This is a genomic window from Streptomyces sp. NPDC020845 (genome assembly GCF_044334165.1).
GTDB lineage: Bacteria > Actinomycetota > Actinomycetes > Streptomycetales > Streptomycetaceae > Streptomyces.
The window spans coordinates 398998-455545 of record NZ_JBIRSJ010000007.1; the positions used below are offsets into that span (position 1 = coordinate 398998).

General features: G+C 70.7%; 49 protein-coding genes, 1 tRNA gene and 2 pseudogenes (2 of these 52 running past the window's edge). 27 read left to right on the plus strand and 25 right to left on the minus strand.

Features of this window, described 5'->3' with window-relative positions; translation table 11 throughout:
• The 3 genes from ACH4U7_RS20280 to ACH4U7_RS20290 form a co-directional block, all read right to left on the minus strand.
• Window positions 1-1817, minus strand: the 5' portion of a protein-coding gene (locus ACH4U7_RS20280) for an ABC transporter ATP-binding protein (RefSeq protein WP_398529423.1). It extends 2398 nt beyond the left edge of the window; only the first 1817 of its 4215 coding nucleotides appear in the window; its start codon is at window positions 1815-1817; its stop codon lies off the left edge, out of view.
• Window positions 1818-1960: 143 nt separating this feature from the next.
• Window positions 1961-3061: an esterase-like activity of phytase family protein gene (locus tag ACH4U7_RS20285; protein ID WP_398529243.1), complete on the minus strand. Its 1101-nt coding sequence runs from the start codon at window positions 3059-3061 to the stop codon at window positions 1961-1963.
• Between the two features lie 104 nt (window positions 3062-3165).
• On the minus strand, window positions 3166-3456 hold the full coding sequence (locus tag ACH4U7_RS20290; RefSeq protein ID WP_398529244.1) for a helix-turn-helix domain-containing protein: 291 nt from the start codon (window positions 3454-3456) through the stop codon (window positions 3166-3168).
• 67 nt (window positions 3457-3523) lie between these two features.
• On the opposite strand from ACH4U7_RS20290, the gene map reads away from it, so the two are divergent.
• Both map and ACH4U7_RS20300 read left to right on the plus strand, forming a co-directional pair.
• The gene (gene map, locus ACH4U7_RS20295) at window positions 3524-4291 is read left to right on the plus strand and encodes a type I methionyl aminopeptidase (protein WP_398529245.1); all 768 of its coding nucleotides are present in this window, start codon (window positions 3524-3526) and stop codon (window positions 4289-4291) included.
• A gap of 337 nt (window positions 4292-4628) precedes the next feature.
• On the plus strand, window positions 4629-5612 hold the full coding sequence (locus ACH4U7_RS20300; protein ID WP_398529246.1) for a DMT family transporter: 984 nt from the start codon (window positions 4629-4631) through the stop codon (window positions 5610-5612).
• Between the two features lie 444 nt (window positions 5613-6056).
• On the opposite strand, the gene ACH4U7_RS20305 is transcribed toward ACH4U7_RS20300, so the two are convergent.
• Window positions 6057-7352: an MFS transporter gene (locus ACH4U7_RS20305; protein WP_398529247.1), complete on the minus strand. Its 1296-nt coding sequence runs from the start codon at window positions 7350-7352 to the stop codon at window positions 6057-6059.
• Between the two features lie 135 nt (window positions 7353-7487).
• Between ACH4U7_RS20305 and ACH4U7_RS20310 the strand changes: the two genes are divergently transcribed.
• A complete protein-coding gene (locus ACH4U7_RS20310; RefSeq protein ID WP_398529248.1) occupies window positions 7488-8453 on the plus strand; it encodes a LysR family transcriptional regulator in 966 nt (321 codons plus the stop codon).
• A 103-nt stretch (window positions 8454-8556) separates the two neighbouring features.
• On the opposite strand, the gene ACH4U7_RS20315 is transcribed toward ACH4U7_RS20310, so the two are convergent.
• The 4 genes from ACH4U7_RS20315 to ACH4U7_RS20330 all read right to left on the minus strand — a co-directional run bounded on the left by ACH4U7_RS20315 (window position 8557) and on the right by ACH4U7_RS20330 (window position 12591).
• The gene (locus ACH4U7_RS20315) at window positions 8557-9405 is read right to left on the minus strand and encodes a calcium-binding protein (protein WP_398529249.1); all 849 of its coding nucleotides are present in this window, start codon (window positions 9403-9405) and stop codon (window positions 8557-8559) included.
• 1045 nt (window positions 9406-10450) lie between these two features.
• The gene (locus ACH4U7_RS20320; RefSeq protein WP_398529250.1) at window positions 10451-11434 is read right to left on the minus strand and encodes an aldo/keto reductase; all 984 of its coding nucleotides are present in this window, start codon (window positions 11432-11434) and stop codon (window positions 10451-10453) included.
• A gap of 91 nt (window positions 11435-11525) precedes the next feature.
• Window positions 11526-11726, minus strand: a complete 201-nt coding sequence (locus tag ACH4U7_RS20325) for a DUF397 domain-containing protein (protein ID WP_398529251.1) — start codon at window positions 11724-11726, stop codon at window positions 11526-11528.
• A gap of 10 nt (window positions 11727-11736) precedes the next feature.
• Complete coding sequence (locus tag ACH4U7_RS20330) at window positions 11737-12591, minus strand: helix-turn-helix domain-containing protein (protein WP_398529252.1); 855 nt, start codon at window positions 12589-12591, stop codon at window positions 11737-11739.
• A 176-nt stretch (window positions 12592-12767) separates the two neighbouring features.
• Between ACH4U7_RS20330 and ACH4U7_RS20335 the strand changes: the two genes are divergently transcribed.
• Window positions 12768-13019, plus strand: a complete 252-nt coding sequence (locus ACH4U7_RS20335; protein ID WP_398529253.1) for a hypothetical protein — start codon at window positions 12768-12770, stop codon at window positions 13017-13019.
• 89 nt (window positions 13020-13108) lie between these two features.
• On the opposite strand, the gene ACH4U7_RS20340 is transcribed toward ACH4U7_RS20335, so the two are convergent.
• From ACH4U7_RS20340 to ACH4U7_RS20370, 7 genes are all read right to left on the minus strand, one after another.
• Complete coding sequence (locus ACH4U7_RS20340) at window positions 13109-13924, minus strand: hypothetical protein (RefSeq protein WP_398529254.1); 816 nt, start codon at window positions 13922-13924, stop codon at window positions 13109-13111.
• A complete protein-coding gene (locus tag ACH4U7_RS20345) occupies window positions 13908-14450 on the minus strand; it encodes a sigma-70 family RNA polymerase sigma factor (RefSeq protein WP_398529255.1) in 543 nt (180 codons plus the stop codon). Before ACH4U7_RS20345 ends, ACH4U7_RS20340 begins: the two co-directional genes overlap by 17 nt.
• A gap of 35 nt (window positions 14451-14485) precedes the next feature.
• The gene (locus tag ACH4U7_RS20350; RefSeq protein ID WP_398529256.1) at window positions 14486-14641 is read right to left on the minus strand and encodes a hypothetical protein; all 156 of its coding nucleotides are present in this window, start codon (window positions 14639-14641) and stop codon (window positions 14486-14488) included.
• A gap of 331 nt (window positions 14642-14972) precedes the next feature.
• On the minus strand, window positions 14973-15314 hold the full coding sequence (locus ACH4U7_RS20355; protein WP_398529257.1) for a VOC family protein: 342 nt from the start codon (window positions 15312-15314) through the stop codon (window positions 14973-14975).
• Window positions 15315-15372: 58 nt separating this feature from the next.
• Window positions 15373-15666 carry a hypothetical protein gene (locus tag ACH4U7_RS20360; protein WP_398529258.1) on the minus strand — a complete coding sequence of 98 codons (294 nt, stop codon included), beginning with the start codon at window positions 15664-15666 and terminating at the stop codon, window positions 15373-15375.
• 88 nt (window positions 15667-15754) lie between these two features.
• A complete protein-coding gene (gene speB, locus ACH4U7_RS20365) occupies window positions 15755-16738 on the minus strand; it encodes an agmatinase (RefSeq protein ID WP_398529259.1) in 984 nt (327 codons plus the stop codon).
• 158 nt (window positions 16739-16896) lie between these two features.
• The gene (locus tag ACH4U7_RS20370; protein WP_398529260.1) at window positions 16897-17208 is read right to left on the minus strand and encodes an SCO5918 family protein; all 312 of its coding nucleotides are present in this window, start codon (window positions 17206-17208) and stop codon (window positions 16897-16899) included.
• A gap of 291 nt (window positions 17209-17499) precedes the next feature.
• Here ACH4U7_RS20370 and ACH4U7_RS20375 point away from each other — a divergent pair, with 291 nt between their 5' ends.
• The 3 genes from ACH4U7_RS20375 to ACH4U7_RS20385 all read left to right on the plus strand — a co-directional run bounded on the left by ACH4U7_RS20375 (window position 17500) and on the right by ACH4U7_RS20385 (window position 20316).
• Entirely contained in the window at window positions 17500-17703 is a 204-nt protein-coding gene (locus tag ACH4U7_RS20375; RefSeq protein ID WP_014179498.1) for a cold-shock protein, read from the plus strand.
• A 291-nt stretch (window positions 17704-17994) separates the two neighbouring features.
• Window positions 17995-19431 carry a DEAD/DEAH box helicase gene (locus tag ACH4U7_RS20380; RefSeq protein ID WP_398529261.1) on the plus strand — a complete coding sequence of 479 codons (1437 nt, stop codon included), beginning with the start codon at window positions 17995-17997 and terminating at the stop codon, window positions 19429-19431.
• Window positions 19432-19512: 81 nt separating this feature from the next.
• Window positions 19513-20316 (plus strand): phosphatase, encoded by an 804-nt coding sequence (locus ACH4U7_RS20385; protein WP_398529262.1) that lies wholly within the window; start codon window positions 19513-19515, stop codon window positions 20314-20316.
• A 47-nt stretch (window positions 20317-20363) separates the two neighbouring features.
• On the opposite strand, the gene ACH4U7_RS20390 is transcribed toward ACH4U7_RS20385, so the two are convergent.
• From ACH4U7_RS20390 to ACH4U7_RS20400, 3 genes are all read right to left on the minus strand, one after another.
• Window positions 20364-21275 carry an acyl-CoA thioesterase gene (locus ACH4U7_RS20390; protein ID WP_398529263.1) on the minus strand — a complete coding sequence of 304 codons (912 nt, stop codon included), beginning with the start codon at window positions 21273-21275 and terminating at the stop codon, window positions 20364-20366.
• Between the two features lie 50 nt (window positions 21276-21325).
• Entirely contained in the window at window positions 21326-22483 is a 1158-nt protein-coding gene (locus ACH4U7_RS20395) for an acyl-CoA dehydrogenase family protein (RefSeq protein ID WP_398529264.1), read from the minus strand.
• A 65-nt stretch (window positions 22484-22548) separates the two neighbouring features.
• Window positions 22549-23160, minus strand: coding sequence for a TetR/AcrR family transcriptional regulator (locus ACH4U7_RS20400; protein ID WP_398529265.1), 612 nt, complete (start codon window positions 23158-23160; stop codon window positions 22549-22551).
• A gap of 109 nt (window positions 23161-23269) precedes the next feature.
• Between ACH4U7_RS20400 and ACH4U7_RS20405 the strand changes: the two genes are divergently transcribed.
• From ACH4U7_RS20405 to ACH4U7_RS20420, 4 genes are all read left to right on the plus strand, one after another.
• Window positions 23270-24922, plus strand: coding sequence for a carboxyl transferase domain-containing protein (locus ACH4U7_RS20405; protein ID WP_398529266.1), 1653 nt, complete (start codon window positions 23270-23272; stop codon window positions 24920-24922).
• A 66-nt stretch (window positions 24923-24988) separates the two neighbouring features.
• Entirely contained in the window at window positions 24989-27103 is a 2115-nt protein-coding gene (locus ACH4U7_RS20410) for a biotin carboxylase N-terminal domain-containing protein (RefSeq protein WP_398529267.1), read from the plus strand.
• Complete coding sequence (locus ACH4U7_RS20415) at window positions 27103-28047, plus strand: hydroxymethylglutaryl-CoA lyase (RefSeq protein WP_398529268.1); 945 nt, start codon at window positions 27103-27105, stop codon at window positions 28045-28047. Before ACH4U7_RS20410 ends, ACH4U7_RS20415 begins: the two co-directional genes overlap by 1 nt.
• 3 nt (window positions 28048-28050) lie before the next feature.
• On the plus strand, window positions 28051-29217 hold the full coding sequence (locus tag ACH4U7_RS20420; protein WP_398529269.1) for an acyl-CoA dehydrogenase family protein: 1167 nt from the start codon (window positions 28051-28053) through the stop codon (window positions 29215-29217).
• A gap of 79 nt (window positions 29218-29296) precedes the next feature.
• Here the strand turns inward: ACH4U7_RS20420 and ACH4U7_RS20425 are convergent.
• Both ACH4U7_RS20425 and ACH4U7_RS20430 read right to left on the minus strand, forming a co-directional pair.
• Window positions 29297-29647 (minus strand): annotated as a pseudogene (locus tag ACH4U7_RS20425) (family 20 glycosylhydrolase); the annotation flags it as partial.
• A gap of 46 nt (window positions 29648-29693) precedes the next feature.
• A complete protein-coding gene (locus ACH4U7_RS20430) occupies window positions 29694-30956 on the minus strand; it encodes an RNA-guided endonuclease InsQ/TnpB family protein (protein WP_398529424.1) in 1263 nt (420 codons plus the stop codon).
• A 183-nt stretch (window positions 30957-31139) separates the two neighbouring features.
• Between ACH4U7_RS20430 and ACH4U7_RS20435 the strand changes: the two genes are divergently transcribed.
• The 3 genes from ACH4U7_RS20435 to glmS all read left to right on the plus strand — a co-directional run bounded on the left by ACH4U7_RS20435 (window position 31140) and on the right by glmS (window position 34364).
• The gene (locus tag ACH4U7_RS20435; RefSeq protein ID WP_398529270.1) at window positions 31140-32096 is read left to right on the plus strand and encodes a DUF4429 domain-containing protein; all 957 of its coding nucleotides are present in this window, start codon (window positions 31140-31142) and stop codon (window positions 32094-32096) included.
• A gap of 75 nt (window positions 32097-32171) precedes the next feature.
• A complete protein-coding gene (locus ACH4U7_RS20440) occupies window positions 32172-32447 on the plus strand; it encodes a hypothetical protein (RefSeq protein ID WP_319694380.1) in 276 nt (91 codons plus the stop codon).
• 75 nt (window positions 32448-32522) lie between these two features.
• On the plus strand, window positions 32523-34364 hold the full coding sequence (gene glmS, locus ACH4U7_RS20445; protein ID WP_398529271.1) for a glutamine--fructose-6-phosphate transaminase (isomerizing): 1842 nt from the start codon (window positions 32523-32525) through the stop codon (window positions 34362-34364).
• Window positions 34365-34671: 307 nt separating this feature from the next.
• Here glmS and ACH4U7_RS20450 read toward each other — a convergent pair whose 3' ends face one another.
• Window positions 34672-35193 (minus strand): universal stress protein, encoded by a 522-nt coding sequence (locus ACH4U7_RS20450; RefSeq protein WP_089506941.1) that lies wholly within the window; start codon window positions 35191-35193, stop codon window positions 34672-34674.
• A 451-nt stretch (window positions 35194-35644) separates the two neighbouring features.
• Here ACH4U7_RS20450 and ACH4U7_RS20455 point away from each other — a divergent pair, with 451 nt between their 5' ends.
• The 4 genes from ACH4U7_RS20455 (at window position 35645) to ACH4U7_RS20470 (ending at window position 38756) form a co-directional block, all read left to right on the plus strand.
• Window positions 35645-35971, plus strand: coding sequence for a hypothetical protein (locus tag ACH4U7_RS20455; protein ID WP_398529272.1), 327 nt, complete (start codon window positions 35645-35647; stop codon window positions 35969-35971).
• Window positions 35972-36654: 683 nt separating this feature from the next.
• Window positions 36655-37962 carry a helix-turn-helix domain-containing protein gene (locus ACH4U7_RS20460; protein WP_398529273.1) on the plus strand — a complete coding sequence of 436 codons (1308 nt, stop codon included), beginning with the start codon at window positions 36655-36657 and terminating at the stop codon, window positions 37960-37962.
• A gap of 5 nt (window positions 37963-37967) precedes the next feature.
• Entirely contained in the window at window positions 37968-38576 is a 609-nt protein-coding gene (gene orn, locus ACH4U7_RS20465) for an oligoribonuclease (protein ID WP_398529274.1), read from the plus strand.
• 107 nt (window positions 38577-38683) lie between these two features.
• A tRNA-His gene (locus tag ACH4U7_RS20470) sits at window positions 38684-38756 on the plus strand.
• 92 nt (window positions 38757-38848) lie between these two features.
• Here the strand turns inward: ACH4U7_RS20470 and ACH4U7_RS20475 are convergent.
• Together ACH4U7_RS20475 and ACH4U7_RS20480 are read right to left on the minus strand one after the other, a co-directional pair.
• Window positions 38849-39079: a hypothetical protein gene (locus tag ACH4U7_RS20475; protein WP_398529275.1), complete on the minus strand. Its 231-nt coding sequence runs from the start codon at window positions 39077-39079 to the stop codon at window positions 38849-38851.
• 23 nt (window positions 39080-39102) lie between these two features.
• Window positions 39103-39402: a hypothetical protein gene (locus ACH4U7_RS20480; protein WP_398529276.1), complete on the minus strand. Its 300-nt coding sequence runs from the start codon at window positions 39400-39402 to the stop codon at window positions 39103-39105.
• A 142-nt stretch (window positions 39403-39544) separates the two neighbouring features.
• Here ACH4U7_RS20480 and ACH4U7_RS20485 point away from each other — a divergent pair, with 142 nt between their 5' ends.
• The 5 genes from ACH4U7_RS20485 (at window position 39545) to ACH4U7_RS20505 (ending at window position 47072) form a co-directional block, all read left to right on the plus strand.
• The gene (locus tag ACH4U7_RS20485; RefSeq protein ID WP_398529277.1) at window positions 39545-41131 is read left to right on the plus strand and encodes a N,N-dimethylformamidase beta subunit family domain-containing protein; all 1587 of its coding nucleotides are present in this window, start codon (window positions 39545-39547) and stop codon (window positions 41129-41131) included.
• A gap of 92 nt (window positions 41132-41223) precedes the next feature.
• Window positions 41224-42660, plus strand: a complete 1437-nt coding sequence (locus ACH4U7_RS20490) for a hypothetical protein (RefSeq protein WP_398529278.1) — start codon at window positions 41224-41226, stop codon at window positions 42658-42660.
• Between the two features lie 400 nt (window positions 42661-43060).
• Complete coding sequence (locus tag ACH4U7_RS20495) at window positions 43061-45583, plus strand: glycosyltransferase (protein WP_398529279.1); 2523 nt, start codon at window positions 43061-43063, stop codon at window positions 45581-45583.
• A gap of 44 nt (window positions 45584-45627) precedes the next feature.
• A complete protein-coding gene (locus ACH4U7_RS20500; RefSeq protein ID WP_398529280.1) occupies window positions 45628-46017 on the plus strand; it encodes a hypothetical protein in 390 nt (129 codons plus the stop codon).
• A complete protein-coding gene (locus ACH4U7_RS20505) occupies window positions 46014-47072 on the plus strand; it encodes a glycosyltransferase family 2 protein (protein WP_398529281.1) in 1059 nt (352 codons plus the stop codon). The genes ACH4U7_RS20500 and ACH4U7_RS20505 overlap by 4 nt, the downstream gene beginning before the upstream one ends.
• Window positions 47073-47138: 66 nt before the next feature.
• On the opposite strand, the gene ACH4U7_RS20510 is transcribed toward ACH4U7_RS20505, so the two are convergent.
• Window positions 47139-50075, minus strand: coding sequence for a glycoside hydrolase family 48 protein (locus ACH4U7_RS20510; protein WP_398529282.1), 2937 nt, complete (start codon window positions 50073-50075; stop codon window positions 47139-47141).
• 432 nt (window positions 50076-50507) lie between these two features.
• Here ACH4U7_RS20510 and ACH4U7_RS20515 point away from each other — a divergent pair.
• The 3 genes and pseudogenes from ACH4U7_RS20515 to hemC form a co-directional block, all read left to right on the plus strand.
• A pseudogene (locus ACH4U7_RS20515) lies at window positions 50508-51518 on the plus strand (glycoside hydrolase family 5 protein); the annotation flags it as partial.
• Window positions 51515-52915 carry a glycoside hydrolase family 6 protein gene (locus ACH4U7_RS20520; RefSeq protein ID WP_398529283.1) on the plus strand — a complete coding sequence of 467 codons (1401 nt, stop codon included), beginning with the start codon at window positions 51515-51517 and terminating at the stop codon, window positions 52913-52915. The pseudogene ACH4U7_RS20515 and the gene ACH4U7_RS20520, both read left to right, overlap by 4 nt.
• 202 nt (window positions 52916-53117) lie before the next feature.
• Entirely contained in the window at window positions 53118-54050 is a 933-nt protein-coding gene (gene hemC / locus ACH4U7_RS20525) for a hydroxymethylbilane synthase (protein WP_398529284.1), read from the plus strand.
• Between the two features lie 988 nt (window positions 54051-55038).
• On the opposite strand, the gene ACH4U7_RS20530 is transcribed toward hemC, so the two are convergent.
• Entirely contained in the window at window positions 55039-56085 is a 1047-nt protein-coding gene (locus ACH4U7_RS20530; protein WP_398529285.1) for a LacI family DNA-binding transcriptional regulator, read from the minus strand.
• Window positions 56086-56365: 280 nt separating this feature from the next.
• Between ACH4U7_RS20530 and ACH4U7_RS20535 the strand changes: the two genes are divergently transcribed.
• A protein-coding gene (locus ACH4U7_RS20535; RefSeq protein ID WP_398529286.1) for an ABC transporter substrate-binding protein crosses the window boundary here: on the plus strand, window positions 56366-56548 show its beginning. Its footprint extends 1155 nt past the window's final position; only the first 183 of its 1338 coding nucleotides appear in the window; it begins with the start codon at window positions 56366-56368; its stop codon lies beyond the right edge, outside the window.

Here is a 56548-nt window from a genome sequence, read left to right on the forward strand (position 1 = left end):
TCGCCACCCGCCGCACTGCCCGCCGGGTCGCGGGTGATGCCGCTCAGCTCGTCCGGATCTGTCAGCAGCCGCCGGTACAGGGCGCTGCGCTCGCTCAGCTCCTCGTGGGTGCCGACGTCGGCGAGTCGGCCGCGGTCGAGTACGGCGATGCGGTCGGCGAGGGCGAGGGTGGACAGGCGGTGGGCGATGAGCAGGGTCGTACGCCCCGCCATGACGCTGCGCAGCGCCTCATGGATCTCGTGCTCGACGCGCGCGTCCACCGCCGAGGTGGCGTCGTCCAGGACGAGCAGCCGCGGGTCGGTGAGGATGGCGCGGGCCAGGGCGACACGCTGGCGCTGGCCGCCGGAGAGGGTCAGGCCCTGCTCGCCGACCTCGGTGTCGTAGCCGTCGGGGAGCGCGGAGATGAAGCCGTCGGCCTGGGCGGCGCGGGCCGCGGCGCGGATCTGCTCGTCGGTGGCGTCCGGCGCCCCGTACGCGATGTTGGCGCGCACCGTGTCGGAGAACAGGAAGCTGTCCTCCGGCACCAGCCCGATCGCGGCGCGCAGCGATTCGTACGTCAGCTCGCGCACATCGTGGCCGCCGATCCGCACCGCGCCCGCCGACACGTCGTAGAAGCGGGGCAGCAGCAGCGAGAGCGTCGACTTGCCGCTGCCGGACGCGCCGACGACCGCGAGCGTCTCGCCGGGCTCGATCCGCAGGGACAGATCGTCGAGGACGGGGCGGTCGGGGTCGTAGCCGAAGGTGACATGGTCGAACTCGACGGTCGCGGGCGCGTCGGCCGGCAGCTCCCGGGCGTCGGCGCGCTCCTCGATGGCGGGCTCGGTGTCGATCAGCTCGAAGACCCGCTCCACACCGGCCCGCGCCTGCTGTCCGACCGTGAGCACCATCGTGAGCATCCGGACCGGCCCGACCAGCTGTGCGAGGTAGGTCGAGAAGGCGACGAAGGTGCCGAGCGTGACCTGGCCGCGAGTGGCCATCCAGCCGCCCAGCGCCAGCATGGCGACCTGGCCGAGGGCGGGTACGGCCTGGAGGGCGGGGGTGTAGCGGGAGTTCAGGCGCACGGTCCGCAGCCGGGCGGCGAACAGCCGGCGGCTGACCTCGCGCAGCTTCCCGGTCTCCTGCTCCTCCTGCCCGAACCCCTTGACCACCCGCACCCCGGTGACCGCCCCGTCCACGACCCCGGCGACGGCCGCCGCCTCCCCCTGCGCGTACCAGGTGGCGGGGAACAGGCGGGTGCGGCTGCGCGAGGCGAGGATCCACAGGGCGGGGGCGAGGGCGAGCGCGATGACGGTGAGCAGCGGCGAGAGCGCCGCCATCACGATCAGCGAGATCACAAAGAGCAGAACGTTGCCGATCATCATCGGCACCATGAACAGCAGCCCCTGGATGAGCTGGAGATCGCTGGTGGCCCTACCGACGACCTGCCCGGTGCTCAGCTCGTCCTGCCGCTTGCCGTCGAACCGGGAGATCGCCGCGAACATCTCGGTGCGCAGATCGTGCTGTACGTCCAGCGCGAGCCGGCCGCCGTAGTAGCGCCTGATGAAGGTGAGGCCGTAGACGACGACCGCGGCGACGACCAGCAGGGTGGCCCACGGGGCGAGCGAGCGGTCGTGCTTGACGATCACATCGTCGATGATCAGCTTCGTGACGAGCGGCACCAGCGCCGTCACGGCCATCCCGCCGAGCGAGGCGCCGAGGGCCAGCAGCACGTCACGCCGGTACCGCCAGCAGTAGCGGATCAGCCGCCGCGCCCAGCCGTCCTGCCGTGTCTCGGCCTGCCGCCCATCCCCATGACGTATGCCTGCCTCGTCCGCCATCGCGTCCGCCACCCGTGACCTCCCGGTCTGCCTTTGCTACCGGAAGGCACCAACGCTCTGGTGTGCGGATTTCATCCTGCCGCAACAAAACGGGGCCAGGGGCTCGGCCCCTGGACCCCGCCGTGACCTGGGGATTCCGCCCTTCAGGAGCCGCTGCTCGGCAGCCGGACCGTCAGCGCGTACAGGCGGGTGATCTGGTTCACGTTCGCGTTGTCGTCGCTGACGAGCAGAAGGGTCAGCTCGTCATCGGAGGGGTGGTCGATGATGGTCATGCCCTCGATGTTGTCGAGCAGCTTGTTGTGCTGGGGCTGCTTGGCGGGCGCGCCGAGGTCGGGGCATGTGACGAGATCGGCGAGCAGGGTCTTCTTCACGAGGTGGGCCGCCCCGGGCAGGTTCTCGACGTCGGTGACGTCGCTCGCCTGGCTCGGATCGGCGAGGTAGAGGCGGACGGTGTTGCCGCTCGGAGAATGGCCGCGTTCGAGGACGAGGAGACGGCCGTCGGGGGTCGCGGCGATCTCGGAGATACCGAGGTCCTTGTTCGCGTTGTCGGGATTCTTGTCGACCGCGTAGCCGTACTGCTTGCTGATCTTGAAGTCCTTCGCGGCCTGGCCCTGCTCCCGATGCCAGCTCTGCAACCGCACCAGCGTATGCCCCGCGGTGTCCTTGCCGTCCCCTTCCAGCGGCCCCTCCATGGAGGCGATGAGGGTGTGGCCCCCGGGCTGGAGGGTCAGCCCTTCGAGGGTCAGATTCCTGTCGGGGGCCCGCCCGGCGGGCTTCACCAGCAGCCTCTTGGGCATGTCCAGCTTGACGGGATTCTTGCCGGACTCGTCGTAGAGCCGGATGGACGGCTCGATCTCGGAGGTGACCAGGCGGGTCTTGTCGCTGTCGATCACCAGGGCCTCGGAGTCGAGCGAGGGATATCCCTGCTCGTCCCTGAGATCGGTCACCGCGCCCGGCTTCAGATCGGGCTCCATGTCCAGGCGGAACAGCAGGGACCGGTCGGAGAGCGCGGCGATGGAGCCGTCGGCGTCGACGGCGAGGCCGGAGAGGTTTCCGACGTACCTCTTCCGGAAGAGGGTCGCGTCGAGGTCGTCGGAGAAGGCATCGACATCCACGTTGTCCGAGCACTTGTGGTCGTCGTACTGGGCGCGGGCGGTCGCACTGCCACCCGCGACGCCCAGGGAGCCGCAGAGCGCGAGGGCGGCGGTGGCGGTGGCGAGTGCGATACGGAGATGGCGGCGCATGGGCGTTCCTCTTCGATGGAAAGCGGCCTGAACCGCGCGGCTGAGTTTGCCGACGCGGCTCGGGACGCTAATTCGCCCACCTGGAGCCCGAGTTGAGCGCCGTACTAGGCCGCGGCACCCGCCGCCTCCGGTGCGACCTCCTCTGCGAGCGTGACCTCCGCGCACCGTCCGGCCAGCTCGCCCAAGGGCAGCCCGAGGACGCCGGCCAGGGCGGCGACGGTGAAGAAGGCGGGGGTCGGGGCCCGGCCCGTCTCGATCTTGCGGAGGGTTTCGGCGGAGATCCCGGCCGCGGCGGCGACCTCGGCCATGCTGCGTTCGCCGCGGGCCTGGCGGAGGAGGAGGCCGAGGTACCGGCCGCGTTCGCGTTCCAGCGGGGTGAGAGGGGTGCGCACCATGACCGTGATACTAATACCGGTATAAGAATTGGGTCGAGGGACCTCGCCGCATCATCAGGAGGCCACCATGGTGGAGATCAAGACCGACGCGTCGCTGGACGCCATGCGCGAGGCGGGGCGCGTCGTCGCCGCCGCGCTCGCCGCCACGCAGGAGGCCGCCACGGTCGGCGTGTCGCTGCGCGAGCTGGACGAGGTGGCGCGCGCGGTGCTCGCGGAGGCGGGGGCCGAGTCGCCCTTCCTCGGCTACCGGCCGCACTTCGCGCCCACCCCCTTCCCGGCCGTGATCTGTGCCTCCGTGAACGACGCGATCGTCCACGGCATCCCCAACGGCTACCGGCTGCGCGACGGCGACCTGGTCAGCATCGACTGCGGCGCGATCGTCGACGGCTGGGCCGGCGACGCCGCCGTCAGCTTCATCGTCGGCACCCCGCGCCCCGCCGACCAGCGCCTCATCGAGGCCACCCAGCAGGCCCTGGCGGCAGGCATCGAGGCGGCCGTGGTCGGGGCCCGCATGGGGGACATCGCACACGCCATCGGCACGGTCGGGCGCGCCGCGGGGTACGGCATCCCCGAGGACTTCGGCGGCCACGGCATCGGCCGCCGGATGCACGAGGACCCGCCGGTGCCCAACGAGGGCCGCCCCGGCCGCGGCTACCCGCTCCGGCACGGGCTGGTGCTGGCCATCGAGCCGATGTTCATGGCGGGCGGCCTCGACGCGTACACGACCGACGCCGACGGCTGGACGCTGCGCACCCCGGACGGCAGCCGTGCGGCGCACAGCGAGCACACGGTGGCCATCACGGAGGACGGCCCGCGCGTACTGACGGCCCTGTGACCCGTACCGTTCCGTCGGGCTCCTGGCGAGGCTTCCTGACGCACGCTTCCTGGGGCACGCTTCCTGGGGCACGCTTCCTGGCGTACAGGCCCCAACTCCCGTCGGCTAGGATCCCCGCGTGGACACCTACTGGCACGCCGTAACACCGCCGCCGTGCGCCTGATCGGGCGCACGCGCTGAAAGCTTGATCCCACTGCCGCTCCCGGCCGCCGCCACGCGCTGATCGCGCGGGCCACCCGGGGCCGCTGTCGTGCGCCCGTTCTCGAAATCCAGCCTCTTGACGGTTTCGACAACGGAGTTCACGACTGTGGCTCAGCACACCCCTGCTTCATCCGGCGTGTCCCCTTCATCCGCGACTTCCCCCGCGACTTCCCCCGCGTCACACCCGGCGCCGCTCCCTACGTCCCCGGGCACCCGCCCCAACCGCCTCTTCGACGGGCCGCTGCCCATCCTCGCTGCGGCGGTGCTCTGGGGCACCACCGGAACCGCCGCTTCCATGGCCCCCGCGGGCACCTCCGCGCTCGCCATCGGCGCCGCGAGCCTGGCCCTGGGCGGGCTGCTGCTGTTCCTCACCACGCGCGGGCGGTGGACGCTCTTCACCGCGTCCACCGGCGCGGAGCGGCGGCTCCTCGCCCTCGGCGCGCTCGGCGTGGCCGGAAATCCGCTCAGCTTCTACCCAGCCGTGTCACGTACGGGCGTGGCCGTGGCCGCCGTGATCGCGCTGGGCAGCGCACCCGTCTTCACCGGCCTGCTTGCCTGGGCCACGGGCCAGGCCAGGCCGGCCAAGCGCTGGGCCGTCGCCACCCTGGCCGCGGTGGCCGGCTGCGCCGTCCTGACCCTCGGCCCCCAGCTCACCGGGGACCCGGCACACATGGACGCCACCGGAATCGGCCTCGCCGCGCTCGCCGGGCTTTCGTACGCCACGTACTCGCTCATCGGCGGGCGCCTCATCGGCCGGGGGCACCCGTCCTCCGCGGTCATGGGCGCGATGTTCGGCGCGGCGGGGCTGCTGGCACTGCCCGTCCTGCTCGCCACCGGTACGGCGTGGCTCGCCACCGTCCGCGGCGCCGCGGTGGTCCTCCACCTCGGCGTGTTCCCCGTCTTTCTCGCCTACCGCCTCTTCGGCCACGGGCTGCGCCACACCCCGGCGTCGGTGGCCACCACCCTCAGCCTGGCCGAGTCCGCGGTGGCGGCGGTGCTGGGCGTCACAGTCGTGGGCGAGCGGCTGCCGATGGTGTCCTGGTGCGGGCTGGTGATCCTGGCCCTGGGCCTGGCGCTGCTGGCCGCACCGAGGCGGGCAGGTCGCCGCGGCCCCAACTGACCTGACTGCCCCGGCCGGCCCGGTCCGGTGTTGCGGCGGGGGGGCTACCCCCACCGCAACGTGGTGGCCAGCCGGATGGGCGGTGACCTGCGCGTGCGGCGATCGTGTGTCCATCGGGAATCGGCCCGGATGACCACATGAACGATCAGGCAGGAGAGACGTTGAATGCTCCCCTTCGTGGACGAAGGGGATTCCTGGCTCAGGCCGCCGTCCGGAACCGCGTTCCGGACGGGCTTGCGCCCTCGACACCAGCAGGGTCCAGACCAGCCCTGACGAGCATTCTCGATCCAGGCTTCCGCCCGCGGCTTACCGCTGACCGAAGTTGGGGGACCCACGGCGATCGCGACGCAACGCTTCAGCACCACCCTCCGGCTTCCGCGCCACCGAGCAGGGCATGGCCTGGCCCCGCCAAGCAGCGGTCGTGGGCGCTCCGCGTCGCTGGGATCAGAGGCGATTCCTTTCAGACGGAGCCTGGTCGAGACCGTCGACGGCGTCGTGTGGTGGCGGTGGGGTGTGGTCGCGCCGCGGGAGCAGGAGCGGGGTCGCCAGCATGAGCAGCCCGGCGATGGCGATCGCCGGGCGGGGGCCGGTGAGGGCGGCCAGCAGGCCCCATACGGCGGTCAGGGCCGCGGTGGTGGCGCTGCTGCTGACCGACCAGGCGGTCAGGGTGCGGGCGACCCGGCCGGGGTCGGTGTGGTCGAGCCGGTAGGTGGACAGCACCGGGTTGAACACGCCGCAGCAGGTCACCAGGCCGAGCTGGACGGCGATGATGAGCACGATCCCAGGGACACCGGGTTGGACGAACACCAACCCGATGGACCAGCACGCGCGCAGCACCCCGGCGGTGAGCAACACCCTGTGCTGCCCGAACCGCGCCACGAGCCGGGGTGCCAGACGTGAGCCGACGAGGCCGCCGATACAAGGGGCCGCGAACGCGAGGCCGTACTGCCAGGGCGCGAACCCGAGGCGGTCCAGCAGGAGTACGGCGAGCAGCGGCTGCGTCGCCATGATCAGGCCGTTGACCAGGATCGTGTTGAAGAACAGCGGGCGCAGCACCCGATGGCCCAGGATGTGGCGCCAGCCTTCGAGCAGATCGCCGGCGCGCAGCCGCGGCGCGCCGGTCCGCTCGGGGCTCGGTGCGCCGGTCCGCGCGGGCCGCGGCTCGCTGCCGCCGATGGCGCGGATGCCCAGTGCCGAGAGCAGAAAGCTGACCGCGTCGGCGACCACGGTCGTCACCGGGCCGAACATCCCGATCGCGACCCCGCCGAGCGGCGGTCCGACCACGGTCGCAGTCCATGTCGTGGCCTCGAACCGGCCGTTCGCGACGAGCAGGTCCTCCGGCGGCACAAGCGCCTTGAGATACGCGCCGCTGGCGGCCCTGAAGGCGATGTTGGCCGCAGCGACGACGACGGAGACAACGAGAAGTTGGGCGTAGCTGAGCCGGTCGAGCGCGTACGCGGCGGGGACGCTCATCAGCGCAGCGAACCGGGTCAGGTCCATCGCCACCATGACCGGCCGCTTGCGACGGAACTCCACCCACGGACCGAGCGGCACCGCGACCATGGCCCCCACCACCAGACCCGCGGCGGACAGCGCCGCCACCTGGGTCGGCCCGGAGTCCAGCACGAGGATCGCGATCAGGGGAAAAGCCCCGAAGCCGAGCCCGGTGCCGTATGCGCTGACGGCATAAGCCGCCCACAACCACCCGAACCGCCGCCCCAGCGCCCGCCTACCCGGCATGCCCCACCCACCTCTCGCCGATCCGAACCACGACACGCTGACCACCGGCATCCAAGCGAGTGGCAGACGGCGAGAGCAAACAACCGATCGGCCAGGTGGGCACAACCAATCGTTGTGCAGGTAGCGTGGGTTGACGTGGATCTCGATGCTGTGCGCACCTTCGTGGCCGCCGCGGACGCGGGACGGTTCCAGGACGCCGCCGCCGAACTGTCGATCACCCAGCAGGCCGTCTCCAAACGCATCGCCACGCTGGAGAAGACCCTCGGCGTGCGGCTGTTCACCCGCACCCCGCGGGGAGCGAAGCTCAGCATCGACGGACAGGCGTTCCTGCCCCACGCCCGCGACCTCCTACGAGCCGAGGAACGGGCGATCGCCGCCGTACGCCCCGGCCGCCGCGCGCTGCGCGTCGACGTGATCGGCCGACGGCTCGCCCCGGCCACCCTGCTGGGCGACTTCCATCGCGCGCACCCCGAGGTCGAGCTCGACGTCGTGACCCTCTTCGACGCCGACGCGGCCATCGACGCCATCCGGTCCGGCACGATCGACGCGTCCTTCCGCGCCGTCACCATGCCCGGCCGGCAGCTCCCCGCCGACATCAGGGGCGCCCGTACCTTCGACGATCCCCTTCAGATCGGGGTCGTCCGGGTCTACGACGAGCCCGTCGAGCTGCTCACCGGACCGGCCCACGTACTCGCCGCCGCTCGCGCGGTCACGCCCGCCGAACTCGTCGGACACCGGATCTGGATGCCCGGCCTCGTCCCCGGAACCGAATGGGGCGCCTACTACGACGCCCTCGCCGCCGCGTTCGGGCTCACCATCGAGATCACCAGCCCCGACTTCGGCACCGGGCCGCTGCTGGACACCATCGCCGACTCCCGGTCACTGGCGACCTTCGTCGGCGAGCGGACACACCTCGTCTGGCCCGCCGACCACGGCCTGCGGCGCATCCCCCTGCGCGACCCGACACCGGTCTACCCGCACTCACTGCTGTGGCACCGCGACAACCCGCACCCGACCCTGGCCGCGCTCCGCGACCATCTGCGCTCCGGGCGATTCGACCACTCCTCGAAGACGGGGACCTGGACACCGGCCTGGGCCTAGCGACATGGCGACCGGGACCACCGCGTTGCCGCTGGGGAGGCCGCCGTGCCCGGCACGGCGGCCCTACGCCAGTCGGCGCCCTTCGTGAGCGGGCCGCTCAGTCCTAGTCCTGGTAGACCTTGTTGGTGCCCGGTCCGCCCGAGAGCGTGTCCGTGCCCTTGCCGCCGTAGATCGTGTCGTTTCCGCTGTTGCCGTAGATCGTGTCGTCACCCTCCTCGCCGTAGAGGGTGTCGTTGCCCCGGCCACCGTAGATGTGGTCGGCGTCGGACAGGCCGTGGATCACGTCGTTCCCGTCCTCGCCGTACATGTTGTTCTCGGTGTCGGCGGCGCCTCCGCTCATGGAGTCGTTGCCGGGACCGCCGTAGCAGTCCATCGAGCAGTTGGTGATGGTGTCGTCGCCGGGACCGCCGTACGGCCCCATGCCCCAGACCCCGCCGCCGCCGTCGAGGCGGTCGTCACCGTCGTCGCCGCGGAGCACATCGCGCGCGGAACCCTTGAGAACGTCGTCGCCGGGACCGCCATAGATCGTGGAGTAGGCGTCGCTGCCGGCGTCGACCGTCACGGTGTCGTTGCCGTCACCGAGGTTGACGTCGTAGTTGTCGGAGTCGTCGGAGCCCAGGGGGACTTCGGTCGCACACCGGACGACGGTGTGGTCGGCGTCCGAGGGGTACACGCACTCGTCGTATTCCGCCGCGGTCGGATCGATGGTGATGTCACCCCGGTCGCGGAAGGTGATGACGTAGTACGACTCCCACTCGCCCCGCTGCTCGACCTCCACGGAGACCTTGAGGTTGTTCGTCTGACCGGCGGCGCCCTTGTACCAGAGCTCGCTGTCCTCGTGGACGACGGAGGCCACCGTGGTGGCCGCCTGGGCGGCGGGGGCCGCGAATAAGGCTCCCCCGAGGGCGAGGGCGAGCGTGGAGGTGGCGGCGATGATTCCGTGCTTACGCATGCCAGAAGTAACCCTTCGCGGTGCTTGATGGTGGTCAAGGCCGACGCACAACGGGAAGGCGTCGGCAAAGCGGTAGACACGGCTCCGGGGGCGGGGGTTGTCCCGGAAACAGCACTTCCGTCGGCCTGGGCGAACATGTCATCCCGGGGCTTCCTGGCGTTCTCCTGGAGGGCACCGAAGGGCAACTCTGCGGACGGCTCGCTCCAGTGGTTGAGGTGCGACCTGGCCTCGCCGCGGCATCAGGTTCTGCGCCGCGTGTTGCATGTGGGTGCGGCTCGCTGCGCTGCGCTTCGCGGGTGCAGATACGCTGCGCTGCGCCCGCGCCCGTGCGCCGTCTCGCGGCCTTCGGCTCGGGCGGGTGCGGGTTTCGTCTCGGACCCTCCGGGTCCAAAGCGCCGGCGAGAAGGGGGAAGGGGGCGGCCGGCCCAACGTCCCGATTCCTCGGCCCGGCGGGCGGCTGAGCTCAAAGAGGCTCCGCTGCGCTCCGCCGCAGCTGCTGCCGCGCGATGGCCGAGCATTTTTAGAGAGGGGGTGGGGGAGGCCCCCAACCGGACCGCCGTCCACCGCTCCAAGCGACCGTCCGCCGCCATCCGCCGTCCGCCGTCCCACCGCACGCCGGCCGGTGAGGGCCCGTTGGGCCGGACGGCGACGCTGCCTCGGCGCCCCTCCCCCTTCCCGCTGCTGGCCGCATTGCGCCAAAGGCGCGAGACGACACCCACACCCGGCGACCGAACCATGCAGCCCAACGGCGCCGACCCGCTCGTCGCACTCCCACACCCCGGCCCAGCGCACCGCTCGACCGACCGGCCAGCCACCGCGCGGCAGCAGCTGCGGCGGAGCGCAGCGGAGCCTGTCCTGAGCCCAACCACCCACCGGGCCGGGGAACCGGGGCACCAGGCGCGCCCCGGGCCGAATCGCGACCGACCTGGCAGTCATGCTCGCCGACGGCGGCGAGAGCATCACCGATCCGGCCCCGTCATGCTGTCAGCATGATCGACCCCGTCGGCGCACGCCGACGGCATTCGGACCTCGCTTTGAACAGCCCTTACGCGGCCACCGGCGCCCGCTCGTCGAGCAGCCCCTCGCCCCGCAGATCGGCCCACACCCCGTCCGGGATCTCGACCCCGAACGACTCCAGATTGCTCCGCGCCTCCTCGGCGGTACGCATCCCCACCACGATGCCCGCCACGACCGGATGCCGCAGCGGAAACGCCATCGCCACCTGCGGCAACGTCACCCCGTGCGCCTCGCAGACATCCGCGATGCGGTGCGTCCGGCCGAGCAGTTCCTGCGAGGCGGGCGCGTACTCGAAGTGCGCGCCTTCGGCGGGGCGCGGGGTGGCGAGCAGACCCGAGTTGAAGATCGACGCCGCGAGTACGGAGACGCCGCGCTCGACGCACGCGGGCAGCAGGTCGTCGAGGGCGTTGTGCTGCAGGAGTGTGTAGTAGCCGGACAGCATCACCGCGTCCACGTCCGCCTCTTGGACCAGCTTGGTGAGCATGCCGGTGTGGTACATCCCCGCCCCGATGGCTCCTATGACGCCTTCGGCGCGCAGCTCGTCGAGGGCGGGGTAGCCGGTACGCAGGGCGTCCTCGAAGTGCTTCTCCGCGTCATGGAGAAACAGCATGTCGATGCGGTCGACGCCCATGCGGGTGAGGGAGTCCTCGACGCTACGGCGGACGCCGTCGCGCGAGAAGTCCCACACCCGGCGGTGCGTCGCGGGCACCTGGAACGCGTCGTCCATACGGCCCGCCGGGTCCTGCGGGACGAGCAGCCGGCCGACCTTCGTCGACAGCGTGAACTCGTCGCGCGGCTTGGTGCGGAGGAGGTCGCCCATCCGGCGCTCGGAGTGTCCGATGCCGTAGTGCGGCGAGGTGTCGAAATACCGGATGCCAAGATCCCACCCCGCGGCCAGCGCCCCCGCGGCGGTCTCGTCGTCCAGCGCCGCGAACAACCCACCCAGCGGCCCACCCCCGAAGCCCAGCTCCGTGACCTCCACCGTGCTGCGGCCGAGCCGGTTCTTCCTCATCCCGCGGTTCCTCCTCGTGTCACGGCGCCGACGGGCGGCAAGTTTGCCGTGGGGGTGGCGGGGCGCCAACCGGTTTTCGGGGCGGGACGGTTCAGGGGGTGAGACGGTCGCAGTCCCCGGCCTTCACCCCGGCTATGAACGCGGCGAGGCGCATGGGGGTAGTGGAGACGACCACGTGGGGGTCGTCGCTCTCACGTATGAGGGTGGTGTCGGCGCGCCGCGCGAGTTCGACGCAGTTCGGCCCATTGCCGCCGGAGAACGATGACTTCTGCCAGTTCAGTGATTCGCTCATGCCTGCCTTCTCATAGTTCGCGTGCGATATGACGGATGAGCTGCCGGGAGTCCTCGACGCCGAGCGAACCGCCCTCGGCGATGTCGAGCAGTTCCCGATGGCTCTGCAAGTCGGCCTCAGCGTGTAGATACCGCCCGCCGAACGGTGTGTCCACCTGAACCGTGTCCAACTGCGGGACAACACCGCCCGCGTAGAGCACTGGCTGCGTGGCTTCGATGAAGTCCTCGTTGGTGAAGGGGACCACGCGCAGCGTCACCGTGGGCCACTCCGCCACTTCCAGCAGCCGTTCCAGTTGCGCCCGTACCACCTTGCGGCCACCGAAGCGCATCCGCAGCGCGGCCTCGTGAATGATCGCGACGATCCGCGGGGGAGCCTCGCGGTCGAAGATGACCCGACGCCGCAGGCGATGCTCGACTCGCGCCTCGATCTCATCGTGCGGCAGCCTGGGGACGACTCCGCTGAACATGGCTCGGGCATAGTCCTCCGTCTGGAAGATCCCGGGCAGCGAGACTGTCTGCACAGAGCGCATATAGGTGGCGTGGTGTTCCATCTCCGCCACATCGAGGAAATCCGGCGCAAGGATGCCCCGGTACTCATCCCACCAGTGTTGCCCGCGGTGCTCACGCGCGATGACACACAATGCCTCGATCAGCGCATCGTCCCCGCACGAGTAGAAGGTCGCGAGCCGACGGATGCGCTCCTCGCTGACGCCGATCCGCCCGGACTCGATGTGGCTGATCTTGCCCTGATCGGTGCCGAGCAGCCCGGCCGCCTCACGCGCCGTCTTACCAGCGCGCTCGCGAAGTTTACGCAGTTCGGCACCCAAGCGCGCTTGTCGGGCCGTGGGGTTGTCCCTGGCGGGCATCGCGTACGTTCACCGATCCTTCCGGCCCTCCGGGCCCCGCGCGTAGCGATACCACACGACCACCCACAGGAGTGACATCTACTCAGCAACCTTGCTACGGGGCTTCCCTGCCACCTACCTTCTGTGATCGTACCGCTACCGAGACAGCACATCGCGCGGCGCCGGAAGGGATCACCATGGCCGACCTGCCAACCCAACTACCCATCCACCCGACGGAACCGGCCCACCGCTACCGACTCCGCGCCCCCAACATCCCCGAAACCGCCAAGGTCGCCCGCGAGATGATCGCGGGCCTGCTGCTGGCCACCGGCCACCCCGCCCTCGTCGATACCGCGCGCCTCCTGGTCACCGAGGTCGTAGCGAACGTCAGCACAACCGTGGGTCAACCAGATCGGCCGCAGGCCCGATGTGCCCGCTGCCGGGCCTGATCGAGGAGACCGCGTGAGTCACCCACCGCACGGCTGTCGATCGACCCCGGCAGTTCGGATGCCGGGGTCGATCAATTCCGCGCGGGCCCTCACGTACCGCTGGCCGCCTTCACCGCTCCCCGAGGTCGGCCGTGCCTGGATGGGTGATTGGGGCGGCGTTCAGGGAGGAGGGCCTTACCGGACGGGGCCGCGCTCGAGGTGACGGTCTCGGTGGCGGTGAGGTCTTCGATGCGGTCGGCGAACTCCGGTTCGGGCAGTGGCAGGTCCAGGTCGTCGATGAAGTCCACAGCCTGGGCGACGTAGTTGATCACCGCAGTGGTGGCGGCGGGGGCTACGGTTCCCTTTTTGAGCCCGCACAGAATGCGCAAGGCAATGGACATCTCGTGGTCGGTGGTGGCCAGCTCCGCCACCGGATCGGTCACGGGCGGTATGGCGCCGCCCGCCTGTTCGTGCCACCAGTCCAGCCACCAGTGGGCCTGCGCCTCCTCACCGAGGGCCATGTGGTGGAGGTAGAGACAGTAGGCAGCGGCAGGATCACCGGCGCCACTGGCGAACTGCCACCAGAATTGGGCACTGTCGTCGTGGCCGGCGAGTTGCAGGACGCAGCCCAGCACGCGGGCGCCGGGCGGCTCGAGGATGCGGTGGGTGATGACTTCCTGTAGCTGCGCCAGAGCACCGTCACGCCCGATGATCGCCTCGCACAGGGTTCGCAGATCCCGGGCCATCCGCTCGTCCGTGTCCGGTACGTGGCCAGCGGCGGCATCCCGGTCGTCGTCCGTCGCCGGGCGATCCGGGGAGCCGTCCGCCAGGCGGGCGGCGAGGCGGGCCTCGGCGGCGGCGAGGTCGCAGGGAGGGGTGGGGTTGAGCAGGGCCCGCGCCAGGACGTGGTCAATGTGCGATGTCATCGGCATTGCTTCCTTCGCTGGTCTCGAGGAGTTGCTGGAGGCGGCGACGGGCGTAGCGCGCGGTGGAGCGTACGCCGGCCTCGGTGATGCCGAGGTGCGTGGCGGTCTGGGCGACGGTGTAGCCGCGGCAGTGGAGCAGGATGACCACGTCCTGCTGGCGTTCCGGCAGCCTCTTGATCGCCTGGTAGAGGTTCAGGCTCTCCTCAAGCATCGCGATGGGATCGATCGCGTCGCGCAGGGCGGCGGTTTCGAAGGTCGCGTTGTCCACGAGGCAGGGGCCGCGTTTCCGGGCACGCGCCACGTCGATGGCGCGGTGCTTCATCACTTTCCAGGCGTAGGCGGCCGGGTTCTCCATGGCCAGGACATGGCTCCAGGAACGAGCGAGCTGCTCGAACGCCTCGTCGACGGCTTCCTCGGCGTCGGCGCGGTTGCCGAGGTAGACCTCGGCCCGGTGGATGTAGGCGCCGCGGTGGAGCTGGTGGAAGGCGCGGAAATCCGGCGGGAGTTCGTCGGGCAGTCCGGTCATCGAGGTCACACTCCGCGGGCGGAGGTGGTCCCGTGTCACCGCTTCCCCTCCCTGTGCCCCTGGTGCAGTTCCGAGATGCCCACGCGGACCCCGGCCGCGGCGGCGCGGCGCAGCAGGGCCAGGACGTCGCCGCCGAAAACGCGCATGACAAGCGCGGCGGTGACGAGATCCCCTATGAGTTGAAGATTCACGGACTCTTGCTGTCCTTCTGTCGGTCGTACGAGGCTGCCCCGTCCCCGCCCCGCGAGTGCGCCGTATTGCGCCCTCTGTTACCTCTAGCGCTCGCGAGCGTCCGAATGTGCATCAGACAATACGAAATTCTTACGGACTGCATCGATCCGGTTACCGACGGCCGGGTCAGGCGCCTCGCGCCGCCGCGATCTGGCAGGCCGTGATCGTGGTGAGCTCGTATGCCGTGTGGGATGCGGCCACGGACGTGATCTGCCCACGTCACGGGTCGCAAGGCGACGTGGATCGCCAAGGCAGGCTGCCGTCGATGGGTCACTCCGATGCTGGTCGAGGTCAGAGAGGAGCGCCGCCGAACCCGATCTCGTTTCCGTCCGGATCCTGGTACGTGACCTTGCGCACGCCATTTGAGTAGGTCTCGCGAGTCCTGGGCTTCAGCCCCCGATCAGCGATCCCGGCGACGCGGGTGTCGAGATCTTCAACGAAGACGGTGTGCATGGCGTGGCCGGCGTGCCCGGGCCGATGCTCGATGTACAGATACCGGTGTTCCGCCAGCTCCCACACGGCCTCCGTGTCATTGGGGATGAACGTCGGCGCGGAGCCGAGCAGCCGCTCGTACCAGGCCAGCGCCGCCGCGTAGTCGTTCACCGGAATGCCCGCGAACAGGTCAACCGCCATGACGCCATGGTAGATCCAGCGATAGCCCGCGCCTCAGCCCAGCTCACACACCTCGCCGTCACCTGGGCGGCTGCGGGGGCTGGGGCGGCGCAGGCGGCTGGGCGGGGCTCGACGGGACGCGGGGCAACGTGGTCTGCAGCCAGTGGCGCGCGTACTGGTCGAGCTTCAGATGCCACTGGACAAAGCCACACCAGGCACAGACGAAGGCCGAAAAGTCAGCCCGCCTCACCTTGAAGCGACCGGGCTTGCGGATGCTGAACCGCCCGGAACCTGTGACGTAGATCTCCGCCTGGTAGATCTCTTGGCTTCCGCAAGAAGCACACCGGCCGTATTTGAGGTCTTCGATCATCACACGGCCGACGCTATGCCGTGCCACCGCCCAAGCGCACCCCGCCCGTTGAAGCCCTCTCAGGCGCCGCAGGCATCACGCGCCGCAGGCATCACGCGCCGCCGGAAGCGCGACCCGCCGCGATCTGGCGGGCCATGATCGTCGTGAGCTCGTACGCCGTGTGGGAGGCGGCCACGGACGTGATCTCCGCGTGGTCGTACGCCGGGGCGACCTCGACGACGTCGGCGGAGACCAGGTGGCAGGAGGACAGGCCGCGCAGGATCTCCAGGAGCTCGCGGGAGGTGAGGCCGCCCGCCTCGGGGGTGCCGGTGCCGGGGGCGTGGGCGGGGTCGAGGACGTCGATGTCGATGGAGATGTACAGGGGGCGGTCGCCGATGCGCTCGCGCAACTGTTGGGCGACCTCGTCCACGCCGCGCCGCATGACGTCGGCGGAGGTGACGATGCCGAAGCCCATCTTCGCGTCGTCGTCCAGGTCCTGCTTTCCGTAGAGCGGACCGCGCGTTCCGACGTGCGAGAGGGCGGAGGTGTCGAGGATGCCCTCCTCGACGGCCCGCCGGAAGGGCGTGCCGTGGGTGTACTCGGCGCCGAAGTACGTGTCCCAGGTGTCGAGGTGGGCGTCGAAGTGGAGCAGGGCGACCGGGCCGTGCTTACGGGCGACGGCGCGCAGCAGAGGCAGGGCGATGGTGTGATCGCCGCCGAGGGTCATCAGGCGGGCGCCGGTGGTGAGCAGATCGTCCGCGGCGGCCTGGATGGTCTCGACGGCCTCGTTGATGTTGAAGGGGTTCGCGGCGATGTCCCCGGCGTCGGCGACCTGGGCGAGGGCGAAGGGGGACGCGTCCTGGGCCGGGTTGTAGGGGCGCAGCAGCCGGGACGCCTCGCGGATGGCGTTGCCGCCGAAGCGGGCGCCGGGACGGTAGGAGACCCCGCTGTCGAAGGGCACGCCGACCACGGCGACGTCCGCCGCGCCGCCGACCTCGTCGACGCGCGGCAGCCGGGCGAAGGTGGCGGGGCCCGCGTAGCGGGGGATGCGGGAGGAGTCGACGGGGCCGAGGGGGCGGCGGTCTGCTGTGGTCATGGCTTCGAGGGTAGGCAGGACGGGCATCCCGGCACATGTACGTTTCCGAGGGCCACGGCCGTCCTTTTTGGACGCCACGTCTATGTCGCGGCTGCTGATATGCCGCAGCTGCTGAGGGACGCGGAGGGACGCCGCCCCCGGCGGGCCCCTCGCGCCGGTCAGCTGTCCGCGGGGCTCCCCAGGGCCGCCGCCGCGGCCGCGACGGGGTCGAGGGCGGCGGCCTCGGGGGCGGGAGTGGGTGCCAGTTCGCAGGTGAAGCCGAGGCGCTTCATGGCGCGGACCACCTCGCCCGCGGTGAAGTCGCGGCGGTCCTGGCGGGTGACCACCGCTCCGACCTGCATGGCGGGGTAGGTGCGACGGCCGATCCGGACCGAGGGACCGGTGATCGGTTCGGGCTTGACGCCGCTCATCGCTTCCTTCACCTCGTTCGCGGTCAGATCGAAGGCGTAGTTGGCGATGACGCAGCGCATAGGACCTCAGCAGGGAGAGGAGGGAGGAAGGGAGCCGGTGGGGCCAGGGTCCCACACCGGATGCCCGGCGGGAAGCGCACAACCGGGTGGCGTGGCTCCCCCCGTTCCGTCGCCGCACGTGCTAGCGTGTTAGGCAGTTGCAGTTTTGGTACCCATGAACTTTATGTGCGCCTGACAGATGTAGCGGTCAGGTGCATTTTGTTTTTCCGGTCATTCCGGATGGGGTCATTGCGGCGACACGGAATCCGTAAGGTTCGGATTCCAGTTCTGCCCCTATCGAAGGAGAATGACATGGCGACTGGCACCGTGAAGTGGTTCAACGCGGAAAAGGGCTTCGGCTTCATCGAGCAGGACGGCGGCGGCGCCGACGTCTTCGCCCACTACTCGAACATCGCCGCCCAGGGCTTCCGTGAGCTCCACGAGGGCCAGAAGGTCTCGTTCGACGTCACGCAGGGCCAGAAGGGCCCGCAGGCCGAGAACATCGTTCCTGCCTGACGCAGCACACAGTGATGAGCCGGGGCCCGCGCCCGTAAGGGTGCGGGCCCCGGCTCGCGCCTGGCCGCACCCGCCCCACGCAGACAGACTGCACACAGAACCTGCCGCACCGGCCCCATCGCGGCCGGGCTCGAGGACGGCGGCCTTCACCCACGGCCGAGGGCCGATCGACGCCTCGGTACCTGGCCCCGTCATTCACCCGCTCTCCGGCACGTTCTGCGAATTCTCGCCTCCGGGAACCTCCCCGTTGAGGAGTCCTCCTCGAAACGCGCCGTACGAGGAAGGCCCCGCATGCACCGCCCTGCCCGCTCGTCCCGCAGCGCCTCGCCGCGCTCCCGCAATCGCCGCCCGTCCACCGCCGCGGCCCCCGCCCGCGTCCCCGTCCCCGCCGACGGGAACGAGTTCTCCCTGCCGCCGAGCACCACTCCGCTCCTGCCCGCCGTCGGCTCCTTCACCGAGCTGGACCTGCCGGCGGGGATCACCGCGGAGCTGGCGCGCCAGGGCGTGACCGTACCGTTCCCGATCCAGGCGGCCGCGCTTCCCAACGCGCTCGCCGGGCGCGATGTCCTGGGCCGTGGACGGACCGGCTCCGGCAAGACCCTGGCCTTCGGCCTGGCCCTGCTGGCCCGTACCGCCGAGCAGCGCGCCGAACCCCGCCGCCCCCTCGCCCTGGTCCTGGTGCCCACCCGGGAGCTGGCCCAGCAGGTCACCGACGCGCTCGCCCCGTACGCCAGGCCGCTGCGGCTGCGCGCGGCCACCGTGGTCGGCGGGATGTCGATCGGCCGCCAGGCGGGCGCGCTGCGCGACGGCGCCGAGGTGGTCATAGCCACTCCGGGACGGCTCCACGATCTGATCGAACGCGGCGACTGCCGATTGGACCGGGTGCGCGTCACGGTTCTCGACGAGGCCGACCAGATGGCCGACATGGGCTTTCTTCCCCAGGTGACCCGGCTGCTGCGGCAGGTTCCGGCCGACGGCCAGCGCATGCTGTTCTCGGCGACCCTCGACCATGCGGTCGGCCAGCTGGTGCGCCGGTTTCTCGACGACCCGGCCGTGCACTCGGTCGACGCCTCCGCGGGCGCCGTCACCACGATGGAGCACCATGTGCTGCACATCGCGGACACCGACAAGCGCACCGTCGTCACCCGGGTCGCCGCCCGCGACGGCCGCGTCATCATGTTCCTGGACACCAAGCGCGCGGTCGACCGGCTGACCAAGCATCTGCTGGCCAGTGGCGTGCGGGCGGCGGCGCTGCACGGCGGCAAGTCCCAGCCGCAGCGCACCCGGACTCTGGACTACTTCAAGACCGGTCATGTCAGCGTCCTGGTCGCCACGAATGTCGCCGCCCGGGGCATCCATGTCGACGACCTCGATCTCGTCGTCAACGTCGACCCGCCGGCCGACCACAAGGATTACCTGCACCGCGGCGGCCGCACCGCCCGTGCGGGTGGCTCCGGCACCGTCGTCACCCTCGTCCTGCCCGACCAGCGCCGTGCGATGGCCGGTCTGATGACGGACGCGGGCATCACTCCGCAGACCGCCCGGGTGCACTCCAACGACACCGAGCTCACCCGTATCACCGGCGCGCAAGCGCCCTCCGGTATCCCCGTCACCATCGACGCACCGGCTACGGAACAGACGCCCCCCGGCGCCGCCGGGCAGCGCCGTGGCCGAAGCCGCCGGCGCGGCCGCCGGACGCGTAGGTCCCAGCCGGGACTGGCTTCATGATCCTGTCGGGGATCCTGTCGCGGCGGCCCGGACCGTAGTGGTTGCCCCCATTTCCTCGCGGCAGAGGCGACAATGGATCGCATGCCGATACCCAGCTCCGCGCCCAGCCGGGCCGAACTGATCGACCACCTGGTCCGCACCCGCATCGCCGGCGATGTCGCCACCCCCCGAGACAACAACCTCTCCCACTACCGCAAGCTCGCGAACGGCGACCGCCACTACTGGCTGGGCCTGGAACTGGGCGACCGCTGGGCCGATGAACAGGACGTACTGGCGGTCATGGCGGAGCGCTGCGGCGTGGTCGACGACCCGGAGCACCGCGCCGGGCAGGACACCATCGACCCGGAGCTCACGGTCGGGGCGCTGGACCGGATGGCCTCCGTGCTGCGCAAGGCGGCCGAGGCGCGGGAGCGGGTGCTGTTCGCGACCGGGCACCCGGGCGGGCTGCTGGACGTCCACCGCTTCACGGCGGCGGCGCTGCGGGCCGCCGGGTGCGAGATCGTGGAGATCCCGGGCGGGCTGACGGCCGACGAGGGGTACGTCTTCCAGTTCTGCGACGTGGCGATGCTGGAGCGCGGCGCGACGCTGTGGCACACCCACTCCCCCGCCCCCATGGCCGCGATCCTGGACGGCCTCGAGCAGGAGGGGCGGCCGCTGCCCGATCTGGTGGTCGCCGACCACGGCTGGGCGGGGTGCGCGGGGCAGCGCGGCATCGACGCGGTGGGGTACGCGGACTGCAACGACCCGGCGCTGTTCCTCGGCGAGGCGGAGGGCACGCTCCAGGTGGTCGTGCCGCTGGACGACCATGTCACCAACCCGCGGTTCTACGACCCGATGGTCGCCTATCTGCTGGACGCGGCGGGTCTCACGGCCGAGTCCTCCTGACGCGAGCCGGCCGCTTCGACGTACCACGGGCGGCCGCGCTACGCGCGTCAGGACGGTTTTGCGGCGCGGGGCACGCGCATCATGCCTTCCTGGATCACGGAGACCGCCAACTGCCCGTCGGCGGTGAAGATACGGCCCTTGGCCAGCCCCCGGCCGCCGGACGCGGAGGGGCTCTCCTGGTCGTACAGCAGCCACTCGTCCGCGCGGAACGGGCGGTGGAACCACATGGCGTGATCCAGGCTGGCGCCGACGATGTCGCCGACCGCCCAGCCGCCGCGCCCGTGGGCGAGGAGCACCGAGTCCAGCAGCGTCATATCGGAGACGTAGGTGGCCAGACAGAGGTGGGTCAGGGGGGCGTCGGCGGCGCCGTCCAGTTTGCCGTTCGTCCGGAACCAAACCTGCGACTTCGGCTCACGCGGCTCCCCGACGCTCGCGTACGGCGGCGCGTCCACGTACCGCAGATCGATCGCGCCCCGCGCCTCCAGCATCCGCTCGATCACGCTCGGGCCGCTGAAGAGGTGCGCGTACCGGGGCAGCAGTTCCTCGCCCGTCGGCAGGGAGAGCGGGTCGGGCACGTCGGGCATCGGCTCCTGGTGCTCAAGCCCCTCCTCGTGGCGCTGGAAGGACGCCGAGAGGTGGAAGATCGGCTGGCCGTGCTGGACCGCCACGACCCGGCGGGTGGTGAAGGAGAAGCCGTCGCGGATGCGGTCGACGGTGTAGACGATGGGCGCGTCCGGGTCGCCGGGGCGCAGGAAGTACGAGTGCAGCGAGTGCGCCGGGCGGTCGGCCGGGACGGTGCGGCCGGCCGCGACCAGGGCCTGGGCGGCGACCTGGCCGCCGAAGACGCGCGGCACCAGGGGTGCCGCGCTGCTGGTGCCTCGGAAGATGTCCAGGTCGATCTGCTCCAGGTCGAGCAGATCGAGCAGGTTCTGTAGCGCGCTTTGTGGTGCTTCGTTCATGGTTTAAGGAGTTTTGCAGACCAAGATTGCGCGGGTCTTACGGGCGGGTCTCACAGGCCCATGGACTTCGCCACGATGGACCGCATGACCTCGCTGGTGCCGCCGTAGATGCGGGTGACGCGGGTGTCCGCGTACAGGCGGGCTATGGGGTACTCCATCATGTAGCCGTAACCGCCGTGCAGCTGCAGGCACTTGTCGATCACGACGGCCGCGCGCTCGGTGGTGAAGAGCTTCGCGGAGGCCGCGTCGGCCGCCGTGAGCTCCCCCGCGTCGTGGGCCTCCAGGGCCCGGTCGACGACCGCCTGCATCGCGTCCACCTCGGACTTGCAGTCGGCGAGCGCGAACTTGGTGTTCTGGAAGGACGCCACCGTCTTGCCGAAGATCGTACGGTCCGCCACATACGCCTTGGCGAACTCGACGGCCGCCGCGGCCTGTGCGTACGCGCTGACGGCGATGCCCAGGCGCTCCTGCGGGAGGTTGTGGGTGAGGTATTCGAAGGCCCGGCCCTCCTCGCCAAGCAGGTCCGCCACCGGCACCTTGACGTCGGTGAAGGACAGCTCGGCGGTGTCGGAGGTCTTCAGGCCCAGCTTCTCCAGCTTGCGGCCGACCGCGTAGCCCTCGCTCTTGGTGTCGACGACGAGGATGGATATGCCGCCACGGCGGTCCTCGGGGGTGGCGGGGGCGGTGCGGGCGCAGACCAGGACGCGGTCGGCGAGGACGCCGCCGGTGATGAAGGTCTTGGCGCCGTTGAGGACGTAGTGCGTGCCGTCCTCGGACAGCTTGGCGGTGGTCTTCATACCGGCCAGGTCGGAGCCAGTGCCCGGCTCGGTCATGGCGATGGCGGTCATCAGGTCGCCGGCGATGAACGGGGGCAGCCAGCGCCGCTTCTGCTCCTCGGTGGCGTACTTGAGGAGGTACGGCAGGCACAGCGCGGTGTGCACGCTGCTGCCGCCGAAGCTGACCCCGGCCCGGGCGGTCTCCTCGGTGATGATCGCGTTGAACTTGAAGCTGGTCTCGCCCGCGCCGCCGTACTCCTCGGGCACCTCGATACCGAAGATGCCCAGCTCGCCGAGTTTCTTGTAGAACTCGCGCGGGGCCTGGCCGGCCTCCCGCCACTCCTCGTAGTACGGCACGACCTCGGCGGCGATGAAGTCGCGGATGGTCTCCCGGAACGCCTCGTGGTCCTCGTTGAACACCGTACGACGCATCTGCGGCGACCTCCTCGGTCCGGCTGGCTAAGCGCTTGCTCAGCGAAAGCTACCGGCCGGTCGGCTCACTGTCCAGACCCGTCCGCCGCGGCCCGGAAGGCGCCGAGCGCCAGGCGGTGCAGCAGTTCGGCAGTGGCCGAGCGGCCCGGGAGGGCGCCGGGGCGGCTGAGGTGCGGGGTGGAGTTGAGCAGCCCGAAGACGGCGTGGACACACGCCCGCGCCTCGGTCTCGGCGAGCCGGGGGTGGACCTCGCGCAGCACCTGGACCCACAGCTCGACGTACTGCCGCTGGAGCGAGCGCACCAGCTTGCGGTCGGTGTCCCGGAGCCGGTCCAGCTCGCGGTCGTGGAGGATGATCAGCGGGCGGTCGTCGAGGGCGAAGTCGATATGCCCCCTCACCAGCGAGTCCAGCACGGCGCCCGGGTCCCGCTCCCGCCCCGCGGCCTCGGCGGCGCGCTGCTTGCCACCCGTCAGGAGCCGGCCGCTGATGCCGACCAGCAGCTCCGCCAGCATGGCCTCCTTGCCCGGGAAATGGCGGTAGAGACCCGGTCCGCTGATGCCGACCGCCGCGCCTATCTCGTCGACGCCGACGCCGTGGAAGCCGCGCTCGGCGAACAGGCGCGCCGCCTCCTTCAGGATCTGCTCGCGGCGGGTGGGGGCAGAGGCTTGCGTGCTCATGGACTTGATTCTAGACAGCGGCGTTAGTGGTCGTTAACCTGGTGGGGATGGGTTAACGCTCATTAACCACGCTTGAGCGCAGGACCGCGAGGCAAGGGGGCCCGTAGTCATGGAGCAGGCACCGGTGCTGGGCAGCGCCGCCGATCCGGCGTCCGACGCCTGGGCGGCCAATGAGGCCGCGCACCGCGAGCTGGCCGCGCGGCTGCGCGAGAAGCTGGCCGCGGCGCGGCTGGGCGGCGGCGAGAAGGCGCGGGCGCGGCACACCGCGCGCGGCAAGCTGCTGCCCCGCGACCGGGTCGACACCCTGCTGGACGCGGGCTCGCCGTTCCTGGAGCTGGCCCCGCTCGCGGCCGACGGGATGTACGGGGGGCAGGCCCCGGCGGCGGGTGTGATCGCGGGGATCGGGCGGGTGGCGGGCCGCGAGGTGATGGTGATCGCCAATGACGCCACGGTCAAGGGCGGCACGTACTACCCGATGACGGTCAAGAAGCATCTTCGCGCCCAGGACGTCGCCTTGGAGAACGGGCTGCCGTGCGTGTATCTGGTCGACTCCGGAGGCGCCTTTCTGCCCATGCAGGACGAGGTCTTCCCCGACCGGGACCACTTCGGGCGGATCTTCTACAACCAGGCGCGGATGTCGGGCGCCGGGATCCCGCAGATCGCGGCCGTGCTCGGGTCCTGCACGGCGGGCGGGGCGTATGTCCCGGCGATGAGCGACGAGGCCGTCATCGTGCGCGGGCAGGGCACGATCTTCCTGGGCGGGCCGCCGCTGGTGAAGGCGGCGACGGGAGAGGTGGTCACGGCCGAGGAGCTGGGCGGCGGCGAGGTCCATTCCAAGGTCTCCGGCGTCACCGACCATCTCGCCGAGAGCGACGCCCACGCCCTGCGCATCGTCCGCACGATCGTCTCGACGCTCCCGGCGCCGCGCTCGCGGCGCGGGGAGCTGCCCTGGCCGGTGGAGCCCTCCGAGGAGCCCGCGGTCGACCCAGCGGGGCTCTACGGGGCGGTGCCGGTCGACTCGCGCACGCCGTACGACGTGCGGGAGGTGATCGCGCGGCTCGTGGACGGCTCGCGGTTCGCCGAGTTCAAGGCCGAGTTCGGCACGACGCTGGTGACGGGGTTCGCGCACATCATGGGCCACCCGGTGGGCATCGTCGCCAACAACGGCATCCTGTTCTCCGAATCGGCCCAGAAGGGCGCCCATTTCATCGAGCTGTGCGACCAGCGCGGCATCCCCCTGGTGTTCCTGCAGAACATTTCGGGGTTCATGGTCGGCCGCAGCTATGAGGCGGGCGGCATCGCCAAGCACGGCGCCAAGATGGTCACCGCCGTGGCCTGCACGCGCGTGCCCAAGCTCACGGTCGTCATCGGCGGCTCGTACGGCGCGGGCAACTACTCGATGTGCGGCCGCGCCTATTCGCCGCGCTTCCTGTGGATGTGGCCCAACGCGAAGATCTCGGTGATGGGCGGCGAGCAGGCGGCCTCCGTGCTCGCGACCGTCAAGCGCGACCAGCTGGAGGCGCGCGGCGAGGAGTGGCCGGCGGACGAGGAGGAGGCGTTCCGGGCGCCGATCCGCGAGCAGTACGAGACCCAGGGAAACGCCTATTACGCGACGGCGCGGCTGTGGGACGACGGTGTGATCGACCCCCTGGAGACCCGCGCGGTGCTGGGCCTGGCCCTCACCGCCTGTGCGAACGCGCCGCTTCCCGGCAAGCCCGGCCAGGATCCCATGACGCCCGGCTTCGGCGTCTTCCGGATGTGAGGGACCGTGGAGCTGAAGAGTGAGAGCCCGATGAGCCCGATGAGTCCGATGAGTCCGATGAGTCCGATGTTCGAGACAGTCCTGGTGGCCAACCGCGGGGAGATCGCCGTCCGGGTGATCCGCTCGCTGCGGCGGCTCGGTGTGCGCTCGGTCGCCGTGTTCAGCGACGCCGACGCGGACGCGCTGCATGTGCGCGAGGCGGATACGGCGGTCCGGCTCGGGCCGGCGAGCCCCGCCGAGAGCTATCTGTCGGTCAAGCGGCTGCTGGACGCGGCCGACCGGGCCGGTGCCCAGGCCGTGCACCCCGGCTATGGCTTCCTCGCGGAGAACGCGGCGTTCGCGCGCGCCTGCACCGGTGCCGGGCTCACCTTCATCGGCCCGCCCGCCGCGGCGATCGAGCTGATGGGCGACAAGATCCGCGCCAAGGAGAGCGTGCGGGCGGCGGGCGTGCCCGTGGTGCCCGGCTCCACGGGCAGCGCCCTGACCGACGCCGACCTCGCCGAGGCCGCCCGGGAGATCGGCATGCCGGTGCTGCTCAAGCCCTCGGCGGGCGGCGGCGGCAAGGGCATGCGGCTGGTGCGGGACGAGGCGCGGCTCGCGGACGAGATCGCGGCGGCGCGGCGCGAGGCCCGCGGCGCGTTCGGGGATGACACGCTGCTGGTCGAGCGCTGGATCGACGGCCCCCGGCATATCGAGATCCAGGTGCTGGCCGACGGCTATGGCCATGTCATCCATCTCGGCGAGCGCGAGTGCTCGCTGCAGCGCCGCCATCAGAAGATCATCGAGGAGGCGCCGAGCCCGCTGCTCGACCCCGGCACCCGGGCGCTCATGGGCGAGGCCGCGGTCCAGGCGGCGCGCTCCTGCGGCTATGTGGGCGCGGGCACGGTGGAGTTCATCGTCCCGGGCGCCGACCCGGCGGCGTACTGCTTCATGGAGATGAACACCCGCCTCCAGGTCGAGCATCCGGTGACCGAGCTCATCACGGGTCTTGACCTGGTGGAGTGGCAGCTGAGGATCGCGGCCGGCGAGCGGCTGCCCCTCGCCCAGGACGACATCTCGCTGACCGGACACGCCGTCGAGGCCCGTATCTGCGCGGAGACCGCCCGGGTCAGCGGCGGCAGGGTCGACTTCCTCCCCTCGGCGGGCACGGTGCTCGCGCTGGCCGAGCCGGACGGGGAGGGGGTGCGGGTCGACTCCGGGCTGGCCGTCGGCACCGAGGTCGGCACGGTATACGACCCGATGCTCGCCAAGGTCGTCGCCCACGGCCCCGACCGCCCCACCGCCCTGCGCCGGCTGCGCGCCGCGCTGGCCCGCACCACCACCCTGGGCCTGGACACCAACACCGGCTTTCTACGCCGCCTCGCCGCCCACCCGGCCGTGGCCTCCGGCGATCTGGACACCGGCCTCGTCGACCGCGAGGCCCCCGGCCTGGTGCCCGCCGCCGTCCCGGACGAGGTGTACGCGGCGGCGGCGCTGCTGCGCCAGGCGGCGCTGGAGCCGGGCGAGCCCTCCACCATGGACGGTTCGGGCTGGGTCGACCCGTTCTCCGTGCCGACCGGCTGGCGGCTGGGCGGTCGGCCCGCCTGGACCGTCCATGCCCTGCGGGTGCCCGGACACGCCCCGGTGACCGTCCGGGTGCGCGGCCGGGCCCATGACGCGGAGGTGTGGCTGGCGGGCCCGGACACCCCCGAGGCACCCGAGGCGCCCGACACGCCCGCCGACGACACGACGGTCCGGGCTCGGCTCACCCTGCCCAGGGGCGGCGACACCGTGTCCCGGGCCGTGCTGGACTGGGGCGGTGTGACCCACACCTTCGCGTACGCCGCGCAGGGCTCCGGCCACTGGCTGGGCCGGGACGGCGACGCCTGGCATGTGGTCGACCACGACCCGGTGGAGGCCGCGCTGCGCGGCGGGGCGGCCGGCGCCCACGCCGGGGAGCTGACCGCGCCCATGCCCGGCACGGTCACGGTGGTCAAGGCGGCCGTCGGCGACGAGGTCACCGCCGGGCAGGGCCTGCTGGTGGTCGAGGCCATGAAGATGGAGCACGTCATCTCCGCCCCGCACGACGGCACCGTCACCGAGCTCGATGTGACCCCCGGCTCCACGGTCGCCATGGACCAGCTGCTGGCGGTCGTCGCCCCGCACGAGACCGAAGAGCGTAAGACCGAGGAGCGTGAGTGATGGCCCTCCCCGACACCCTGCCCATGACCTTCCCGGCCCCCGGGCTGCCCGCCCGGGTCCGCATCCATGAAGTGGGCCCCCGGGACGGGCTGCAGAACGAGAAGACGCTGGTCCCGGTGGCGGTGAAGGCGGAGTTCATCCGCCGGCTCGTCGAGGCGGGGCTGACCACCGTCGAGGCGACGAGCTTCGTCCACCCCAAGTGGGTGCCCCAGCTGGCCGACGCCGAGGAGCTGATGCCGCTGCTGGAGGGCACCGAGGCCCGGCTGCCCGTACTGGTGCCGAACAAGCGCGGCCTGGAGCGTGCGCTAGCGCTCGGCGCGCGCGACGTCGCCGTGTTCGCCAGCGTCACCGAGTCCTTCGCCCGCGCCAATCTCAACCGCTCGGTGGACGAGGTGCTGGAGATGTTCGAGCCCGTCGTCACCGAGGCCCGCACCGCGGGCGCCGGGGTGCGCGGCTATCTGTCGATGTGCTTCGGCGACCCGTGGGAGGGCGCGGTCCCCGTCTCCCAGACGGTCTCGGTCGCGCGCCACCTCCTCGACATGGGGTGCGAGGAGCTGAGCCTGGGCGACACCATCGGCGTGGCCACCCCCGGCCATGTGCTGGAGCTGCTGTCCGCCCTGAGCGAGGCGGGCATCCCGGCGCAGAAGCTGGCGGTCCACTTCCACGACACCTACGGCCAGGCGCTGGCCAACACGCTCGCGGCGCTGCAGTACGGCGTCACCTGCGTCGACGCCTCCGCCGGCGGCCTCGGCGGCTGCCCGTACGCGAAGAGCGCGACGGGCAACCTCGCCACCGAGGACCTGGTGTGGATGCTCAACGGCCTCGGCATCGAGACCGGGGTCGATCTGCTCCGGCTCGCCGCGGCCAGCGCCTGGATGGCCCGGCACCTGGGCCGCCCGAGCCCCTCCCGTACCGTCCGTGCGCTCTCCCCGAAGGAGATCTGAGCCATGTCGACCGACCACCGCCTCTCGCCCGAGCACGAGGAACTGCGCCGTACCGTCGAGTCGTTCGCGCACGACGTGGTCGCCCCGAAGATCGGGGAGTTCTGGGAGCAGCATGAGTTCCCGTACGAGATCATCCGCGAGATGGGCCGGATGGGCCTGTTCGGGCTGCCCTTCCCCGAGGAGTACGGGGGCATGGGCGGCGACTACTTCGCGCTCTGTCTGGCCATCGAGGAGCTGGCCCGGGTGGACTCCTCCGTGGCGGTCACCTTGGAGGCGGGCGTCTCGCTGGGCGCGATGCCGATCTTCCGTTACGGCACGGAGGAGCAGAAGCGCCGCTGGCTGCCCGGACTGTGCTCGGGCGAGTCCCTGGGCGCGTTCGGCCTGACGGAGCCCGGCGGCGGCTCGGACGCGGGGGCCACGCGTACCACCGCCCGGCTGGACGAGGCCACGGGCGAGTGGGTGATCAACGGCACCAAGTGCTTCATCACCAACTCCGGCACGGATATCACCGCGCTGATCACGGTCACCGCGGTCACCGGTCGCAAGCCCGACGGCAGCCCCGAGATCTCCACGGTCATCGTGCCCTCGGGCACCCCCGGCCTCACCGTCGCCGCCCCCTACTCCAAGGTCGGGTGGAACGCGTCGGACACCCGCGAGCTGTCCTTCTCCGACTGCCGGGTACCGGCGGACCATCTGCTCGGCGAGAAGGGCCGCGGCTACGCCCAGTTCCTGCGGATCCTGGACGAGGGCCGGATCGCGATCTCCGCGATGGCCACCGGTCTGGCCCAGGGCTGTGTGGACGAGTCGGTGGCGTATGCGAAGACCCGCGAGGCGTTCGGCCGCCCCATCGGCGCCAACCAGGCCATCCAGTTCAAGATCGCGGACATGGAGATGCGGGCGCATATGGCCCGGGTGGCCTGGCGGGACGCGGCCTCGCGGCTGGTGCGCGGCGAGCCGTTCAAGAAGGAGGCGTCGATCGCCAAGCTCTACTCCTCCGAGGTCGCGGTGACCAACGCCCGGGAGGCCACCCAGGTGCACGGCGGATACGGCTTTATGAACGAGTATCCGGTGGCCCGGATGTGGCGGGACTCCAAGATCCTGGAGATCGGCGAGGGCACCAGCGAGGTCCAGCGGATGCTGATCGCCCGCGATTTGGGTCTCGCGGGCTGACCGGTCAGCCCGCGAGGCCCGGTCAGCCCCCGCGGGCTGACCGGGCCTCGCGTGGGCTGACGGCTCGGCGTCGCGCGGCTCAGCGTGTGGGCCACGGCACCTGGGGCGAGCGGTAGTAGTCGATGCCGAGCGCGTCCCAGCGCGGACCCTGCGCGGCCAGCCGCACCCGGTACCCGGCCCAGTCATGCGTGGCGGCCGGGGACCAGCCGAGTTCGGCGATGCCCGGGAGCCGGGGGAAGGCCATGTACTCGAGGTGCGCGCTCGTCGACAGGGTCTCCGTCCACAGCGGCGCCTCGACCCCGAAAACCGAGGACGCAGGCGCGCCCTTGATATACGCGCCCGGGTCCCAGTCGTAGGACTGCCGGGCGTCCACCAACCCGGCCCAGTCCTGCCCCAGCGGGGTGTCCTTGTCGTACTTCATGTCCAGCTGACGATCCTCTCCCGGCTGGCACCCGGAGATTCCCCTCGACTACTCGTTAGGTGGCCGGTTGGGTTTCACGCGTCCGCTTGCGCCCGTGGGCAAAACTCGGCGCTCGAAAGCGCCTGCGCGTGCTATTGGTGACCGAGCCACCCGCCCGGCGGGCTCGGGCCTCGATCTCCAGCGAGGCGTTGTGATCGGCGTCGTCCTCGTGCCCACAGTGGACACAGGCAAACAGCCTGCCGCACCCCTTGCGGGATGCAGGATCGACCCGGCCGCAGGCGGCACAGGTCTGGGATGTGTGGAAAGCGGGCACCGCTATCAACTTGGCCCCGTACAAGTCACACTTGTACTCCAGTTGGCGCCGCCGCTCGCCAGGACAGTTGTCCAGGATCGAGCGGTTGAGCCCGGCCTTCTGCCCGACGTTACGGCCAGGCCGTTCCACAGTGCCTTTGGCACTGGCGGTCATACGGGTCACACGCAGGTCCTCGATACCGACGAAGCCGTGGTTTTTGGCGAGATCAGTGGTGAGCTTGTGCGTGAAATCCGAGCGCCGACGCGCTTCCTTGCTCTTCAGCCTGGCGATGGCCGCGATTGTCTTGCGTAGCCGATTGCCGTACGCGCCTTCCCGGTGCTTCTTCGCATAGGTGATCTGGCGGGCCTTGCGCTGCTCCAGCACCTTCAGCCGCTGCTGCTCGTTCTTCGTGAGCCCGTCGGGTTTGACACGTGGTGCGGGCTCGGTGGACACATACGCAGAGGATGCAACCCCGAAGTCCACTCCGCACCCGGGCCGCCCGTTCGGCGCAGCCGCTCTGCCGCCGGTCGCCACGCCGAAGGAGACGTGCCAGCCGATCCCGTCCCGGCTGATGGTGACGTTGCGGATGCTGCCGCCGATCGCCCGAGAAAGCCGGAAGCGCACCCAGCCCAGCTTCGGAACGCGCACCTCAGCCCAGCGCCTGTTCACCTTGCGCACTTTGACCGCCTGCCCCGGGAGCGGGACCGACACCCGGCGCGCACGCTTCCTGCGCTGTGGGGGCCCAGCTGGATGCTCCGGATTCCAGAAGTTGTCATAAGCGGCATCGAGATGGCGCAGAACCTGCTGGGCAGCTTGGGCAGGAAGCTCGGCCAGCCAGGTCAATTCCGCCCGCCCAACGGTCAACTCTCGGCACTGCTCAACCGCACGCATCGTATGCCGACGCTGTTCCCACAGATAAACCCGCTGCTCAAGCGCCATGTTCCACAGAGCGCGGCAAGTGTGCCCCCACTCAGTAAGGGCCCTCTCCTGGTCCCGGGTGGGATAGAGCCGATACCGGCGCCCCATGTCAGCCTTCACACAGCAAACCCTACCAACCGTCACCGGTTATTTACACAGCGTTCGCCGCGTTCGACCAGAAGTTGCTTCGTGGAACGAAGCGACGAAGCACCGCATCCTGACTACCGCGAGACCCGGTTGAGATCAAGGTGCAGACCATTAGACACCTATCGACCTGTCAGAATTTCCGCCATGGCGGAACTCACCCAGCGCGACGGAACATGGAGCTTCGACGGCGACACCGTGCGGATCGTCCCCGGCAGGGACAAGCGAGTGAATCCGGTGCGCCAGGCACTCGGCGAACTCGCGGTGCCACTGGACGCGTTGGCCGGTATCGCATACGAGCCGGGGCGCCGGACCGGGCGGCTGCGGCTGAAGCTGCGCGAGGGCGCGGACCCGCTGCTGCAGGCGGCGGGCGGCGAGTTGCCGGACGCCGCCGACCCGTACCAGCTGCCGGTGGAGTCCGAGCGCGCCGGCGTCGCCGAGTACTTGGTCGACGAGGTGCGTCAGGCCCTGTTGCTGGAGCAGGTGGGCTCCGGGCCGTGCGACCGCTATCTGCTGCCGGGCCCCTCGGTGCCGCTGTCGGCGTCGGCGGGTGACGGCACGGCCTTCTTCGACGGCGAGCAGATCCGCCTGGAGTGGAACTGGAAGACGGAGCAGGCGAAGAAGTCGGGCGGGCCACGGGTCTTCCCGGTGTCGGACATCGAGTCGGTGAAGTGGAGCCCCGCCAAGGGCCTGGAGAACGGCTACCTCCGCTTCGCCCTGGTCAAGGTCCCGACCTCGGCCCCGCCCAAGTACGACCCGTACGCCATCGTGATGTACGGCCTCAAGCGGGACCCGCTGATGGCCCTGATCGCGGCCGCGGTCACGGCCCGGCTGCCGCACCCCGCCGGGCCGCCGGAGCCCGCCGACGCGGTCCCGGTGCCCGCCGACGCCGTCCCGGTGGCGCTGGCCAAAGCCCCCGCCGCACTCACGGGCGGGACCGGGACCGGACACGACGGCGACGGCGACAGCGACAGCGGCCAGGGGGAGGCGGATCACGACGCGCTGCTGCGCCGGCTGCGCGAGCTCGGCGAGCTGCGCCGCGACGGGGTGCTCACGGAAGAGGAGTTCACCACCGTCAAACAGGCCGTGCTCCGCCGTTTCTAGCCACCCACCCCTCCCTCCTGCCCGATATCGGGCAGGATTCTTGCGAAACGGGACGGCTCACCGCAGTATCTACGAGTGCTCGATCGCCGCATGTCCCACGATGACCTCATCGACCACCTGGTACGCAGCACGCCGCTCAGCCGCGGCGAGGCCGCCCGGGTGGTGCTGGACGTGCTGGCGTACTTCGACGAGACGACCGAGGAGTTCGTCCGCCGCCGCCACCGGGAGCTGCAGTCCGGCGGGCTGACGAACGCGGACATCTTCGAGCGGATCACGGCCGAGCTGCCGCACCGCGCGGTGGCCCCGCCCGATCTCTCGCTGCGCCAGCTGCGCCGCATCGTCTACGGCTGAATCGTGTACGGCTGAATCGTGTACGGCTGAGCCGAGCACTCATGAGCGACCCAACAGGGAGGGACCGACACCACCATGTGCGGAATCGTTGGATATATCGGGAAACGCGATGTGGCGCCGCTGCTGCTGGAGGGCCTTCAGCGCCTGGAGTACCGCGGCTATGACTCGGCCGGGATCGCGATCCACGCCAAGCCCGCCAAATCAGGGCAAGCCACACAATCCCCCGGACTGAAGACCGCCAAGGCCAAGGGCCGGGTCCGCGAGCTGGAGGCCAGGCTCCCCAAGCGCTTCGCGGGCACCGTCGGCATCGCGCACACCCGCTGGGCCACCCACGGCGCCCCCAACGACATCAACGCACATCCGCACCTGGACGCCGACGGCAAGGTCGCCATCGTCCACAACGGCATCATCGACAACGCGGCCGAGCTGCGCGCCAAGCTCACCGCCGACGGCGTCGAGCTGGTCTCCGACACCGACTCCGAGACCCTGGCCCATCTGATCGGCCGCTCGCAGGCCGACACCCTGGAGGAGAAGGTCCGCCAGGCCCTCGCCCTGGTCGAGGGCACGTACGGCATCGCCGTACTGCACGCGGACTTCCCCGACCGGATCGTCGTCGCCCGCAACGGCTCCCCCGTGGTGCTGGGCATCGGCGAGAAGGAGATGTTCGTCGCATCGGACGTCGCCGCCCTGGTCAGCCACACCCGCCAGGTGGTCACCCTCGACGACGGCGAGATGGCCACCCTCAAGGCCGACGACTTCCGTACGTACACCACCGAGGGCTCCCGCACCTCCGCCACGCCGACCACCGTGGAGTGGGAGGCCGAGTCGTACGACATGGGCGGCCACGACACCTATATGCACAAGGAGATCCACGAGCAGGTCGACGCCGTGGACCGGGTGCTGCGCGGGCGGATCGACGACCGCTTCGCCACCGTCCGCCTCGGCGGGCTCAACCTGGACGCCCGCGAGGCGCGCGGGGTGCGCCGGGTGAAGATCCTCGGCTGCGGCTCGGCGTACCACACGGGTCTGATCGGCGCCCAGTTGATCGAGGAGCTGGCCCGCATCCCCGCGGACGCCGAGCCCGCGAGCGAGTTCCGCTACCGCAACCCGGTCGTCGACCCGGACACGCTCTACATCGCGGTCAGCCAGTCCGGCGAGACATACGACACCCTGGCCGCCGTCCAGGAGCTCAAGCGCAAGGGCGCGCGCGTGCTCGGCGTCGTCAATGTCGTCGGCAGCGCGATCGCCCGCGAGACGGACGGCGGGGTGTACGTCCACGCGGGCCCCGAGGTGTGCGTGGTGTCCACCAAGTGCTTCACCAACACCGCCGTCGCCTTCGCCCTGCTGGCCCTCCACCTCGGCCGGATCCGCGACCTGTCCGTCGCCGACGGCAAGCGGATCATCGCCGGGCTGCGGCGGCTGCCCGAGCAGATCGCGGAGGTGCTGCGCGGCGAGGAGGAGATCAAAAAGCTCGCCGCGGAATACGCGAATGCGAAGAGCATGATGTTCGTCGGCCGGGTGCGCGGCTACCCGGTGGCCCGTGAGGCCTCCCTGAAGCTCAAGGAGGTCTCCTACGTCCACGCCGAGGCGTACCCGGCCTCCGAGCTCAAGCACGGCCCGCTGGCGCTCATCGAGCCCGAGGTGCCGACCGTCGCCGTGCTGCCGGACGACGATCTGCTGGAGAAGAACCGCGCGACGCTGGAGGAGATCAAGGCCCGCAGCGGCCGGATCCTGGCCGTGGCGCACCAGGAGCAGGAGAAGGCGGACCACACGATCGTGGTGCCGCGCAACGAGGTTGAGCTGGACCCGATCCTGATGGGGATTCCGCTGCAACTCCTCGCGTACCACACGGCGCTGGCCCTCGGCCGCGACATCGACAAGCCGCGTAACCTGGCGAAGTCCGTCACGGTGGAATAACCGCCCGTCAGGCGGGCCCGCTGCGTAACTGCTCGGCGGTCCCCCGCGTGTGCCACCACGCACGCGGGGGCCGCCTCCCCTGTGCCGGCGTCGCCCTTACGCCGGCAGGTGAGCCGCCGACGGGAACCGTCACTTCCCGGCCGACGGCACGCTGACGCAAGCCCGTTCGCTCGTTTTTTACCCGTCACAAACGCACAATCCACCTCTACGCACGGGTAGATTTGGCGTTTGTCAAGCCGGACTTGGCGCCATCTACCCGGCGGTCAAAGGGAGTTGAGGGTGTCTGGTTTCCAGCGATCCTCAACGCTCAGGGAATGACCACCACGGGCCGCTGCGCCCGGCGCGCCAGCCGCCCCGCGACCGACCCGAAGATGCGCCCCACCAGACCGTGTGTGGAGCCGACGACGATCGCGTCGGCCGCGTACTCCCGGCCGACCTCCTCCAGCTCATGGCAGATGTCCCCGCCCCGCTCCACCAGGATCCAGGGCACCTCGGCGAGATGGTCGGCGCAGGCCAGCTCCAGACCCAGCACCTCGGTGCGGTGGTCGGGCACATCGACGAAGACGGGAGGCTCGCACCCGGCCCATACGGTCGTCGGCAGCCGGTTGGCCACATGGACGATGATCAGCCCGGAGCCGGAGCGCCGGGCCATGCCGATCGAGTACGCGAGGGCGCGCTCGCTCGATGTCGAACCGTCGAATCCCACCACGACGCCGTGCTGGAACGCCGGATCGCAGGAATGACGTGATTCTTCCGCCGCTTCGGGGTGCGCCATGTGATCGGCGACCCGCTTGCGGTCCGCGGGTTCGGGGATTTCGTGACCGGCCATCGGTGTCTCGGCGAAGGAAGTCCTCGTGAGGAGGGAACGGCGGGGGCTTGAGGTTTGCGGTTGTCGGGGACGGCGGCTCGCCGGCGCTCGGGGGAGCGTATCGAACGAACCGAATCCGTCCGGGATTCATCTTTCCAAGCCCTTACCCCTAAGGGTACGGCGCCACTCCCCTCCTGCCCAGAGAGCTCTTGGGCGGCGAACCGCCCGAGGCGTTCCACGGAGCATGCCGGAGGGCGGCCCGTAACGCAATGCCCCAAGTGGTCCCGACCGTGCCGATGTGCGGCTCCACCGGGTGACCCGAGCGAGCCTCTAGTAAACCCTGAGTCTTCGTGGGGCGTACACCGAGCGGACGGTCCGCAGTGACCCCGACGCCCGCTCGGCGTTGTAGTAGCCGCGCGGTGATCGCGCACCGCCCCGGCCCCCCGTCCGCCGCCCTCCGAGGAGCAGATACGTGCCCGCCACCGTCGAGTACGACGCGCCCCGCGAGGGCCGTGACCACCCCGCCAGAACCCCGGCCGGGGAGGCGGCGGACGAGGTGATCCGCTGGGGCGCGTTCAGCTGCGCCCTGGTGCCCGTCGTGCTGCTGGTGTGCGGTTCGCCGTTCGGCGCGGCGGTCGGCGCCGCCGTCGGTCTTGCCGCGGTCACCGCCGTCTGCCGGGCGCTGCTGCGCCGCTGTGAGCGCACCGCCGCCAGGCTCGCGGGAACGGTCATCAGTCCACATCGTGGACGACATGGGCGGACCGGAATCGGGGCGCACAGGGGCGGCCGACGCGGCTAAGACCGTCCGGCAGTAGGGAACGCGGGTGAAGGAGGGGGTACCTCCCAGGCCCGCAGGGCCCGGGAGGAGGGTCGAGGGCCGAGTCCGGGCGTGCCGCTGAGGAGAGCGCGCGGCTCCCCCAGCTACCGCTGGGGGCACCCCCTGCGTGCGACGAGCGCGGTGCGGCTGGGGGCACCTCCCAGCGGTAGCTGGGGGAGAGAGCCATCGGCCCGCGACGCCGCGGGCCCTGCTGTCGGACGGCCCAGGGGCGCGCTCCGTAGCGCTCCGGGTACACAGTGGTGAGCGTCACCGCAGGGGTCGTACGCCCGGCGGAGGACCCTTCCGCACGTCTGCGCCCACTTCTTTTCAGCCAACTTCCCGTCAAAGTTCTTTCCTTGGCAAACGCTCACCCCAACCCCCTCCGACCAGCGAGGAAAGGGGTATGAGCGGGCTCTACCCCCTACGCGAAGTGGGTACGAGGGCTAGGCCTACTTCACAGGGAGGCCCACGAGTGCAACGCTTCGTGATCGAATGCTTCCCGCCAAGTTGTCATGTCGACATAGTGGCGGGTGGTGAACTGGTCACGGCGACCACACGCGACACAGTAGATTCGATCTTGGCCATGACCGGCGGGGGAACCGTTCAGGACCGAGGGGAAACGTGCAGGACCGAGAGGACGCGACCACCGAGGGGGGCTTAGTTCGATGAGCCAGGACTCCACGACCGTACCGGAGACCTCGCGCAAGCTCTCCGGACGCCGGCGACGAGAAATCGTCGCGGTGCTGCTCTTCAGCGGCGGCCCTATCTTCGAAAGCTCCATCCCGCTCTCCGTCTTCGGCATCGACCGTCAGGACGCCGGAGTCCCGCGGTATCGACTGCTGGTGTGCGCGGGCGAAGATGTGCCACTGCGAACGACCGGCGGACTGGAACTGACCGCACCATACGGCCTGGAGGCGCTGTCCCGGGCCGGCACCGTCGTCGTACCGGCCTGGCGGTCGATAACCCAGCCGCCACCGACCGCCGCGCTCGACGCGCTGCGCCGCGCGCATGAGGAGGGCGCGCGGATCGTGGGCCTGTGCACCGGGGCCTTCGTACTCGCCGCCGCGGGGCTGCTGGACGGCCGCCCGGCGACCACCCACTGGATGTACGCGCCGACGCTCGCCAAGCGCTATCCGTCCGTCCATGTCGACCCGCGCGAGCTGTTCGTGGACGACGGCGACATCCTGACCTCGGCGGGCACCGCCGCGGGCATAGACCTGTGTCTGCACATCGTGCGCACCGACCACGGCGCGGACGCCGCGGGCGCCCTGGCCCGCCGCCTGGTCGTCCCGCCGCGCCGCAGCGGAGGGCAGGAGCGCTATCTGGACAGGTCATTACCAGAGGAGATCGGCGCGGATCCGCTCGCCGAGGTCGTGGCGTGGGCACTCGAGCATCTGCACGAGCAGTTCGACGTCGAGGCCCTGGCCGCCCGTGCCTATATGAGCCGGCGCACCTTCGACCGCCGGTTCCGCTCGCTCACTGGGAGCGCTCCACTGCAGTGGCTGATCACCCAGCGGGTGCTGCAGGCGCAGCGTCTCCTGGAGACCTCCGACTACTCCGTCGACGAGGTCGCCGGGCGCTGTGGCTTCCGCTCCCCGGTCGCGCTGCGCGGACACTTCCGGCGGCAGCTGGGGTCCTCCCCGGCCGCCTACCGGGCCGCGTACCGCGCCCGCAGGCCGCAGGGCGGCGCCCCGGACCGCCCGGACCGTCCCGAGCGCCTGGAGCGGGGTGACCGGCTGGAGCGAGCCGAGCTGGGCGAGCAGCGGCCCGGTGAGCACTCCATGCCGCTACGGCGCCCCGGCGCGCCCCTCACCCACCCCGCCCACCCCCATCACGCTCCGCATCCGCACGGCGGAGCCGATCTGGGCAAGCCGGAGTCCGACGCCTACGCCCCGCGCCTGCCCGAGCAGGCCACCGGTCGTGCGCCCGGCCGCCCGACCCTGCCCGGCCAGCGGGAACGCCCCGTAGGGTGAGACGTATGAACGATCGCATGGTGTGGATCGACTGCGAGATGACCGGGCTCTCGCTGTCGGACGACGCGCTTATCGAGGTGGCCGCGCTGGTCACGGACTCCGAGCTGAACATCCTGGGCGAAGGGGTGGACATCGTTGTCCGGCCGCCCGCTCAAGCGCTGACCACCATGCCCGAGGTGGTGCGCGAGATGCACACGGCCTCCGGACTGCTCGCGGAGCTGGACGGCGGGACCACGCTGGAGGACGCCCAGCGGCAGGTCCTGGCGTACATCCGCGAGCATGTCCCGGAGCCGGGCAAGGCCCCGCTGTGCGGAAACTCGGTCGGCACCGACCGCGGTTTTCTGTTCCGGGACATGCCCGAGCTCGAGAGCTATCTCCACTACCGGATCGTCGACGTCTCGTCGATCAAGGAGCTGGCCCGCCGCTGGTATGCGCGCGCCTACTTCAACAGCCCGAAGAAGAACGGCAACCACCGCGCTCTCGCGGATATCCACGAGAGCATCGCGGAGCTGCGCTACTACCGGGAGGCGATCTTCGTCCCGCAGCCCGGCCCGGACTCGGACACGGCCAAGTCGATCGCCGCGAAGCACGTCCTCCCGGCCCGGCAGTCGTGACGCGCTTGCTCCCGGCTGCTTCCGGCCCGGAAAAGCCGGGAGCGAGCACCCCCGCGGACCCTGTACACTTTTTCTCGGCCGGTGCGGAGCGGAAAGCGCCGGTCATGGTGGGTATAGCTCAGCTGGTAGAGCACCTGGTTGTGGTCCAGGATGTCGCGGGTTCGAGTCCCGTTACTCACCCTGAATGACCAAGGGCCTGACCTGCGCAAGCGGGTCAGGCCCTTGGTGCTTTGGGAACACAGTGGGAACACAACCCCCCTGATCCGGCGGTATCAGCCCTCCGGGTCCGGATGTCGTACGACCCGCTTCACCGCGGCCTCGATCTGCCCGCGCGGTGTGCCCGTCTCCTGGGCGTGCGCGGTCACCGCCGCCTGGATCTCGACGGCGGCCTCGTACCAGCGCTTCCATTGCGCCTCGCGCTCGTCGCCGTCGAGCCCGGTGAGCTTGGCGCGCTCGGCGTCCGCGTTCTGCTGGAGGGTGATGAGTCTGTCGGGGATATCCACGCGTTGGATCATATGTCCGACCCTCAGGATCTCCAGCGGTGGTGGCGGGTTTCGCCGTGCTCCTTCCCCCGGCTCCGTCCGGACGGCCGCCACGACGTCCAGGTGAACTTGTCGCCGCCCACCCAGCGGACGACGTCCGGGTCGTCGAGGTCGGCGTCCTCCATGCCGACCATGCGGGCGATCTCGATCACATCCAGGACCGAATGCGCCTTGCCGATCACCTCCCCGGCGACCTCGATCAGACGGAACGGCGGGTCGTTCGGCTGCACCCCGAGCACCACGATCGGCGGCAGGTGGACGCGCGGGCTCTCGCTCTCGGTCATATGTCCACGCTGCGGCCCCCGCCGCGGCTTTGCACCTCGAACCGTCCCGGCCGGCCGTCGCCGGTTCGGCCGCCCTCCGGTCGCCCGGCCCCGGGCGCCCGCTCAGGATGGCCGCAGGGGCACGGCGGCCGGGACGGGTGCGATGGACGACGAGGCGATACGCGACGACAGACGTGACGGACACAGTCTGGGGCGCAGGGGCTTCCTCGGGGCGGTGGGGGCCGCCGGAGTGGCGGTGGCCGGGTGCGAATCGTCGGGCGGTGGGGAGCGCGGCAGGGCGGCCCGGCCCTCCAAGGCCCTCCAGCGGGCCGTGGACGCCGAGCGGGCCAAGCCGGGCAGCGCCGGCTGGCGGATCCGCTCGGTCGGGCCTCAGGACGCCGTAGAGGGCTATACGGACAAGGTGAGCGTGGTGCCCGGCGAGGGGTTCGGGCTGTATGTGTCGACCACCGCGCCCGGCTTCCGCGTGTCGGCGTACCGGATGGGCTGGTACGGCGGGGCGCAGGCGCGGCTGATCTGGCGCTCGGGCCGGCTGCCCGGCCGCCGGCAGAACCCGCCCGTGCTGATCGACGCCACGCGTACGGTCCAGGCGGACTGGAAGCGCACCGTCCGGGTCCGCGCCGAGGGCTGGCCGGAGGGCGCGTATCTGCTCCGGCTGGACGCGGACAACGGCCACCAGCGCTACATCCCCCTCATCGTCCGCTCCGAGAAGGCCGCGGGCCGCACCCTGCTGATGCACGCGGTGGCCACCTGGCAGGCGTACAACACCTGGGGCGGCTTCAGCCTCTACCAGGGCCAGGACGGGGCGTACGGGACGCGCTCGCTTGCCGTCGGCTTCGACCGGCCGTACGACGGCAACGGCGCGGTGAAGTTCCTGGTCCACGAGCGGGCGCTGGTCGCGCTCGCGGAACGGCTCGGCATACCGCTGGCCTACACCACGGGCGTGGACGTGCACCGCGATCCCGGTGTGCTGCACGACGCCGCCGCGGTGATATCGCTGGGCCACGACGAGTACTGGACCCCGCAGCAGCGCCGCTACGTCACCCACGCCCGCGACACCGGGACCAATGTGGCGTTCCTCGGCGCCAACACCTGCTTCCGCCGGATCAGGCTGGAGCGCGGTCCGGGCGGCGCGGACCGCACGGTGATCTGCTACAAGACCGCGTACCACGACGACCCGTATCTCGCGAGCCGCCGCGACCTGGTCACCACCGACTTCCGGCAGCCGCCCGCCGCCGACCCCGAGTCCTCCCTGACCGGTGTCTTCTACGAGGGCTATCCGACCGATGCCCCGTACGTCGTGCACACCCCCGGCCACTGGGTCTTCGCCGGCACCGGGGTCCGGCGGGGCGACTCCTTCGCCCATCTCGTCGGGGTGGAGTACGACCGGGTGACCCCGGGCGAGCCCACCCCGGAGCCGCTGGAGATCATCGCCCACTCCCCCCTGGTCTGCAACGGCCGGCACAGCCACGCCGACTCCGCGTACTACACCGTCCCGAGCGGGGCGGGCGTGTTCGCCACCGGGACGATGCGATGGGTCGAAGGGCTCATGGCGGGGACCCGCGAGACCGGGCGCAACCACGGCATGGACGCGCGGACCGGCGCCTTCGTCCGGCGCACCACCGAGAATCTGCTGCGCGCCTTCGCGGCGGGCCCCTGCGCGGAGCACCGGCCGAAGCCCACGGACAACGTGGCCGCCGTCTATACCGGGGTGTCGCGCATGCGCGCATGAGGCGTGTTCATTCTCATCCCATCTCCTCGAAACCTCCCGGCCCCCTCCCCAACACCCGTATGGTGCCCGGGACTTGTCAACGGGAGGCTCCCATGCGGAGAACGGGTAAGGCCCGGCACGGCGCGCTGCGCCGCCGGGCGCCATGGATCGGTATGGCGGTGGCCACGGCACTCGGGGCCGGCGCGCTGCTGTTCACCAACGCCACATCGCAGGCCGCCGTGGCCGACAACCCCGGCGCGCTGAAACCATTAACGACCTCGGCGGAGTTATCGAAGCTCACGCTCACCCAGCGCAAAGTGGCCGACACCACGATCGCCGAACTCGACCGGCGGCTGCCCAACGTGGGCGTGGACACCGTGCTGGGGAGCGCCAACCACACCATGCCCACCCCCACCTCGAGCCCGGCCTGCCGCGCCTCCGAGAAGGCCGCGCTGCCGGTGAAGCCGAAGGCCACCGAGGCGTACTGCTTCACCACCGGTGACGCGCTGACCCAAAGCTGGCTGCCGCAGTCGGTCACCTCCTCCGGGGACGCGGACGACGACGGCGCCTGGGGAGCGAACAAGGTCATCCTCTCCGGCTGGACGCACAACGACCACCTCTACGACGAGTACCCGGGCGCCGAGCCCGCCGCCGACCGCGGCCTGGCCCGGGTCGCCTTCATCGACGCGAACACGCCCGGCGCCTTCAAGTACCGCTGGGTGCTGCTGACCGTGCCCACCGAGGGCGGCGCCAACTTCGCCAAGCTGGGCTCCCACCTGGGCGGCATGGTCTGGTACGGCGACAAGCTCATCGTGACCGCGTCCAACGGCGACGCCGGCCAGAACGCCCTTTACGTGTTCTCGATGAAACACATCCTCCAGGCGACGGTGAACTCCACCGCCATCGGCAAGGTGAGCGGCGGCTACTCGGCCCACGGCTACCAGTACCTGATGCCGGCCATCGGCTCGTACGGCCTGAGCGGGAAGTGCTCCTCGGCGAACGACGACGGCGTCCCCTGCTTCGCGTCCATCTCGCTGGACCGCTCCACCACGCCGCACCGCCTGGTCGCCAATGAGTGGTTCTCCTCGGGCGGGACCCAGCCCGCGCGGCTGTTCCGGTACGACCTCGGCCCGACGGAGGGCGCCATGCCGCTGGCCGTGAACGGCTCCGGGAAGGCCCTGGCCGCCGACGCGTACGAGACCAAGGCGGTGGGTATCCAGGGCGCGCTGTCGTACCAGGACAGCGCGGGCGGCAAGCGCTGGTACGTGCCCAGCGCCCGGGGCGGGCCCGGGCAACACGGCATCATGTGGCGCCAGGACACCGCCAAGACGACCGCGACGACCTGCTCGGGCACCGACCTGGCCGGCGCGTGCTGGGCCAAACACTCCGAGTCCATGTCGCTGTGGTGGAGCACCAAGACGGTGTGGTCGGTCACCGAGTGGGCCGCCGATGCCAAGGGGCACTGGCAGGACCCGACGTCCAGCGGCTGGCAGGACCGGGTCGTCCCCGAACGGGTGCTGTTCGCCGTGCCCTTGTCCTCGCTCGGCTGACCACCGCCGACGGGCCGCCGCCCACTGCGCCACGCAGGTGAAACGCCCCGCGGCGGCGAAGCCCGGCCGGGCGAGGGTCGTCAGCCGGGTGCGTCCACGGATGTCCCGTGGCGCGAGCGCGAGGAGAAACGCATGAACTTCGGCGTGCTCTTCTCCAGCAAGCTCGTCGTGGGCTCGCGATGCGGCAACGTCGCCGTCCCCGCGAAGTCGTCGAAGTCCTAGGTGGCAGGACCGGGTCGTCCCCGAACGGGTGCTGTTCTCCAGCCGCTGTCCTCGCTGGGCCGACCAGCGGCCAGCAGGGGCTTTGCCGCCCGGTCCGGCGCATGCGCTGGGCCGGGCGGGTGATGTAGCGCCATCGCGACGCCGCCCGGCCGACACAACGCACGGACATACTGCACGGATGTCCGAGAAGCATGGCATTCCACACCTGATCCATCAGACCTGGAAGAACGAGGACGTTCCGCACGAGTGGCGGGACTGGTCCGAATCCTGGCGCCGGCACCATCCCGACTGGGGATACCGGCTGTGGACGGACTCGGACAACCGCGCGTTCCTCGAAGAACACTACGCGTGGTTTCTGCCCGTCTACGACGGCTACCGGGAGCCGATCAAACGGGCCGACGCGATCCGCTACTTCCTCCTCGACCACTTCGGCGGGCTCTACGTCGACATGGATTTCGAGTGTCTGCGCCCGATGACCGGGCTCTTCGCCGGGAAGGAGCTCGTCCTCGGCCTCGAACCGGAGGCCCACACCCAACTGCCGGTGAGCCGCCGCGGCGGTATGCGGCGCATCGTCTGCAACGCGTTCATGGCGTCGCGGCCCGGCCATCCGTTCTGGGCGCATGTGCACCGGCAGTTGGTGGGCGCCCACACCAGGCCCGGCCCGCTGGACGCGACGGGCCCCTTCTTCCTCACCCGCGCGGTCGACAGCGCCCCCGAGGGCTGCTCCCCCGCCGTCCTGGCGGCCGACACCCTGTATCCCAAGCTGAGCCCGGCCGCCGCGGAGCTGTGCGGGCCTCGGGAGGCCGACCCGGAGCGGGCGCATGCCGTGCACCACTGGTCGGGCAGTTGGGACCGGGAGGGCTCCGGGGCTACGGGCACCCCGACCGGCCGTAAGGTCGGCTTCTGGACGAGCCAGGATCTGCAGCCCTGTGCCCATGGCACGGTCGACCTCGACGCCCAGCGCCGACGGTGGGCCGCGGGATCGCCCGCGCCGACGGTGTCCTGTCTGATGGTCACCAAGGACCGGCTGCCCCTGGCCAGGCGGGCGATCCGGTGCTTCCTCGCCCAGACCTACACCCGCGCCGAGCTGGTCGTGGTCGACGACGGCGCGGACACCGCCCTCGAGGACCACGTACGCGACCTCGCCGACGAACGGATCCGGCTGCACCGGCTGCCGCCGGAGGGGCGGACGCTGGGCGAGCTGCGCAATATCGCGGTGGACCTGGCCACCGGGTCGTACGTATGCCAGTGGGACGACGACGACCTGTACGACCCGGAACGGCTCGAAGTACAGCTGGCGGCGGTCCTCGCACTGGGCGCCACGGCGTGTTTTCTGGCCCGGGAGCGGCTGTGGTGGCCCGCGCGCCGCAAGCTGGCGGTCTCCGGGGTGCGGGTGTGGGAGGGCTCCATGCTCTGCGCGAAGGAGGCGCTTCCCCGCTATCCGGAGCAGCGGCGCGGCGAGGACTCCCCGGTCGCGGAGGCCGTGGTGCGCGGCGGACGGACGGTGTCCCTGGACGCGCCCGAGCTGTACACCTATGTGTTCCACGGGGCCAACACCTTCGACGAGCCGCACTTCACCAGCCTCTTCGACGCCGCGACCCAGCTGTGGCCCGCGGGCGGCGCCTACGCGGACCAGGTGTACGCGATGGCGGCGCGGCTGCCCCTCGACCCGGCGGACGTCCTGGAGGCGGAAACCGCCCCGGAGAACACTGCCGCCGACACCGCGGAAGACACCGCTCAAGCCACCGCCGGCAACACCGCCGACCCGCCGGCGCCCGTCCCGCACGCACGACGCACCGCCCCCGTGGACGTACGCGCGAACGCGGAGGAGGCGGAGGACGCGGCGGACGCGGAGGAGCACCCCCCGCTGCTCGTCCTCACCCCCGTCAAGGACGCCGCCGCCTTCCTCCCCCGCCACCTCGACAACCTGCGCGCCCTCGACTACCCGCGCCAGGCGCTCTCTCTGGGCCTGTTGGAGGGCGACAGCAGTGACGGCACCTGGCAGGCCCTCCAGGACGCCCTGCCCGCCCTGGAGGCGGACTTCCGGCGAGTCACCCTCGTACGGCGCCACTTCGGCCTCGGGCTCACCGGGCCGCGCTGGGCGCGGGGCGTCCAGCGGCAGCGGCGGTCGGCGCTGGCCATGGCCCGTAACCACCTCCTGTCGTGCGCCCTCGCCGACGAGCGGTGGGTGCTGTGGCTCGACGTCGATGTGACGGAGTGTCCGGCCGATCTCGTCCAGCGGCTGCTCGCCGCGCGTCAGGAGATCGTCGTCCCGCACTGCGTCACCGAGCCCGGCGGGCCCAGCTTCGATCTGAACACCTTCGTCCTGCACCCGGACGCCGACGCCCTGGACTGGGACCGCTGGCTCCGGGACGGAATCCTCCAGCCGCCCAGGGGGTTCGGCCGGAGCTATCTCGACGAGCTGCGCGGGCACGAGATGGTCCGCGTCGACGGGGTCGGCGGTACGGCCCTGCTGGTCCACGCCGATCTGCACCGCGACGGGCTGGTGTTCCCGGCCGTCCCCCACCGGCGGCTCATCGAGACCGAGGGGCTGGCCGCGCTGGCCCAGGACATGGGCGTCGGGTGCTGGGCGCTGCCCGGGGTGGAGGTGGTGCACCCCGCCCATTGGGGTGGTGGCCCGCTGAGCCAGGCAGGTGAAGCCGCCGCCGGTGGCGAATCCCGTGACATCGGGCGTCGTTAGCCCGTTGTCCGCGGACCTCTGCGGCAAGAAATTAGGAGAATCACATGAATATCGGCAAGACGGCCGCGCTGGTGACAGCGGCGGCCGGGGCAGTGATCTTCGGCGGGTCCAACGCCGGCGCGTTCCCCTGGGACAACCCCACCCAACAGGTCAACGACTGCGACTCCAAGAGCGGGGTGAGCGTCTCGGGGGCGGGGGCGGGGTCGAGCTGCCTCAACTTCGCGGAGATCTTCGGCGACCCGCACGGCGTGGTGCAACAGAACCACTGCGACTCCAGCGTCGGCGCCTCGGCCAACGTGACCATCCTCGCCCCCGCCGGCGGCTCCGAGATCGGCTCGCAGTGCGCCAACATCGCGCTCTCCGAGCAGCCGAACTTCATGGTGCCCCACCGCGGTATGCAGGGGCAGGGCGGCTACGGCAACGGGCCCCGATGACCTCGGCACCGTCCGGCCCGGAACGCGGCCCCCTGGAGGCTGGAACCCTCCCGGGGGCCGCGGCCGACCAGCCCGGCGGGCACGCCCCGGACGGCGGGCACGGCTCGGACGGCGGGCACGGCTCGCCCGGCGGGCACGGCTCGCCTCCCGTGGTCTCGGTGGTGATCCCCTGTCATGACTACGGCCACTACCTTCCGCAGGCGGTGCACAGCGTGCTGGCCCAGACCTACCCGGACTGGGAGCTCGTCGTGGTCGACGACGGCAGCACCGACGACACCGCGGCAGTGGCCCGCTCACTGATCGCCGACCACCCAGGCCGCCGCATCCGGCTGCTGCGCCAGGCCAACGCAGGGGTCTCGGCCGCCCGTAACGCGGGCATCGCGGCCACCACTGGCCGCTACGTCCTGCCGCTGGACGCCGACGACGTGATCGCCCCCACCATGCTGGAGCGGACGGTGGCGGTGCTGGACCGGAGGCCGGAGATCGCCATCGTCTCCACCGATGTCTCCGTCTTCACCGACGACGGCCTGCCCGCGCAGGCGCTTCAGCTCCCGGCGTACGACAAGGACCTGCTGCTGCGGCGGCTGATCATGTTCTACTGCTCGCTCTACCGCCGTGAGGTGTGGCGGACGGTGGGCGGCTACGCCGAGGACATGCGTACCGGGGAGGACTGGGACTTCTGGATCGCCTGCGCCGAGCGCGGCTTCACGGCCCATCACCTCCACGAGGCACTGTTCGGGGCGCGCAACAAGGACGACGGGCTGCATGTGGAGGCGGCCGAGAACGACCTGGCGGTCCGCGCCAGGATCGTGGCGGGCCACCCGGGCATGTTCAAGCCGGTCACCCGGGCCTGGGCGCGGGCCGTACTCGCCCAGGACGAGCGGGGGTGCCTGGCCGACGATCGGGTGCCCGACGACATCCTCACCCGGGCGGCCGATATGGACCAGTTTCTACGGGTGGTCATGTCGCTTCAGCGCACCGCGCGGCTACAGCACCGTCATATCCAGCGGCTGGAGCGGGCCCTGGCCGAACGGGAGATCCCGCTGCCCGTCTGAGCGCGGCGAGGGCGGGGCTCCGGAGGGGAGCCCCGCCCGTTGTGCGTGTGGGGGGTGCCGGTGGCGCTACTCGAAGAGATCCGCGTACGACCCCATCGCCAGCGCGATATCCGCCTGGGCCCAGAACCGGTGGTACGTAAAGCTCGGGACCGCCCCGCCCTTCAGATACGCCTCGACCTTGGACCAGGCCGGGTCGTTCTTGTAGAAGGACCGGATCGACATGAAGGTGGAGCTGGAGTCGACCTTGTCACCGTTCGGCATGGTGCCGGTCCAGCCGCTGGGCACATAGACCGGGTCGTCGAAGCGGTTGTAGTCGGCCCGGGTCTCGGGGACCGCGATGCCCAGGGAGTCCTGGTAGTTGTTCCACATGCCGTCCAGCAGCGCCTTCGCGGTGTCCCTGGCCTGGGTGTCGCCCGCCTTGGCGGCGTAGTAGGACAGGGTCTTGGCGTACGCGGCCGTCACGCCGACGTCGTTGGTGTAGTCGGCGACGGTGACGTGCAGGCTCGCGTTGGCGCCGGGGCTGGAGGCGTTCCAGGTGTCCGGCTGGCCGGACCACTGGAGGGTGGAGGGGATCCGGTAGGTGCCGTCCGGGTTGATCGTGGTCTTGGACAGCGCCCACTTGACCCACTTGTCCAGGACCGTCTTGGCGGAGGCGTCACCGGTGCGGTTGTAGTACTCCGCGACGCGCTCCATGGACCAGGCCTGGAAGCCGAACCACTGGTTGGACGGCGGGTCGTGGTAGACCGGCTTCTCGTCGTAGTACATGCCGTAGAAGGTGGACGCCCCCGACGGCGGTGTGGCGTAGCGGCCCTGCCAGCTGTTGGTGGCGCCGCCCGCGATGGCGCCCTCGCTGGACTGCAGCCAGCGGTAGAACTCCAGCTGCCGCTTGAGGCTGGTGGACCAGTCGGCCGCGCCGGTGGCCGACTTGGGCTTCAGATCGGCGTAGTTGGCCAGCGCCCAGGCCGCCATGGGGTTCTGGTAGCCGCCGTGGGCGTGGCTGGAGCCGATGCGCCAGGCCCAGCCCGCGGAGGTGTCGGTGGCGCCGCCCCAGGCGTAGTACCAGGACAGCAGGTAGTGGGAGCTGTTCTTGCCGCTGCCCGCCGCGCAGGAGGTCTCACCGACGCAGTTGCCGATCTTCTTGAAGTACTTGTCGTACATCGCGTAACGCAGGTAGTCGCCCATCTTGGCGGCCTTGGCCACGTTGCCCGACACCTGGCTGCCCTTGCCCTGCGCCTTGGCCCACTCGGCGGCCCAGTAGGCGGCCTGGACCACGCGGGCGTCGGCGTCCGGCGCGTTGGTGAACTTCCACTGCTTGGCGTACGAGGCGTCTCCGGTGAACAGGTCCAGATAGCCGTTCTTGCCGCCGTACTTGAAGCCGTCGCAGGTGGGCTGGGTCACGGTCTCCCAGACCGACTCCTGGGGCCCGCGCTGGAAGGTGTTGACATAGCTCGGTCCGGTGTCGCTCGGCCCCGCCTCGCACTTGCCGGGGGAGTTGCCGTAGCCGTAGACGTTGTCGACGTCCTGGATCCAGTGCATGCCATAGATGTCATCGGTGCCGTACGCGCTCTTCAGCTCGGCGGCGATGGGGTCGTTGCCGACCGAGACATTGCCGTTGAGCTGCGCGGGGTACTGGGAGGGCAGATCCCACTCGGGCGCGTAGGTGGCCGGCTTGGAGGCGTTGTAGAAGCTGTTGGTCGGCTGGTCGGCGTGGGTGGGGATCATGTACTTCTCCATGGTGTCCCACGCGCTGTTGAACTTGGACCAGTCGCCGGTGACCTTGCCGTACATCGCCTGCAGCCAGATCAGATAGCTGTACGCCTCGGAGGTCGTCTCATGGCCGTGGTCGGGGGCCTCGACGATCAGGGTCTCCACCGAGTGGTACGGGATGCCCTCGGGCGAGAAGTAGCCGGCCCCCGGAGCGGTGATCTTGTTGTAGAGATCCAGGAAGCGGGCGTCGTACGCCTTGGAGGCGGCCAGCTGGGTGACGGTGACCTCGGCCTTGGTGTGGCCGGTGGCGGTGGCGGTGAAGGTCGCCGTGCCGGTGCCGCTGTTCGCGGCGGCGACGGTCACCTGCTGGGCGGTGTCCCAGTTGGTGGGCGTGAAGGTGAGGGTGGCGCCCGAGGAGACGGTCAGGCCGGTGACGCCGGAGGTGCGGGCGACGGAGACCGTGACATCTCCGGACGGCTTGGTGGACAGCTTCAGCCCAAACGTACCGGTCTTGCCCTGCTGCACCCCGAGCTGGGCGGGGCTGGCGACGAGCGCGGGCCCGGCCGCCACACGGATGCCGACGGGGGTGGACTCGGCGGACGCGCCCTGGCTGTCATAGGCCTTGGCGTAGAGCGAGTAGTCGCCCGCGGGCACATCGGCGTAGTCGAAGGTGAACGGGGAGGTGGTGTCGGTGCCGAGGAGCTTGGTGTCGCTGTAGAACTCCACCTTGGTGACGGTCGCGCCGTCGGCGGCCGCGGCGGTGGCGGCCAGCGGGACGGTGCCGCCGGAGCTGAAGGTCGCGCCGGGGGCCGGGCTGGTCAGCACGGCGATGGGCGGCTGGTGGGCGCCCGTGCAGCTGATGCCGTTGACGGCGAAGGTGGTGGGCGCGGTGTTGGTGCCGCTGTAGCTGAACTGGGCGCCGGTCGTGACATTGCCGCCCGCCGCGATCTTCGCGTTGTGGGCGGCGTTCTTGACGGTGACGGTCTTGCCGGACTGGGTCCAGGTGCCGTTCCAGCCGTTGGCCAGCTTCTGGTCGCCCGCGTAGTCGTACGACAGGGTCCAGCCGTCGATGGCGTCCGCGCCGGGGTTGGAGATGGTGAGCTCCGCGGTGAAGCCCGAACCCCAGTCGTTCGTCTTGTAGTCGACACCGCACTGGACGGCGGCGGCGTGCGCGGGGGCCGCGCCGCCGGCGGCGGTCATGGCCACCGGGAGCGAGAGGGCGGCGGCCAGGGCGGTCACCAGTTGTCTCGTCCTCGGCCGCCGCGTCCCCGGAAGTCGCGTCTTCGGCCGTCTCATCGCCAGTCGGCGGATGAATGGTCGTGCCCCGGATAACGGCGAGCCTCGCTGTAGGCGCATCGGGGAAGTCCTCCTCGCGGGTCCGTGCGGGTGGGGGGCAGTGCGAACCAGTGGGAGCGCTCCCAAGGTTCGGGGGGACCTGAAGAGGTGTCAAGGCTTTGAACAAGATGCGCCCCTCGAACGTGTTCGACTGATAATTCTGTGAACGCCTCTGTTGACATGTGCCGCACAGGCGTTACGGTCACTTCAACCAGTGGGAGCGGTTCCAGCAGTCAGCGCCGCCTTCGGGTCACCCCGGGAGGCGCCTGGACTTCGAGGAGTCGCTCCATGCGAGCACCACCGCGTCTTTATGCCTTGGCGGCCACCGCGGCACTGACCCTCGCGGCCGCTCTGCTCCCCGTCGCGCAGGCGTCGGGGGCGGCCGCCGCCGCACCGCCGAAGCTGCACGCCTCGGGCAACAAGCTGGTCGACGAGAACGGCACCACCCGCAGACTGCTCGGCGTCAACCGCTCCGGCGGCGAGTTCATGTGCGTCCAGGGACGCGGCATCTTCGACGGCCCGGTCGACGACGCGTCCATCAAGGCCATCGCGGACTGGAAGGTGAACGCCGTCCGCGTCCCGCTCAACGAGGAGTGCTGGCTCGGTCTGTCGCATATCAACGCGGCCTACCGGGGCGCCAACTACATCAATGCGGTCAAGGACTTCGTGGCCCGGCTCGAAGCCCATGGCATCACCCCGATCGTCGAGCTGCACTGGACCCACGGCAAGTACACGGGCGGCGACAACCACTGCCCCGACACCGAGTACGCCACCTGCCAGAAGCCGATGCCGAACGCGCAGTACACCCCGGCCTTCTGGAGCTCGGTCGCCCAGACCTTCAAGGGCGACCAGGCCGTGGTGTTCGACCTGTTCAACGAGCCCTTCCCGGACCGCGCCACCACCGACCTGTCGGCGGCGTGGGCCTGCTGGCGCGACGGCGGGAAATGCCCCGGCATCGACTTCGAGGTGGCTGGGATGCAGGACCTGCTGGACGCGGTACGGGGCGCCGGCGCCAAGAACCTCGTCCTGATCCCGGGAGTCGCCTACTCCAACGACATGCGCCAATGGCTGACGCACAAGCCGAGCGACCCGGCGGGCAACCTCGCCGCCGCCTGGCACACCTACAACTTCAACACCTGCTCCAACGAGAGCTGCTGGAACGAGCAACTGGCCCCGGTCATCGGCCAGGTGCCCTTCGTGGCGGGTGAGATCGGCGAGAACACCTGCTCACACGGCTATATCGACCGGGTCATGGCCTGGCTCGACGCCAAGGGCGCCTCGTATCTGGGCTGGACCTGGAACACCTGGGACTGCTCCTCCGGCCCGTCCTTGATCAGCGATTTCAACGGCACGCCGACCGGCTTCGGCGTGGGCCTCCGTGATCACCTGAAGGGATTGTCATGAGCCGCACAGCCTCACCCCCCACCCGCCACCGCAGGGCCGCCGCACTGGCCGGCTCCGCACTGCTGGCCGCCACCGCGCTGACCGTCTCCTCCCTGAGCGGCACCGCCGCCGCCCAGGTGGACAACGGCAGAGCGGCCGCCGCCAAGGTGGACAACCCGTACGCGGGCGCCAAGGTGTATGTGAACCCCGACTGGTCCGCGAAGGCCGCCGCCGAACCCGGCGGCAGCAAGGTCTCCAACCAGCCCACCGGCATCTGGCTGGACCGCATCGCCGCCATCAACGGCACCGGTGGCGCCCGCGGTCTGCGCGCCCACCTGGACACCGCGCTGTCCCAGTCGGGCGGCAGCCCCATGGTCGTCCAGTTAGTCGTCTACGACCTGCCCGGCCGCGACTGCTCCGCGCTGGCGTCCAACGGCGAACTCGGCCCGACCGAGATCGACAAGTACAAGACCCAGTTCATCGACCCGATCGCGTCGATCCTCTCGGAGTCGAAGTACGCCAACTCCAACCTGCGGATCGTCGCCACGGTCGAGATCGACTCGCTGCCCAATCTGGTCACCAACACCGGCAGCCGTCCCACCGCGACTCCGCAGTGCGACACCATGAAGGCCAACGGCAACTATGTGAAGGGCGTCGGCTACGCCCTGAACAAGCTGGGCGCCATCGACAACGTCTACAACTACCTGGACGCCGGCCACCACGGCTGGATCGGCTGGGACGACAACTTCAACCCCACCGCCCAGATCCTCAAGCAGGCCGCGACCGCCGAGGGCAGCACGGTCGACAAGGTGGCCGGGATCATCACCAACACGGCCAACTACAGCGCGCTGAAAGAGAACAACTACACCATCAACGACAGCGTCAACGGCAAGTCCGTGCGCGAGTCGAAGTGGGTCGACTGGAACCGCTACGTCGACGAACTGTCCTACGCCCAGGCCTTCCGCCAGGAGCTGGTGAACGTCGGCTTCCCCTCCAACGTCGGCGCCCTGATCGACACCTCCCGCAACGGCTGGGGCGGCTCGGCCCGGCCGAGCGGCCCCGGTGCGAAGACGGACGTGGACACCTACGTCAACGGCGGGCGCTACGACCGCCGGATCCACGTCGGCAACTGGTGCAACCAGTCCGGCGCCGGGCTCGGTGAGCGGCCCAAGGCGGCACCCGCGTCCGGGATCGACGCGTACGTATGGATGAAGCCCCCGGGCGAGTCCGACGGCGCCAGCTCCGCCATCCCGAACGACGAGGGCAAGGGCTTCGACCGGATGTGCGACCCGACGTACACGGGCAACCCGCGCAACGGCAACAACATGTCCGGCGCGCTGGCGAACGCGCCCCTGTCCGGCCACTGGTTCTCGGCCCAGTTCCAGGAGCTGCTGAAGAACGCCTACCCCGCGCTGTGACCCGCACGCGCAGCAGCCGATAGACCGCACCAGGCACCCGCACACGACGGGGCCGGTGGACGCGCACTCGCGCTCCGCCGGCCCCGTCGGCATGCTGCTCCACCAGGTTTCTCCTTTGGTGACAATCTGTCGGAAAATGCATGCTTCTTGCGCAAGTAGGATCGAGCACCAACGAGCATGACAGCGCGAGGAGTTGCGTCGAATGAGCGACGTGGTGCGAATCGGCTCCAGGGCAAGCAAACTGGCCAGAACGCAGGTCACCGAGTGGCTGACGCCCATCACCAAACAATTTCCCGATGTCCGCTTCAAGCGGGAGGTTGTCCTCGAAGGCGGCGATCAGGACCGCGTCACGGCCACCCTCGCCGAAGTGGCGAAGACCACTGGCGGGTCTGCGTTCTCCACCAACCAGGAACAGGCTCTGATCACCGGCAGAGTCGATGTGATCGTGCAGTCTCTCAAGGACTTGCCCACAACGGTCCACGCGGGCACGACCCTGTTGGCACCCCCCGGCCCCCGCGAGGACGTTCGGGACGTGCTGTGCGGAGCCACCCTCGACACCCTTCCCCAGGGCGCTCGGGTAGGGACGGGAGCCCCACGTCGCATCGCTCAACTCCTCGCGCTCCGCCCGGACCTGGAACTCGTCCCCATTCGCGGCAACGTACCCGGACGGTTGGCCCGCACCACCAAGGGCGGCCTCCACGCGGTCGTCCTGGCCGCGGCGGGGTTGAACCGGCTCGGCCTGATGCCCGAGGTTCACCAGGTTCTGGACCCGGCCGTCTGCCCCCCGTCCCCCGGACAGGGCGCGCTCGGCATCCAGGTCCGCACCGACTCCCCGGCCGCCCGACTCCTGGCCGGAACCGGAGACCCGCAGGTCGATGCATGCGTCCGCGCCGAACGCGCCTTGCTGGCCGAACTTCACGGAGGCTGCTCCGTTCCCGTCGGGGCATGGGGCAGGATCGGACCCGACGGTCTGCTGCATCTGAACGCCGCCGTGACCTCGCTGAACGGAACCACGCAGGTCACGGCGGCCGGCAGTGGGCCGGTGGATGATCCGGAGAAGCTCGGCTACTGCATTGCCGCCGATCTCCTCGCGCAGGGCGCGGCGGGCATCCTGGCCGAGATCAGAAAGCCCTGAGCTCGCGGGGTGCGGGTGGGGGTGCGCTCCGCTGCGCTGCGCGTTGGCTGCGCCTCGCCGCGGGTTGGCTGCGCTGCGCTTCGCCCGGGCCTGTGCGCCGTCTCGCGGCATTCGGCTCACGCGGGTGCGGCTTTCGTCTCGGACCCTCCGGGTCCAAAGCGCCGGCGAGAAGGGGGAACGGGGCGGCCGACCCGGTGCCCCGATTCCTCGGCCCGGCGGGCGGCTGAGCTCAAAGAGGCTCCGCTGCGCTCCGCCGCAGCTGCTGCCGCGCGGTGGCCGACCGGTCGGTCCAGCGGTGCGCTGGGCCGGGGGCGCGGGAGCGCGACGGATGGGCGGGCACCGGAGGACGGGATCGCCCCTCCCCCCACCTGCTCTAAGAAAAACGTTTGATGCAGTACTTGATGCAGAGCAAGCATTTTTTTAAGAGCAGGTGGGGGGAAGGCCCGAACCGGACCCCTTGGGCTGGACGGCGACGAAGCCTCCGGCACCCCCGCCCCTTCCCGCTGCTGGCCGCTTTGCGCCGAAGGCGCGAGACGATGCCCGCACGCGGCGACCGGACCATGCCGCCCAACGGCACTGGCCCGTTCGTCACGCTCCCGCCCCCCGACCGAGCGCACCGCTGATCCCCTCGCCCGGCCACCGCGCGGCAGCAGCTGCGGCGGAGCGCAGCGGAGCCTCTTTGAGCTCAGCCGCCCACTGGGCCGAGGAACCAGGACAACGGACCAGCCACCCCCCTTCCCCTCCTCCTGCTGGCGATTTGGACCCGGAGGGTCCGAGACGAAACCCGCACCCGCCTGAACCGAATGCCGCGAGACGGCGCACAGGCGCAGGCGAAGCGCAGCGCAGCCCACGCGAAGCGCAGCGCAGCCCACGTGCAGCACAGCGCAGCCAACGTGCAGCACAGCGAAGCGCTCAAGCGACGATGGCGAACGCATCGCGGTGTGGTAGCCGCCGCAGATGTGGGCGGCGACGGCACCTACGACGACACCTACGACGACCCCCGCCGCACCAGCTCAGTCGGCAGCACCAGCTGCGGCCGCTTCGAGGTGCGCTCCCCCTGGGACTCGATCTCCTCCAGCAGCACCCGGACCATGGCCCGCCCCATCTCCTCCGTGGTCTGCCGGACGCTGGTCAGCGGCGGGTCCATATGGCGGGCGACGGCCGAGTCCTCGAAGCCGACGAGGGCCACGTCGTCCGGCACCCGGAGGCCCTGTTCGCGCAGCACCTGGCGGGCGCCGGCGGCCATCACGTCGGAGGCCGCGAAGACGCCGTCGAGGTCCGGGCGGCGCTCCAGCAGCTCGCGCATCGCCCGGCGGCCGCCCTCCTCGGTGAAGTCGGCGGCCACGATCAGCGCCGGGTCCACTTCCTGGCCCGCCGCCTGGATCGCCGCGCGATAGCCGTCGAGTCGGCACTGTGCCACGTACATGTCCAGCGGCCCGGTGATCGTGGCGACCGTGGCGCGCCCGCGCCCGATCAGGTGCTCGACCGCGGACTGGGCACCCCCCGTGTTGTCGCAGTCGACGTACGGCACCGATTCATGGGCGGAGCGGCGGCCGCTGAGCACCGCGGGCATCTCTATGCGCTCCAGCAGGTCGGGCAGCGGGTCGTCCGCGTGCACGGAGACCAGCAGCACCCCGTCGACCCGGTGCGCCGAAAGGTATTCGGCGAAGCGCTGGCGCTCCTTGGGGGTGCGCAGGAGGGTCAGCAGCAGCTGGAGATCGGCCTCGGCGAGCTCGGCGCCGACGCCGCGGATGATGTCCGAGAAGTAGGGCTCGGCGAAGAGCCGGGTCTCGGGCTCGGGGATCACCAGCGCGACCGCGTCGGCGCGGTTGGCGGCCAGGGCGCGGGCCACCCGGTTGGGCACGTACCCGAGCTCGGCGACGGCCTGCTCGACCGCCGTACGGGTGCGGTCGCTGACCCTCGGCGAGCCGTTGATCACCCGGGACACGGTGCCGCGGCCCACCCCCGCGCGGGCCGCGACCTCTTCGAGCGTGGGCCTCGCGCGCCCCACACCGCGCCGTCGGGTTCCTGCCATTTCGCGCCTCCAGCCGTCCGGTACACCGAGCAGAACCACCCCGCGTGGGGAGCTGTTGGGCCATTCAACAGCAGGAGTGGGACCGAAAAGTTTCCGCATGCTCCCTTGACACCCCAGCGGGGAGCCGCAACCCTTCAACACATCAACCTGGGAGCGCTCCCACAGTAGCTGAGCCATACATAACCCGCACGTTGCCCGCCCGCGCCGATGCACCACAAACCCCCATGCAATGCCACCTTTTGGCCGGGACCGGTACGTCAGGGCGTCAAGGAGGACGCGAATGTTCAGAAGTTCTGGTACGTACCGACGGCGGGCGGTGACCCTCGCGGCCGTGGCGGCGCTCGGTGCAGGGTTACTCGCGGGCTGCGCCGACGACAGCGATGACGAGACCGGCTCATCCGGCGGTGGCAAGGGCGGCAACAAGGGCGGGACGACGATCACGGTCGGCACCTTCGGCGTCTTC

Coding starts and splice junctions, on each gene's coding strand:
- ACH4U7_RS20460 (WP_398529273.1), top strand. CDS start 36,655: ATGAGCCAGGACTCCACGACCGTACCGGAGACCTCGCGCAAGCTCTCC.
- ACH4U7_RS20500 (WP_398529280.1), top strand. CDS start 45,628: ATGAATATCGGCAAGACGGCCGCGCTGGTGACAGCGGCGGCCGGGGCA.
- ACH4U7_RS20375 (WP_014179498.1), top strand. CDS start 17,500: ATGGCGACTGGCACCGTGAAGTGGTTCAACGCGGAAAAGGGCTTCGGC.
- ACH4U7_RS20395 (WP_398529264.1), bottom strand. CDS start 22,483: ATGCGTCGTACGGTGTTCAACGAGGACCACGAGGCGTTCCGGGAGACC.
- ACH4U7_RS20315 (WP_398529249.1), bottom strand. CDS start 9,405: ATGCGTAAGCACGGAATCATCGCCGCCACCTCCACGCTCGCCCTCGCC.
- ACH4U7_RS20405 (WP_398529266.1), top strand. CDS start 23,270: ATGGAGCAGGCACCGGTGCTGGGCAGCGCCGCCGATCCGGCGTCCGAC.
- ACH4U7_RS20415 (WP_398529268.1), top strand. CDS start 27,103: ATGGCCCTCCCCGACACCCTGCCCATGACCTTCCCGGCCCCCGGGCTG.
- map (WP_398529245.1), top strand. CDS start 3,524: ATGGTGGAGATCAAGACCGACGCGTCGCTGGACGCCATGCGCGAGGCG.
- ACH4U7_RS20370 (WP_398529260.1), bottom strand. CDS start 17,208: ATGCGCTGCGTCATCGCCAACTACGCCTTCGATCTGACCGCGAACGAG.
- ACH4U7_RS20430 (WP_398529424.1), bottom strand. CDS start 30,956: ATGGGGCGCCGGTATCGGCTCTATCCCACCCGGGACCAGGAGAGGGCC.
- ACH4U7_RS20520 (WP_398529283.1), top strand. CDS start 51,515: ATGAGCCGCACAGCCTCACCCCCCACCCGCCACCGCAGGGCCGCCGCA.
- ACH4U7_RS20390 (WP_398529263.1), bottom strand. CDS start 21,275: ATGAACGAAGCACCACAAAGCGCGCTACAGAACCTGCTCGATCTGCTC.
- ACH4U7_RS20290 (WP_398529244.1), bottom strand. CDS start 3,456: ATGGTGCGCACCCCTCTCACCCCGCTGGAACGCGAACGCGGCCGGTAC.
- orn (WP_398529274.1), top strand. CDS start 37,968: ATGAACGATCGCATGGTGTGGATCGACTGCGAGATGACCGGGCTCTCG.
- ACH4U7_RS20530 (WP_398529285.1), bottom strand. CDS start 56,085: ATGGCAGGAACCCGACGGCGCGGTGTGGGGCGCGCGAGGCCCACGCTC.
- ACH4U7_RS20510 (WP_398529282.1), bottom strand. CDS start 50,075: ATGAGACGGCCGAAGACGCGACTTCCGGGGACGCGGCGGCCGAGGACG.
- ACH4U7_RS20450 (WP_089506941.1), bottom strand. CDS start 35,193: ATGGCCGGTCACGAAATCCCCGAACCCGCGGACCGCAAGCGGGTCGCC.
- ACH4U7_RS20325 (WP_398529251.1), bottom strand. CDS start 11,726: ATGAGCGAATCACTGAACTGGCAGAAGTCATCGTTCTCCGGCGGCAAT.
- ACH4U7_RS20420 (WP_398529269.1), top strand. CDS start 28,051: ATGTCGACCGACCACCGCCTCTCGCCCGAGCACGAGGAACTGCGCCGT.
- ACH4U7_RS20330 (WP_398529252.1), bottom strand. CDS start 12,591: ATGCCCGCCAGGGACAACCCCACGGCCCGACAAGCGCGCTTGGGTGCC.
- hemC (WP_398529284.1), top strand. CDS start 53,118: ATGAGCGACGTGGTGCGAATCGGCTCCAGGGCAAGCAAACTGGCCAGA.
- ACH4U7_RS20345 (WP_398529255.1), bottom strand. CDS start 14,450: ATGACCGGACTGCCCGACGAACTCCCGCCGGATTTCCGCGCCTTCCAC.
- ACH4U7_RS20355 (WP_398529257.1), bottom strand. CDS start 15,314: ATGGCGGTTGACCTGTTCGCGGGCATTCCGGTGAACGACTACGCGGCG.
- ACH4U7_RS20305 (WP_398529247.1), bottom strand. CDS start 7,352: ATGCCGGGTAGGCGGGCGCTGGGGCGGCGGTTCGGGTGGTTGTGGGCG.
- ACH4U7_RS20505 (WP_398529281.1), top strand. CDS start 46,014: ATGACCTCGGCACCGTCCGGCCCGGAACGCGGCCCCCTGGAGGCTGGA.
- ACH4U7_RS20435 (WP_398529270.1), top strand. CDS start 31,140: ATGGCGGAACTCACCCAGCGCGACGGAACATGGAGCTTCGACGGCGAC.
- ACH4U7_RS20380 (WP_398529261.1), top strand. CDS start 17,995: ATGCACCGCCCTGCCCGCTCGTCCCGCAGCGCCTCGCCGCGCTCCCGC.
- ACH4U7_RS20340 (WP_398529254.1), bottom strand. CDS start 13,924: ATGACATCGCACATTGACCACGTCCTGGCGCGGGCCCTGCTCAACCCC.
- ACH4U7_RS20320 (WP_398529250.1), bottom strand. CDS start 11,434: ATGAGGAAGAACCGGCTCGGCCGCAGCACGGTGGAGGTCACGGAGCTG.
- ACH4U7_RS20410 (WP_398529267.1), top strand. CDS start 24,989: ATGTTCGAGACAGTCCTGGTGGCCAACCGCGGGGAGATCGCCGTCCGG.
- ACH4U7_RS20335 (WP_398529253.1), top strand. CDS start 12,768: ATGGCCGACCTGCCAACCCAACTACCCATCCACCCGACGGAACCGGCC.
- glmS (WP_398529271.1), top strand. CDS start 32,523: ATGTGCGGAATCGTTGGATATATCGGGAAACGCGATGTGGCGCCGCTG.
- ACH4U7_RS20490 (WP_398529278.1), top strand. CDS start 41,224: ATGCGGAGAACGGGTAAGGCCCGGCACGGCGCGCTGCGCCGCCGGGCG.
- ACH4U7_RS20495 (WP_398529279.1), top strand. CDS start 43,061: ATGTCCGAGAAGCATGGCATTCCACACCTGATCCATCAGACCTGGAAG.
- ACH4U7_RS20400 (WP_398529265.1), bottom strand. CDS start 23,160: ATGAGCACGCAAGCCTCTGCCCCCACCCGCCGCGAGCAGATCCTGAAG.
- ACH4U7_RS20480 (WP_398529276.1), bottom strand. CDS start 39,402: ATGACCGAGAGCGAGAGCCCGCGCGTCCACCTGCCGCCGATCGTGGTG.
- ACH4U7_RS20485 (WP_398529277.1), top strand. CDS start 39,545: ATGGACGACGAGGCGATACGCGACGACAGACGTGACGGACACAGTCTG.
- ACH4U7_RS20385 (WP_398529262.1), top strand. CDS start 19,513: ATGCCGATACCCAGCTCCGCGCCCAGCCGGGCCGAACTGATCGACCAC.
- speB (WP_398529259.1), bottom strand. CDS start 16,738: ATGACCACAGCAGACCGCCGCCCCCTCGGCCCCGTCGACTCCTCCCGC.
- ACH4U7_RS20285 (WP_398529243.1), bottom strand. CDS start 3,061: ATGCGCCGCCATCTCCGTATCGCACTCGCCACCGCCACCGCCGCCCTC.